Source organism: Micromonospora sp. BS32 (assembly GCF_059089345.1).
On sequence record NZ_JBSSHR010000012.1, the window covers coordinates 1 to 57,083 of the forward strand.

50 protein-coding genes, 1 pseudogene and 1 riboswitch (1 of these 52 running past the window's edge) are annotated in these 57,083 nt (G+C 68.7%); of the genes and pseudogenes, 32 read left to right on the plus strand and 19 right to left on the minus strand.

Annotated features, from left to right (window positions below):
* Positions 1–901 (plus strand): PPOX class F420-dependent oxidoreductase (locus AC5RWQ_RS18570; protein WP_494283967.1); only part of this gene is annotated, 901 nt, incomplete at its 5' end.
* 6 nt (positions 902–907) lie between these two features.
* Positions 908–1,798 (plus strand): hypothetical protein, encoded by an 891-nt coding sequence (locus tag AC5RWQ_RS18575; RefSeq protein WP_494283968.1) that lies wholly within the window; start codon positions 908–910, stop codon positions 1,796–1,798.
* Positions 1,799–1,878: 80 nt separating this feature from the next.
* Here AC5RWQ_RS18575 and AC5RWQ_RS18580 read toward each other — a convergent pair whose 3' ends face one another.
* Positions 1,879–2,232, minus strand: coding sequence for a nitroreductase/quinone reductase family protein (locus tag AC5RWQ_RS18580; protein ID WP_334488127.1), 354 nt, complete (start codon positions 2,230–2,232; stop codon positions 1,879–1,881).
* A 101-nt stretch (positions 2,233–2,333) separates the two neighbouring features.
* Positions 2,334–3,281: a MerR family transcriptional regulator gene (locus tag AC5RWQ_RS18585; protein WP_494283969.1), complete on the minus strand. Its 948-nt coding sequence runs from the start codon at positions 3,279–3,281 to the stop codon at positions 2,334–2,336.
* Between the two features lie 299 nt (positions 3,282–3,580).
* On the opposite strand from AC5RWQ_RS18585, the gene AC5RWQ_RS18590 reads away from it, so the two are divergent.
* Positions 3,581–4,846, plus strand: a complete 1,266-nt coding sequence (locus AC5RWQ_RS18590; protein ID WP_494283970.1) for a hypothetical protein — start codon at positions 3,581–3,583, stop codon at positions 4,844–4,846.
* 151 nt (positions 4,847–4,997) lie between these two features.
* A complete protein-coding gene (locus AC5RWQ_RS18595) occupies positions 4,998–7,151 on the plus strand; it encodes an MMPL family transporter (protein WP_494283971.1) in 2,154 nt (717 codons plus the stop codon).
* A gap of 226 nt (positions 7,152–7,377) precedes the next feature.
* On the opposite strand, the gene AC5RWQ_RS18600 is transcribed toward AC5RWQ_RS18595, so the two are convergent.
* Entirely contained in the window at positions 7,378–7,581 is a 204-nt protein-coding gene (locus AC5RWQ_RS18600; protein WP_494283972.1) for a hypothetical protein, read from the minus strand.
* A gap of 146 nt (positions 7,582–7,727) precedes the next feature.
* Here AC5RWQ_RS18600 and AC5RWQ_RS18605 point away from each other — a divergent pair, with 146 nt between their 5' ends.
* A complete protein-coding gene (locus AC5RWQ_RS18605; protein ID WP_494283973.1) occupies positions 7,728–8,537 on the plus strand; it encodes an alpha/beta fold hydrolase in 810 nt (269 codons plus the stop codon).
* A gap of 181 nt (positions 8,538–8,718) precedes the next feature.
* Here the strand turns inward: AC5RWQ_RS18605 and AC5RWQ_RS18610 are convergent.
* Positions 8,719–9,637: pseudogene (locus AC5RWQ_RS18610) on the minus strand (DUF3427 domain-containing protein); the annotation flags it as partial.
* A gap of 124 nt (positions 9,638–9,761) precedes the next feature.
* Here AC5RWQ_RS18610 and AC5RWQ_RS18615 point away from each other — a divergent pair.
* The gene (locus AC5RWQ_RS18615) at positions 9,762–9,953 is read left to right on the plus strand and encodes a hypothetical protein (protein WP_494283974.1); all 192 of its coding nucleotides are present in this window, start codon (positions 9,762–9,764) and stop codon (positions 9,951–9,953) included.
* A gap of 111 nt (positions 9,954–10,064) precedes the next feature.
* Here AC5RWQ_RS18615 and AC5RWQ_RS18620 read toward each other — a convergent pair whose 3' ends face one another.
* Complete coding sequence (locus AC5RWQ_RS18620; protein WP_494283975.1) at positions 10,065–11,282, minus strand: sigma-70 family RNA polymerase sigma factor; 1,218 nt, start codon at positions 11,280–11,282, stop codon at positions 10,065–10,067.
* A 121-nt stretch (positions 11,283–11,403) separates the two neighbouring features.
* On the opposite strand from AC5RWQ_RS18620, the gene AC5RWQ_RS18625 reads away from it, so the two are divergent.
* From AC5RWQ_RS18625 to AC5RWQ_RS18650, 6 genes are all read left to right on the plus strand, one after another.
* On the plus strand, positions 11,404–13,023 hold the full coding sequence (locus AC5RWQ_RS18625; RefSeq protein ID WP_494283976.1) for a nuclease-related domain-containing DEAD/DEAH box helicase: 1,620 nt from the start codon (positions 11,404–11,406) through the stop codon (positions 13,021–13,023).
* Positions 13,020–16,175, plus strand: coding sequence for a helicase-related protein (locus tag AC5RWQ_RS18630; protein ID WP_494283977.1), 3,156 nt, complete (start codon positions 13,020–13,022; stop codon positions 16,173–16,175). Before AC5RWQ_RS18625 ends, AC5RWQ_RS18630 begins: the two co-directional genes overlap by 4 nt.
* Positions 16,172–17,989, plus strand: a complete 1,818-nt coding sequence (gene drmB, locus AC5RWQ_RS18635) for a DrmB family protein (RefSeq protein ID WP_494283978.1) — start codon at positions 16,172–16,174, stop codon at positions 17,987–17,989. The genes AC5RWQ_RS18630 and drmB overlap by 4 nt, the downstream gene beginning before the upstream one ends.
* Positions 17,986–19,104 (plus strand): AAA family ATPase, encoded by a 1,119-nt coding sequence (locus AC5RWQ_RS18640; protein ID WP_494283979.1) that lies wholly within the window; start codon positions 17,986–17,988, stop codon positions 19,102–19,104. The genes drmB and AC5RWQ_RS18640 overlap by 4 nt, the downstream gene beginning before the upstream one ends.
* 371 nt (positions 19,105–19,475) lie before the next feature.
* Positions 19,476–19,886, plus strand: coding sequence for a very short patch repair endonuclease (locus AC5RWQ_RS18645; protein ID WP_494283980.1), 411 nt, complete (start codon positions 19,476–19,478; stop codon positions 19,884–19,886).
* Positions 19,887–19,898: 12 nt separating this feature from the next.
* Positions 19,899–21,239 carry an ATP-binding protein gene (locus AC5RWQ_RS18650; RefSeq protein WP_494283981.1) on the plus strand — a complete coding sequence of 447 codons (1,341 nt, stop codon included), beginning with the start codon at positions 19,899–19,901 and terminating at the stop codon, positions 21,237–21,239.
* Between the two features lie 3 nt (positions 21,240–21,242).
* On the opposite strand, the gene AC5RWQ_RS18655 is transcribed toward AC5RWQ_RS18650, so the two are convergent.
* Complete coding sequence (locus AC5RWQ_RS18655; RefSeq protein WP_494283982.1) at positions 21,243–23,207, minus strand: DNA cytosine methyltransferase; 1,965 nt, start codon at positions 23,205–23,207, stop codon at positions 21,243–21,245.
* Between the two features lie 434 nt (positions 23,208–23,641).
* On the opposite strand from AC5RWQ_RS18655, the gene AC5RWQ_RS18660 reads away from it, so the two are divergent.
* The 5 genes from AC5RWQ_RS18660 to AC5RWQ_RS18680 all read left to right on the plus strand — a co-directional run bounded on the left by AC5RWQ_RS18660 (position 23,642) and on the right by AC5RWQ_RS18680 (position 32,589).
* Positions 23,642–25,651 (plus strand): AIPR family protein, encoded by a 2,010-nt coding sequence (locus AC5RWQ_RS18660; RefSeq protein ID WP_494283983.1) that lies wholly within the window; start codon positions 23,642–23,644, stop codon positions 25,649–25,651.
* Between the two features lie 4 nt (positions 25,652–25,655).
* Positions 25,656–27,170, plus strand: a complete 1,515-nt coding sequence (locus tag AC5RWQ_RS18665) for an ATP-binding protein (protein ID WP_494283984.1) — start codon at positions 25,656–25,658, stop codon at positions 27,168–27,170.
* 62 nt (positions 27,171–27,232) lie between these two features.
* Positions 27,233–28,153, plus strand: a complete 921-nt coding sequence (locus AC5RWQ_RS18670) for a PD-(D/E)XK motif protein (RefSeq protein WP_494283985.1) — start codon at positions 27,233–27,235, stop codon at positions 28,151–28,153.
* Positions 28,150–31,086, plus strand: coding sequence for a Z1 domain-containing protein (locus AC5RWQ_RS18675; protein ID WP_494283986.1), 2,937 nt, complete (start codon positions 28,150–28,152; stop codon positions 31,084–31,086). The genes AC5RWQ_RS18670 and AC5RWQ_RS18675 overlap by 4 nt, the downstream gene beginning before the upstream one ends.
* A 213-nt stretch (positions 31,087–31,299) precedes the next feature.
* Positions 31,300–32,589, plus strand: coding sequence for an MrcB family domain-containing protein (locus tag AC5RWQ_RS18680; protein WP_494283987.1), 1,290 nt, complete (start codon positions 31,300–31,302; stop codon positions 32,587–32,589).
* Between the two features lie 76 nt (positions 32,590–32,665).
* Here AC5RWQ_RS18680 and AC5RWQ_RS18685 read toward each other — a convergent pair whose 3' ends face one another.
* Both AC5RWQ_RS18685 and AC5RWQ_RS18690 read right to left on the minus strand, forming a co-directional pair.
* Entirely contained in the window at positions 32,666–33,436 is a 771-nt protein-coding gene (locus AC5RWQ_RS18685; RefSeq protein ID WP_494283988.1) for a hypothetical protein, read from the minus strand.
* Between the two features lie 382 nt (positions 33,437–33,818).
* The gene (locus AC5RWQ_RS18690) at positions 33,819–34,073 is read right to left on the minus strand and encodes a GntR family transcriptional regulator (protein WP_494283989.1); all 255 of its coding nucleotides are present in this window, start codon (positions 34,071–34,073) and stop codon (positions 33,819–33,821) included.
* A 345-nt stretch (positions 34,074–34,418) separates the two neighbouring features.
* On the opposite strand from AC5RWQ_RS18690, the gene AC5RWQ_RS18695 reads away from it, so the two are divergent.
* The 4 genes from AC5RWQ_RS18695 to AC5RWQ_RS18710 are packed head-to-tail and all read left to right on the plus strand — an operon-like array spanning position 34,419 to position 35,596.
* Entirely contained in the window at positions 34,419–34,673 is a 255-nt protein-coding gene (locus tag AC5RWQ_RS18695) for a hypothetical protein (protein ID WP_494283990.1), read from the plus strand.
* Positions 34,670–34,933 (plus strand): DivIVA domain-containing protein, encoded by a 264-nt coding sequence (locus AC5RWQ_RS18700; RefSeq protein ID WP_494283991.1) that lies wholly within the window; start codon positions 34,670–34,672, stop codon positions 34,931–34,933. Before AC5RWQ_RS18695 ends, AC5RWQ_RS18700 begins: the two co-directional genes overlap by 4 nt.
* Entirely contained in the window at positions 34,930–35,193 is a 264-nt protein-coding gene (locus tag AC5RWQ_RS18705) for a hypothetical protein (protein WP_494283992.1), read from the plus strand. Before AC5RWQ_RS18700 ends, AC5RWQ_RS18705 begins: the two co-directional genes overlap by 4 nt.
* Before the next feature lie 10 nt (positions 35,194–35,203).
* The gene (locus AC5RWQ_RS18710) at positions 35,204–35,596 is read left to right on the plus strand and encodes a GIY-YIG nuclease family protein (protein WP_494283993.1); all 393 of its coding nucleotides are present in this window, start codon (positions 35,204–35,206) and stop codon (positions 35,594–35,596) included.
* Between the two features lie 29 nt (positions 35,597–35,625).
* On the opposite strand, the gene AC5RWQ_RS18715 is transcribed toward AC5RWQ_RS18710, so the two are convergent.
* The gene (locus AC5RWQ_RS18715; protein ID WP_494283994.1) at positions 35,626–36,063 is read right to left on the minus strand and encodes a MerR family transcriptional regulator; all 438 of its coding nucleotides are present in this window, start codon (positions 36,061–36,063) and stop codon (positions 35,626–35,628) included.
* Between the two features lie 60 nt (positions 36,064–36,123).
* Between AC5RWQ_RS18715 and AC5RWQ_RS18720 the strand changes: the two genes are divergently transcribed.
* From AC5RWQ_RS18720 to AC5RWQ_RS18735, 4 genes are all read left to right on the plus strand, one after another.
* Positions 36,124–36,885 (plus strand): methyltransferase domain-containing protein, encoded by a 762-nt coding sequence (locus tag AC5RWQ_RS18720; RefSeq protein WP_494283995.1) that lies wholly within the window; start codon positions 36,124–36,126, stop codon positions 36,883–36,885.
* A gap of 123 nt (positions 36,886–37,008) precedes the next feature.
* Positions 37,009–37,773, plus strand: a complete 765-nt coding sequence (locus AC5RWQ_RS18725; protein ID WP_494283996.1) for a DUF427 domain-containing protein — start codon at positions 37,009–37,011, stop codon at positions 37,771–37,773.
* A gap of 196 nt (positions 37,774–37,969) precedes the next feature.
* The gene (locus tag AC5RWQ_RS18730) at positions 37,970–39,325 is read left to right on the plus strand and encodes a hypothetical protein (RefSeq protein WP_494283997.1); all 1,356 of its coding nucleotides are present in this window, start codon (positions 37,970–37,972) and stop codon (positions 39,323–39,325) included.
* Positions 39,322–40,140: a hypothetical protein gene (locus AC5RWQ_RS18735; protein ID WP_494283998.1), complete on the plus strand. Its 819-nt coding sequence runs from the start codon at positions 39,322–39,324 to the stop codon at positions 40,138–40,140. The genes AC5RWQ_RS18730 and AC5RWQ_RS18735 overlap by 4 nt, the downstream gene beginning before the upstream one ends.
* A gap of 386 nt (positions 40,141–40,526) precedes the next feature.
* Here AC5RWQ_RS18735 and AC5RWQ_RS18740 read toward each other — a convergent pair whose 3' ends face one another.
* Together AC5RWQ_RS18740 and AC5RWQ_RS18745 are read right to left on the minus strand one after the other, a co-directional pair.
* The gene (locus AC5RWQ_RS18740; RefSeq protein WP_494283999.1) at positions 40,527–40,985 is read right to left on the minus strand and encodes a hypothetical protein; all 459 of its coding nucleotides are present in this window, start codon (positions 40,983–40,985) and stop codon (positions 40,527–40,529) included.
* Between the two features lie 84 nt (positions 40,986–41,069).
* Entirely contained in the window at positions 41,070–42,110 is a 1,041-nt protein-coding gene (locus AC5RWQ_RS18745; RefSeq protein WP_494284000.1) for a glycerophosphodiester phosphodiesterase family protein, read from the minus strand.
* 377 nt (positions 42,111–42,487) lie between these two features.
* On the opposite strand from AC5RWQ_RS18745, the gene AC5RWQ_RS18750 reads away from it, so the two are divergent.
* The 3 genes from AC5RWQ_RS18750 to AC5RWQ_RS18760 all read left to right on the plus strand — a co-directional run bounded on the left by AC5RWQ_RS18750 (position 42,488) and on the right by AC5RWQ_RS18760 (position 45,039).
* A complete protein-coding gene (locus AC5RWQ_RS18750) occupies positions 42,488–43,192 on the plus strand; it encodes a VanZ family protein (RefSeq protein ID WP_494284001.1) in 705 nt (234 codons plus the stop codon).
* 58 nt (positions 43,193–43,250) lie between these two features.
* Positions 43,251–43,967 carry a response regulator transcription factor gene (locus tag AC5RWQ_RS18755; RefSeq protein ID WP_494284002.1) on the plus strand — a complete coding sequence of 239 codons (717 nt, stop codon included), beginning with the start codon at positions 43,251–43,253 and terminating at the stop codon, positions 43,965–43,967.
* Between the two features lie 91 nt (positions 43,968–44,058).
* Positions 44,059–45,039: a sensor histidine kinase gene (locus tag AC5RWQ_RS18760; protein WP_494284134.1), complete on the plus strand. Its 981-nt coding sequence runs from the start codon at positions 44,059–44,061 to the stop codon at positions 45,037–45,039.
* Positions 45,040–45,098: 59 nt separating this feature from the next.
* On the opposite strand, the gene AC5RWQ_RS18765 is transcribed toward AC5RWQ_RS18760, so the two are convergent.
* The 3 genes from AC5RWQ_RS18765 to AC5RWQ_RS18775 form a co-directional block, all read right to left on the minus strand.
* Positions 45,099–46,187 (minus strand): C40 family peptidase, encoded by a 1,089-nt coding sequence (locus AC5RWQ_RS18765; protein ID WP_494284135.1) that lies wholly within the window; start codon positions 46,185–46,187, stop codon positions 45,099–45,101.
* A gap of 50 nt (positions 46,188–46,237) precedes the next feature.
* Positions 46,238–46,388, minus strand: a riboswitch (cyclic di-AMP (ydaO/yuaA leader).
* Between the two features lie 304 nt (positions 46,389–46,692).
* Positions 46,693–47,457 (minus strand): SDR family oxidoreductase, encoded by a 765-nt coding sequence (locus tag AC5RWQ_RS18770; protein WP_494284003.1) that lies wholly within the window; start codon positions 47,455–47,457, stop codon positions 46,693–46,695.
* A gap of 103 nt (positions 47,458–47,560) precedes the next feature.
* The gene (locus AC5RWQ_RS18775) at positions 47,561–47,881 is read right to left on the minus strand and encodes a GYD domain-containing protein (protein ID WP_494284004.1); all 321 of its coding nucleotides are present in this window, start codon (positions 47,879–47,881) and stop codon (positions 47,561–47,563) included.
* A gap of 208 nt (positions 47,882–48,089) precedes the next feature.
* Here AC5RWQ_RS18775 and AC5RWQ_RS18780 point away from each other — a divergent pair, with 208 nt between their 5' ends.
* Positions 48,090–49,400: an AAA domain-containing protein gene (locus AC5RWQ_RS18780; protein ID WP_494284005.1), complete on the plus strand. Its 1,311-nt coding sequence runs from the start codon at positions 48,090–48,092 to the stop codon at positions 49,398–49,400.
* A 64-nt stretch (positions 49,401–49,464) separates the two neighbouring features.
* Positions 49,465–49,854, plus strand: coding sequence for a GIY-YIG nuclease family protein (locus AC5RWQ_RS18785; protein ID WP_494284006.1), 390 nt, complete (start codon positions 49,465–49,467; stop codon positions 49,852–49,854).
* A gap of 130 nt (positions 49,855–49,984) precedes the next feature.
* Here AC5RWQ_RS18785 and AC5RWQ_RS18790 read toward each other — a convergent pair whose 3' ends face one another.
* Positions 49,985–51,019: a DUF6461 domain-containing protein gene (locus AC5RWQ_RS18790; RefSeq protein ID WP_494284007.1), complete on the minus strand. Its 1,035-nt coding sequence runs from the start codon at positions 51,017–51,019 to the stop codon at positions 49,985–49,987.
* 92 nt (positions 51,020–51,111) lie between these two features.
* On the opposite strand from AC5RWQ_RS18790, the gene AC5RWQ_RS18795 reads away from it, so the two are divergent.
* On the plus strand, positions 51,112–51,612 hold the full coding sequence (locus AC5RWQ_RS18795; RefSeq protein WP_494284008.1) for a GNAT family N-acetyltransferase: 501 nt from the start codon (positions 51,112–51,114) through the stop codon (positions 51,610–51,612).
* Here AC5RWQ_RS18795 and AC5RWQ_RS18800 read toward each other — a convergent pair.
* Positions 51,527–53,125 (minus strand): NAD(P)/FAD-dependent oxidoreductase, encoded by a 1,599-nt coding sequence (locus AC5RWQ_RS18800; protein ID WP_494284009.1) that lies wholly within the window; start codon positions 53,123–53,125, stop codon positions 51,527–51,529. The genes AC5RWQ_RS18795 and AC5RWQ_RS18800 overlap by 86 nt on opposite strands.
* Before the next feature lie 208 nt (positions 53,126–53,333).
* On the opposite strand from AC5RWQ_RS18800, the gene AC5RWQ_RS18805 reads away from it, so the two are divergent.
* Positions 53,334–54,596 carry a hypothetical protein gene (locus AC5RWQ_RS18805; RefSeq protein ID WP_494284010.1) on the plus strand — a complete coding sequence of 421 codons (1,263 nt, stop codon included), beginning with the start codon at positions 53,334–53,336 and terminating at the stop codon, positions 54,594–54,596.
* Positions 54,597–54,650: 54 nt separating this feature from the next.
* Here the strand turns inward: AC5RWQ_RS18805 and AC5RWQ_RS18810 are convergent, their stop codons facing one another.
* From AC5RWQ_RS18810 to AC5RWQ_RS18820, 3 genes are all read right to left on the minus strand, one after another.
* Entirely contained in the window at positions 54,651–55,502 is an 852-nt protein-coding gene (locus AC5RWQ_RS18810; RefSeq protein ID WP_494284011.1) for an aldo/keto reductase, read from the minus strand.
* A 256-nt stretch (positions 55,503–55,758) separates the two neighbouring features.
* Entirely contained in the window at positions 55,759–56,940 is a 1,182-nt protein-coding gene (locus AC5RWQ_RS18815) for an endonuclease (RefSeq protein WP_494284012.1), read from the minus strand.
* A gap of 40 nt (positions 56,941–56,980) precedes the next feature.
* On the minus strand, positions 56,981–57,083 hold the end of the coding sequence (locus AC5RWQ_RS18820; protein ID WP_494284013.1) for a LysR family transcriptional regulator. 884 nt of this gene lie beyond the right edge of the window; the window shows 103 of its 987 coding nt (coding positions 885–987); the start codon falls outside the window, past its right edge; the stop codon is at positions 56,981–56,983.

The window sequence follows — 57,083 nt, forward strand, 5'->3', positions numbered from 1 at the left end:
GGGGGTGGGCCGGCCGTCGGTCGGCTCCCCGTCGTCACATCTGCGTGGTCTGGTCCGTCAGGCGGGCATGAGAACCATGATGCGGGTCCTGGTCGCGCTGCTCGGCCTGGCGGCGATGGTCATCGGGGTGTGGGCGCTGGTGGCGCCTTCCTCTTTCAGCTCGGCGGTCGACTTTCCGCCCAGCGAGCACTTTGTGCACGACGTGGGGGCGTTCCAGCTCGGCATCGGGGCGACCCTGCTGCTGGCCCTCATCTGGTCCGACGCGCTCACGGTGGCCCTGGCCGGGTACCTGGTCGGTGGGTTGGCGCACACGGTGTCGCACGGGGTCGACGCGCACGTCGGCGGTAGTGCGGTGCAGACCTGGCTGGTGCTGCTGTTGGCCGTCCTGGCCTTGATCGCGCTGGTGATCCGCCTGCGCGAGCTGGGGTGGGTGGTCGGGTACGTCTCGCCCTCCGCCTCCCCGGCCTGGGCGCCCTTCCTGCGGCAGAAGACGGTGGTGTTGACGACGTTCAAGCGGGACGGGACGGCGGTGCCGACACCGGTGAGCATCGCGGTGGTGGGGGAGCGGGCGTACGTGCGCAGCTTCGACAAGGCGTGGAAGACGGTGCGGATGCGCAACGATCCGCGGATCACCGTGGCGCCGTCCACCACGCGCGGCACGCCGACCGGCCCAGCCATCGAAGCCACGGCCCGCCGACTGACCGGAGCGGAGTACGACCGGGCCGCCCGATCACTGGCCCGCAAACACCCGATGCTGCACCGGGTGCTCGTGCCGTTGATGCACCGGCTCGGGCGAGGCAGGACCGGCCGGACCGTCCACTTCGAGCTGACGCCGGTGACACCGACTGGACTTCCTGGAACCCTGGCGGGGCAGGCGGACGTCGAAGGGGTGCGGAGGTGAGCGGGGATGGGCGGACGGCGCTGGCTGCTATGGGTCACGGCGGTGGCCGTGCTGGGTGGCTGCGGCGCGACCGGCAGCGGCCCCGGCGGGGATGACCTGGACAGGTTGCGCCAGCAGGCCCACGATGCCCTGACCCGGTATGACCAGGCGGTCCTCGATGCCGGTGGGGCGCAGAACTTCGTGCCGGTCGGGGAGCTGACCGGCCAGCTCGGCGACTGGGAACCGGCGAACGGGGACAACAACAAGCAGGCGTTCCTGGCCGGCCGGGTCGTCCCCGCCACGGCGCTGCCCACCGCCGCGCAGTCGACCGGGAAGGTGGTCTGGGAGAACGGCAGGACGCAGCCGGTTCCCCTGATGTCGGCCGAGGAGGCACTCGCCCAGCTGAGAGCGGCGGGCGGGGACTGCGAGTGCGTACCCCTGGAGGTCACCGCCGCGCGCCCGACCACGGTCCGGATCCCCACCACCCGTGGCCCCGCCACGGCCCCGGCCTGGGAGTACACCCTCAACGGCACGGCGGTGCGGCTGACCCGGATCGCGGTCGCCCCCTCGGCCGCCATCGTGGTGACGCCACCGCCGTGGGGCCCCGAGTACCCGCACGGCGGGCTGGCGATCGAGTCGGCGACCGGGAGCACGACCAGCCGGCGGCTGACCGTCGCCTTCACCGGCTCCCCGGGCCCGGGCAGCCAGCCGTGCGGCGCCGACTACAGCGCGGAGGCCGTCGAGTCGGCCAACGCCCTCGTGGTGATCGTCATCGAGCGCCGCCACGCCGACGGCGAGGGGTGCGCGGATATCGGAGCGCGCCGCACCGCCACCGTCGACCTGGCGCAACCGCTCGGGGAACGGGCGGTCCTCGAGGTGCAGCAGGGCCTGCCGGTCGCGCTGACGATCACCAACTGACCGTCTCCGTGCAGTTGCCTCGCCGGGGCGGACGGCCTCCGGCCCGGCGACGTTGCGACGCCCGAAGGCGCGGCCCCGGGTTACCCGAGCGCGACCTGAACGGCGACGTCCCGCTTCGGGTAGCTCGCCTCCACCTGGTCCGCGCCGTACTTGTCGCGGAACATCTCCACGACGTGGTCGACCCGGTCGGGTTCGGTGATCGGGGTGGCGCTCGTGCTCAACGCCGTTCCGTTCGAGGACACCTGGATCATCGGTGTCTGCCGTACGTTCTTGTACCACTGGCTGTCCGAGCCGGTTATCGGGACCAGGAACAGGCTCTCTTCCTCCTGCACGAACCACACAGGGTGCGAAATCTGCCGCCCGGTCTTCCGGCCGGTCACGGTGAGGTCGATCTCGCTGACGCCCTCAAGGGCGTCCCTGATGGCTTTGGTCACGGTGTCCTCCGTCGATCAGTGCCGGAAGTGCTCCCGCTTCCCAGGCTAGGAGGCGTGGTGGGCGCGCGCCGCGGGTTCCGAGACACCAGCAGTAGCACCTGTCACGGGCACCTCACGGGTGTCCGGACACGCAAGGCTTCGATGAACCAGTCGAGCGCCGGCGCCAGGCTTTCCGTGGCAGGCCAGCCGTTGATCACCGAGAGCAGCTGGAGGTACCGCTCCCTGCGCGGGTCGTTCGCGGTCTGCAGCTGGATCAACAGCCGGTGCCGAAGGTCGCCGTCGTCGGGCCGACCGCAGACGTGCGCGTACTGAGCCGTGACTGCCGCGACGACCGGATCAGCCTGGGGCGAGGCCGGGTCGACGCCGGCTGCCAGGGCCGGGCCGACCTGGTCACGGACCACCGCGGCCGCGTCGCGGCGCACGCCCCGGCTGTCGCTCCCGGCGCGCTCCGCCGCATACTGCTCGGCCATGCGCCGCATGCTGGCGCGGAAATCCGGGTCCTGGGACAGTTCGGCCAACTCCACCCACGCCTCGACCTGCTCGGCCTCGGGATTGTCCGGCAGCTCGGGGGTCATCGAACGCATGATCCCCACGAATGCGGGATCGGCGTCCACACCGCCGAAGACGGTGTCGAGGAACTCGCCGATCAGGCGCCGCCGTTCAGTCTCGGAGAGCTTGGCCAGCCTGTGCATCAGATCCATCTCCTCAGGGGTTGACCCGCGCCTGGCCACCGCCGTCAGCACCGCGCGCCGCAGGCGCAGCATCCGGATCTGCACCGCCAGCGCGTCGGCGTGCGCGGCGGCGACCTCGGGTAGCGAGATCCCCCGGTCCACGACCTTCCGGATCGTGGCAAGGTCCAGTCCCAGCTCGCGCAGCGTCCGCACCAGGTCCAGCCGGGCGACAGCCTCGATCCCGTAGCGGCGGTAGCCGGTCGGGCTGCGGTCGGTCGGCGGCACGATCCCGCGGTCGGAGTAGAAGCGGATCACCTTGACAGTCAGGCCGGTCCGTCGAGCCAGATCACCGATCGAGTAGAGCGTCTCGCCGTCCATGCCCTCACCCTCGCGCCTCCCCCTACGGGAGACTCAAGCCCCCCGCCTTCGCGTAGTTGGTGGCGCCGCCTGTCAACCGAGCCCGAGCCGTATGCCCTGGTGGCCTGATCCGGGCTCCCGTCACCCCGCCCACCCGCCCCGTCCCGCCCGCCGGTCGCTCGCCGGAGTGGCAGGCCGCTTCCGTGGGTACGCGAACGGTGACCGATTCGGTCCGATGAGGAGGTGAGGGCGTGTCCTGGCCGGGCCTGAGGGGTTATACCCCACGCCATGCCGAATCATCTTCGCGGGAGGCGGCCCCGGTGACGGAGGCGGACAGGACCGGTTCGGGTTGGCGTGCCCGCTGGGCCACCCGGGAGAACAAGCGGCGGCGGCACGCCCACGAGGACGCCGTCGAGGCCTGGTGCCTGCGGGGAATCAAACTGCTCCGTCTGCGAGCGGCGGCCGAGGAGGTGCCGGCCGAATCGGCGGCTGTTCTGCCGGTGGAGCTGCCCGACCACGAGGTGGTCCTCGCCGTGCAGCCGGACGCCGAACTCGTCGACGTCGAGGACGGCCACGCCGACCTCCCCACACCCGAGCTCGCCGTCATCCCCGTCCAGCGAACGAAGCGGACCCGACGGTTGCCCAAAGGCGTGCGGGTGACCGACGCCGGAACGGCCGTGGTCACCGACCGCCGCGTGATCCTCTTCGGCCGCGAGGGCGATCTGGAGTGGACGTATGCGGAGCTGAGCGGCCTCGCGCACCACCCGGCGGCGCCGATCAGCCTGCTGCACAGCGTGAGCGGTCGGCCCGTCGCCGGCCTCCGGGTGCCCCTGGCCGCCGCGGCCCGCTTCCGGCTGCGGCTGACCATGGCGTACGCCGATTTCAACGGGCAGCGGCGCGTCGTCCTCGCCCGGCTCGACGACGCGGTGGCCGCCAACCGGCGGTCGCGGCCGCCGGCTCCGGCGGTCGTCACGGCGGAACACGCGCCGGCACGAGCCCGCCTCGCCCACCCCGCGATCCTCGCGGCCGCCGTCGCGCTCATCGCCCTGCCCGCGTACGCCATGACAGCCGACTCCGCTGGGCCGTCCGGTCCGCGCGGTGCGTTCCAGGGCGGCGTACCTGTTACTCCGGGTGCCCTGCCCCGCAGCGAGGCAGCGCCCAGCGCCGCTCCTACGGCGCCCGGCACGGCTGCTTCCCGCACAGCGGATCCCGTAGTCACGACCGGCACGCCGACTTCCGGTCCGGCCGACCCGGGCGCGCCCCGGCCCGTCCCGACCCAGGGGCTCGTCGACCCGGCGCCGGCTCCCACTGCGTCTCTGGGTACGCCTTCGTCGATACCTGCGGACCGGTGCGGGGCACCGGAGAATCCGTACGGCTACACCTACTGCGGCGGTGTCCTTGTCCGCGAGCCGGCTCCCGACGTGTGCAGCTGGTTCCAGTGTGTGCAGGGATTCTGGGAGGGCCGGGGGCACCTGACGGTGTGTGCGGACGGCCGGGTCGGCATGGTGGGCGGCAAGGCCGGCAGGTGTCCGGAGCGCGCCGGCAGGAAAGAGCCGGTGTACGTGTACCAACCAGTTACCGGCTAACACCCCCCGCGCCCCGCGCGTCCGAAAAGGATTGCCCGCGGTAGGTAGGATGCACACGGGGTAGCGAAGGCTGCCCGGCGGAGTGACGGGCGGGCGCCCAGAGGCGCCCCACGCCTCAGATGTCGGTTGTGCCGAACAAACGGGGGAAACCATGTTCGAGCGGCTGGGCAGATTCGTAGTACGCAGGGCCTGGTGGGTGATCGCCGGCTGGGTGCTGGCGGCAGTCGCCATCATCGTCGCCACGCCGTCGTTGAGCGACATCACCTCCGCCGATCAGGCCAACTTCCTGCCCCGCTCATACGAGTCCGTGCAGGCCATCGAACTCGCCAAGAAGGCGTTTCCGCAGCAGGCGACGGCGACAGCGACCATCGTGGTCAAGCGCGCCGACGGGCAGTCGCTCACGCCGACCGACGAGGCACGGGTGAGCCAGCTCGCCCAGTCGCTCAAGGCGAAGAACATCTCGCGCACGTCCGGCTACCTGACCGGCCCGCAGGCCGTGGCGCCGGACAAGTCGGTGCAGGTGGTGAACGTCGGGCTCGATGCGGTCACCCCGGACGACCCGGCGCTGCTCGACGCCGTACGCGATCTGCGGGCGGCCATCGGCCCAGGGCTGGCGGGCAGCGGGCTCACCGCCGGCGTGGCCGGCGACGTGGCGAGCTTCGTCGACAACGAGGACACCTTCAACAAGGCCTTCGCCGTGGTCGGCGTCGCGACGATCATCCTGATCATCGGACTGATCCTGATCATCTTCCGCAGCCCCATCGCGGCGCTGCTGCCCGTGCCGGTCATCGCCGTTGTCATGGCCGTCACGAGCGGACTCGTCGCCGCGGCGGGTAAGGCGTTCGATCTCAATGTGAGTCAGGATCTGCAGACGGTGCTGCTGATCGTGCTGTTCGGCATCGGCACCGACTACATCCTGTTCCTGCTCTTCCGCTATCGCGAGCGGCTGCGTGCCGGGGACGACAAGCGCACCGCGATGATGGTCTCCGTCGAGCGGGTCGGCGAGGTCATCACGTCGGCCGCGGGAGCGGTCATCGTCGCGTTCCTCGTGCTGCTCCTCGCTTCCCTGGGCTTCTTCGGCTCGCTCGGCCCGGCGCTCGCGATCGCCGTCGGCGTCATGCTGGTCACCTCGCTCACGCTCATCCCAGCGGTCGTCTCGTTGCTCGGCCGGTACGTCTTCTGGCCGTCCAAGGCGTGGCAGCGTGCCCCCAAGGCCACCATGGCGCGTCGCCTCGGCACCGTCATCGGTCGCCGTCCGGCGCTCGTCGCGGCGGCATCCGGCGCCCTGCTGGTCGCACTCGCCGCAGGTGTGTTGGGCTACAAGGCCGACTACGACTTCAGCGCCGGCTTCCCGCAGGACACCGAGTCGGCGAAGGCCGCCGCGGACCTGCAGCGCGGATTCGCAGCCGGTGCGCTCGCTCCCACCGAGGTCTACCTGACCACCGGCAACGGTCCGCCGCTGACCGAGCAACAGATCAGCGACTTCGCGGCGACCGCGGCGAAAGCCCCGGGAGTGGGCCGGGCGCAGCCGCCGGAGCGCAGCAGCGACCCGAGTGTGGCCCGGGTCAACCTGCTGCTCGACAAGAACCCGGTCTCCAACGAGGCGATCACGCTCGTCCGCGACGACCTGCGCGACGCCCTGCACGCGGCGGCCCCGCCCGGCACCCGGGCGGTGGTCGGCGGACCCACCGCGATCTTCGCGGACATCAACTCGGCGAACAACCGCGACCTGTCGGTGATCCTGCCGGTGGCGGCCGGCCTGATCGCGCTCATCCTCGCGCTGCTGCTGCGCAGCCTGGTCGCGCCGATCTACCTCGTGATAGCGGTGCTGCTCAACTTCGCCGCCACGCTGGGCGCCACGGTCTACCTCTTCCAAGGGCTGCAGGACAAGCCCGGGATCACCTTCCAGCTGCCGATCATCCTCTACCTCTTCGTCGTGGCGATCGGGACCGACTACAACATCCTGATGATCGCCCGACTGCGAGAGGAGGCGCGGGAGGGCAACGAGCCGCATGAGGCCGCCGCCATCGGCGTGGAACACGCCGGGCCGACGGTCGCGGCGGCGGGGCTGATCCTTGCCGGGACGTTCGGGGTGCTGATGCTCGCGCCGATCTCGTTCCTGCAGCAGATGGGCTTCGCGGTGGCGATCGGCATCGTGCTGTCGGCGTTCGTCATGTCGATGTTCTTCGTTCCGGCGCTGACCGCGCTGATTGGGCATCGGGCGTGGTGGCCGGGGCACGGCGACGAGCGACCGGTCAGCGGGCGGCACGTCGCGCCGGAGCCAGCGAGCGTGGCGAAGGCGTAGCGGGCGGCTTGACCGCTCGCCCTGCAGCGCCGGCCGTACCGCTGCCGTACGGCCGGCGCCCGTGCGCACTCCCGAAGCGGGCGTCGCCCGCCGGGTCCTTACGGCGCCGCAGCAAGCTGGGGGTGCCACTGTCGGATGACGACAACCGCCGCGTGCTCGCGGTGCTCGCGTACCTGAACGGCTGAGGCCGCTACCGGCATCCTGCGTGGCCAGACCTGGGCGGCGCTCAGCCCTCCCGATAGCCGATGATCGCGCGGCCGGCGGCGATCAGCGCGGTGGCGATGCGCTCGCGGTCGTTGAGGTAGGTGCCGCTCAGCGCGCCGTCGTGGAGCATCACCATCTGCAGGGCGGCCAGCTCCGAGTCGGGGTGGCCCAGCTCGGTCATCAGCTCGACCATCTGGCCGGCGAACCGGGTCCGGTGCTCGGCCATCGCGGTGTCGCCGCAGGTCCGGCCGTCTGACCGCTGTTGGTCGTCTCGCGGCCGCTCCAGAATGCAGACATCACCCAGATAGGGACTTTGGTCAGCGACAACAGCAGGCCGAGCGTGGCATTGCCGGACAGGAAAGCGAGGTAGTCGTGGGCCTGTTCCCGCACCGCGACGCGGAGATCTTCTACGAGATCCATGGTGGCGGCCCACCGCTGCTGCTGATTCCCGGCGGACCGGGTGTGTCAGCCGTCTACCAGGCGCTGGGTCACCAGCTCGCCGATCGCTGGACTGTCATCACCTACGATCTCCCCGGCCATGGCCGTAGCTCCGGCCCGCGCGACCGTGACAACACCGTGCGGGACCAGGCCGACCTCGCAGCCCAGCTCTTGGCCCACCTGGGTCACAGAAGGTCGACCGTCTTCGGGACGAGCTACGGCGCGGTCATCGCGGTCGACATGCTGGCACGCCATCCCTCCCTCGTGCAGGCGCTGGTCGTGCACGAACCCATCATGATCGAACTCTTGACCGACGCGCCCACCTGGCGTGCGTTCTTCGACCAGATCATCCACGCCGACGACACTGAGGCCGCCTTCGCACGGTTCATGGCCGCGGTGCATGCGGGAAGCGGCCCGGGTGAGGGCTTCATCCCACCGGCCATACCGCCGTTCTTGGGTGGAACCGAAGAACGGGCCTTCTCCCTGCGGCACGAGCTACCCCATGCGGTCAGCTACCTGCCAGACATCGCACAGCTTGCCCGCACCGGAGCGCCGATCGCCGTGCTGGCCGGCACCGAAAGCGAGTCCACGTTCTACGGCCAGAGCGCGCGTGAGCTCGCCTGCCGGCTGAACATCCCCTGCACCCCGATCAGAGGCGGCCACCTCGGCCACTTCATGCATCCCGTCAGCTTCGCCGCAACCCTAAGTCAGGTAATGGCCGATCTCACCAGCTCGCCCGCCTAGCGACACCACTCCTCGACGGAGAACGCGGCGACGTCGTCGGCCGCCTCCCACCCGCGCGCAACCACGTCAACGCCGCCCTGCTATCCCCTGAACCTCAGCCACCAGGTAGCGCGTTGTTCTTTCCCGAGGCCGGTCTCGCACCGCTGCTGAACGTCGATCGCGTTACGGGCGTGCGTCGCGGCTATGCGGCGATCGCCCGGGCGGCGGCGTACATCTCGGCGGGGAGCGGGTGCTGCAGGCGCCAGAGGATCCGCATCGGCCGGTCGCCGGTGTGCTCCTGGTACGTCATCGGCCCGACGTACAGGTATGGCGGCGCACCCAGGTCGCGGTCAGCGGCCTTGGTCTCCCGGACGAACAGGTGCACCGTTGACCCGCGCTCTGCATGGTGGATGTAGCGCTGCCCGGTCGCCGACGCCGACGACGTAGTGCTCTGCGACTCCCACTGGAACAGGCTGTCGGTGATGGCCCGGTCGGCGTACATGGTCGTGGGGGAGTAGTGCTCCTCGGACTTGACCAGCGTGACGAAGAAGAGGTCCGCCTGCTCCGACTCAAGCCATTTCACCCCCTCGCGCAGCGACCCCGGGTTCGCCATCCCGAAGGCCGCGCAGGCCTCGTTGCGGCTGTAGCGGGCGTGCACCCGCAGCGGCGCCCGGCCCGACTCCGGCGCCACCGTCACCCGGTGGATCCGGTCCCGCAGCACCTCAGTGACCTGGCGCAGCTCCGTGCAGCGCGCTGGCTCCGCCCAGAGCCGCTTCAGCATCGCGCTCGGTCAGCGACACCGACGGCCCCCAGAGGCTGAAGTGCAGCATGTCCAGCAGCCGGCCGCCGCCGGGGTGTTCGCCGCCTGCGACCCGGGCCAGCAGGTCCAGCCGGTCGACGTCGTCGATGTGCAGCATCCGCCCGATGGCCCGGCCGAGCTCCCGGTCGTCCGGCCCGCCGGCTGAGGTGTCGATTCCCGCCAGGCGCCGCAGGCCCGCCCACCCGCCGATGCTCGCCGACCGGTACACGTCCTCGATCTCCAGCCCGGACTCCCGCAGGCACTCGGCCAGGCTCACGTCGCCGAGCTGCCGCAGCTCCGCCACCAGGCCGTTCTTCTCGGCAGCCAGCTCACCGCCGCCATCACCGACATCGCCGACGACGACGGCGGCACCACGGTGACGTCCGCAACGTGTAGTGCCTGGGAGGATGGTCCGGACGACGGTGTGGTCGCGGTCGACGGAGCGGGTGCGCTTCACCGGCCTCACCGAGGCCGACGCCGAGGCCGTCCTCACCGCCGCCGCGGCGCACGACGCCTGTCTCAGCGGCGCGCCCGCCGACTGGGAGATCCCCGCCGGGCTCGTCGACCGCATCAGCTCCGTCACGTTCAAGCGCCTCCCGCGCGCTGGCACCGACCGGTCGCTCGTCAACGGGAACTGACGAGCTGGTGATCGTTTGCAGACGCGGCGCCGACGTGCGGGTACAAGTATCTTGCGGTGGTCGTTGGCCGCAAGGGTCTGTGGATCGGGCAGATCACCGTGCATTTGCGGATCAGGTCTCGGATGGCTCTTGACGTCGTAGCCACAAAGGGACGCCGTGAATGCCCATCCGCGTGAGGGCCGGTGCAATGCGCTTCTTGGCTCTGTTTTCGATCTGACGAACCCTTTCGCGGGTGACGCCGAGTTCAGCAGCTATGGCGTCGAGAGTCATGGGGTCGTCGCAGTCGATTCCAGCCCGCCTGGAAAGGACGAATGCGTCTCGTGGATCGAGCGTTGCAAGAGCTCCGCGAATGAGGCCCTCTAGGCCTCTGCGATCCATAATCTCCTCTGCGTTAGATTGCGTGTATACGACATCACTTAGAGTGAACTCGGGCGTCTCCGGTAGTGGTGAGTCAAGGGAGATGATCCCTCGAGCCAGCCGTAGGCAGGAGATCACCTCGTCAGGCAAGTAGCCAGTCAAGGAGCAGATGTCGAGGAGCCGTGCTGCACCCTGCTCCGCCAGCAGCTGATTGCGTACGGACACGACCTTGTTCATCTGCTCGACCTTGTAAACGGGTAGCCGGATGAGTCGTGCTTGGTCCGCTACGGCGCGTTGCAGTGCCTGACGGATCCACCAGGTCGCGTAGGTTGAGAACTTGAGACCCCTCGAGGCGTCAAACTTCTCGACGGCACGCATGAGCCCTAAGCGGCCGCTCTGCACAAGGTCGTCTTCCTCCAGCCCGCGCCCCGTGTGGCTCCTGACGATGGAGTGCACGAGGCGTAGATTATGTAGGACCATGGCGTCGTAGGCTTGGGCCCGCACGTCGGCGGCCGGCAGTCCCGCACGGTAGCGGTCCGGAAGATCATCGGCGAGCGGAATGGTGCCGCCGCGCATCAGGATTGCCAGCCCTGTCTCCTCCTCCGCGGTCAGGACCCTGTTCCAGGGGCAGCGGCGTCTGCGGTCCTGAACGAGCAGGCGCTGTGCCGCCCTGACCGCTGCGGCCAGTTCCGTCTCGTCGGTGGCCGATCTTCTGGTGGGGTGGGCGCCGTCCTGTCCGAGCCGCTGCCGTACGAGGTCCGCTCCATCGGGCACAGGCAAGCCCTCGGCCGGCAGCGGCACCGGGATAACGCCGGATGCTTTGAGCCGCCTTAGGACCTCGCGCCGTTCATCGTCGTCGGCGCCGACGAGTCGGAAAATTGACTCCAGCCGGTCCGATCCGATGCGGCCCGCCTGGACTCGCGCCACCGTCAGCCTGGTGATTCTTTCGAGTCGTTCCGCCCCCGCACCCATGGCCACAATGATGCTCCGGTGTGGCCTGACAGTGCACCCCTGGCCACAATGATGCTCCAGTGTGGCCTTACACCGCAGCCGGGGCTGCCCCGATGGGCCTCCGCAGGGCAGGATAGCTGCCATGCGGTTGATCCCCGACCAGGTGAGCCCCACGACGAAGAGTCCGGCGGAGAAGCGTCTGTTCGCGTTACTACGCGACGTCGATGACACGGACTGGTACTACGCGTTGCACAGCCTCAACCTCGCCGAGCACGTCTGGAAGCGGATGGGAGAGATCGACTTCCTCCTCGTAGGGCCCCGTGGGATCTATGTCATCGAGGTCAAGGGCGGTCGGGTCTCCTGCCGGAACGGGGTGTGGGAGTTCACCGATCGCGCAGGCAACATCCGCCGCAAGCGGGAGAGCCCTTTCGACCAGGCCCGCTCCGCAATGTTCTCGCTGGAGAAGTCACTCAGCCGTGCACTGCCGCCTGGTGCCCTGTCCCGGGTCACCTTCGGTTTCGGTGTCGCCCTGCCGGACTGCGACCTCGACGTCCAGACCGTTGAATGGGCACCCGAGATGGTGATCGACCGGCAGCATCTGGATCGTCAGGACGGAGCTCGCAGATCGTTGGGACGGTTCGCCACCTACTGGCGTGCCAAGCCCGGCGGACGGGACGTACGGCTCACCGAGGAGGACGCCGATGCGATTCTGAACGCACTGCGCCCGGACTTCGACACGGTGCCCACGCTGCGACACGTCGCCTCGGCTGCCGAGGTGGAGCTGGTGTCCCTGACGACGGCCCAGTACCGGGCGCTCGATGCCCATGCACGCAATCCCCGCATCGTCTTTGAGGGTGGGGCGGGCACAGGCAAGACGATGCTCGCCGCTGAGATCTGCCGTCGTAGGTCCGCCGAGGGCAAGTCGGTGCTGTTCACCTGCCACAGTGAGGTTCTGGCAGGTTTCGTGGCCGCCCAGCCGGGTCTCGACGGGGTGGATGTCATTCCCTTCGAACGGCTTCGACGCCAGGTGGGACAGCGGTACGACGTGGTGGTCGCCGACGAGGCGCAGGACCTCATCAACTTCGACGACCTAGGCATTCTTGACAGCGTCACCGAGAAGGGTCTTGAGAACGGTGGGTGGTTGCTATTCATGGATAGCAACAACCAGCGTGGCCTGGTCGGTTCCTACGACGAGAGTGCCACCGAGTTCCTCCTCTCGACGCGTCCTGCCTGGATCGCGCTCAACGACAACTGCCGGAACACACGGCAGATTGTGGCAAGGACGCAGGAACTCACCGGCGCCGATGTGGGTGTTTCCTCGGCCGGAACCGGTCCGGATGTCACCCTCACCTACGTGACCGATCCGGAGGAGGGCGCGAAGGCGGCTGCCCTGCATCTGAACGACCTCGAGGAGCAGGGCGTCAACCCTTCGGAGATCGTCCTGCTGTCTGCTGAACCGCTGCCGACATCCGTATTCGGGGCGTTGCCGATGAGGTGGCGCCGCCGCGTCCAGGTGCTTGACCTGCGGAGTATGCGTCGCGCGGCCCGAGGGCAGGTGGGCTTCGCCCGAACGGGGGAGTTCAAGGGCCTGGAGAGTCCCTTTATCCTGCTTGACCGTGTCCTGGGTTGCGGGCAGGACACGGATCGGCCCCATCTGTATGTAGGCATGACGCGTGCTCGCGTGGGTTTGTGGATCGTCGCCGACAGGAAGTTCCGCGAGACTGCCGCACAAGCGAACGACAGTGACGGGAACGGATCATGACGGGAACCGCCGGATCGAGCGATCGTGAGCTGATGTTCCGGTACGTCGAGCGGCAGCTGGTCGGACCATGGGACAGCGAGGACGAGCTACTTCGCGAACGGCCCCAGAGGCGCTACCTGACGGGGATGCTGTTCCCCAGAGAGGCGGACAGTGAGGCTGACCCGGGTCTTGCCGACGACATCGCAGACGACTCGCCGGCCCTCTGCGGGGACGATGCCGACGATGATCCGCTGGTCCTGGCGGGACAGCAACTGCCGAGCTCGGTGGGCCTGAGCTTCTTCCTGCCACAGGTCACAGCGGTCCGGGTCGAGGTCGAAGCTGCCCGCTATCTGAAGCAGGATGACGCCTGGCAGCGCACCCCTGTCACCCTCGCCGGTGCTGACGTGCCGGTTCTGAAGCCACCGGACACGGGCCTCGCCCGCGGCCGAGAGTGGATTCTCGATGGTGCCGCGTCGATCGATTCGGTGTGGCGGCCGACGTCCGACGGTGGAGCGCTCGTGACCGTCGCACTGGTGAACCGTCGGAAGACCAGCCCGGGAGGAAAGGTCGACCCGGCCGACTGTCTGTTCCAGGTCCGCGTGCGGTGCAAGCCTGTCGACGGTCTCCTCGGTCCCTACCCGAGTGCCCTGCGGCTCAACGGTGACGAGGAGGATGAGGAACTCAGCCTGCTCTATCGCAACGTGCCCACCTTCGCGATCGGTCATGGCGCGGCCGCCATCTGGCCGACCGGCACGGTGGGCTCCGTCGATCACGTCGAGACCACCTACCTGCCCCGGCACGTGGTGCCCGGCGTCGACTTCGAGCTGCCCGAGGCCGCGGCTCGGTCAGGTGTCGGGGATATCCTGAAGCTCTCCCGTCTGGCCCGCATCGACGAGGAACCCAAGACCGTTCTCGCTCAACTACATGCTTTCGTCGACAGCTACGACGAGTGGGCCGTGGGACTGGAACCGGTCGCCGCGCAGGTGCAGCCCTCGCTGGCGCGGGCCGCCCGCCGGCTGCTTGACCGCGTCACCACTGCGCGGCAGCGGATGCGACGCGGAGTCGAGCTGCTGGAGGAGGACGTCGACACCCGCGACGCCTTCGCCTTGGCGAACAGGGCCATGCTGCGGCAGATGATCCGTACCCGCACGCCCTTCGCCGAGCGGCGTGGATGGAACGATCCCGTGCCACCGGCGCCACCCGGATACGACGACCCGGACAAACGGTGGCGCCCGTTCCAGCTGGCCTTCCTGCTGCTGACCCTCGAATCGATCGCGGTCCCAGACTGCCCGGAGCGTGACACCGTCGACCTGATCTGGTTCCCGACGGGAGGCGGCAAGACCGAGGCCTACCTCGGCGCGATGGCCCTCGCAGTGTTCCACCGACGTCTGAAGCTCGGCGACGACGGCGCCGGTGTCACCGTGATGACCCGCTACACCCTGCGACTGCTCACCGCCCAGCAGTTCCAGCGGGCTGCGGCTCTGGCCTGCGCATGCGAGACGGTCCGCCTGGAGAACCCGGGGCGCCTGGGCAGCACACCGGTCTCGATCGGCATCTGGGTGGGTGGGGACAACAGCCCCAACAACTACGCGGCGGCCGTCCAGCTATTGGAGAGGCTCCGCAACCGGGAGCAGACCAAGGGCGGGTTCCAGCTCGAGCTCTGCCCCTGGTGCGGCACGGAACTGATGCCGTCGGGCGACGTGCCGGACGCCGCCTGGGGCGTGCACGCCGCCAACGACGCGTTCCGCTTCCTGTGCCCGAACGCCGGATGCGACTTCCACCCCGGACTGCCGGTATCTTCCGTCGACGAGGATCTGTACCTTAATCCTCCGACGATCCTGATCGGCACCGTCGACAAGTTCGCCCGGCTCGCCTGGGACCACCGCGCTGGCGTTTTCCTCGGCGCCGGCTCCACCCCCGGACCCTCCCTCATCATCCAGGACGAATTCCACCTCATCTCCGGTCCCCTGGGAACGATGGTCGGCCTGTACGAGGCCGCCTTCGACACTGCGATGCAGGAACACGGCTCCCGTCCCAAGGTCCTCGCCTCGACCGCGACCATCCGTCGCGCCGCTGAACAGTCCCGAGGCGTCTTCGGTCGGGATGTCGCGCTGTTCCCTCCCTCCGGTCTCGACGCGGACAATTCCTACTTCGTCCGTTTCAACCGTCAGCGGCCTGACCGGCTCTACTTAGGGGTCATGCCGCAGGGGCACACGCCGCTGACCGCCATGGTCCACGTCTCGGCCGCACTGCTCCAGGCGCCGGTCGAGCTGCCACTGGAGTCACCCTTCGACGATGGCTACTGGACCCTGCTCGCCTATCACAACAGCCTGCGCGAGCTGGGCAAGACGGTGACCCTCGCCCATGACGACATCCCGGCACGCCTCAGGGTCATCGCCTCGACCGAGGACGATGTCCGCACGCTGCCCGACGATCAGATCCTCGAACTGACCAGCAACATCTCCTCCATTGACATCCCTCGCAACCTTGAGCGCCTATCGGTACCCCGCGGCGGCAAGGGAGCCGTGTCGTTCGCCGCGAGCACGAACATGATCTCCGTGGGCGTCGACGTATCGCGCCTCGGCGTCATGCTCGTCGTGGGACAGCCGAAGACGACCGCCGAGTACGTGCAGGCGACCAGTCGCGTCGGTCGCGGCATCCCAGGCCTGGTCGTCACCCTCTACTCGCCGTCCAAGCCCCGTGACCGGTCGCACTACGAATCGTTCGTGCCCTATCACTCCTCCCTCTACCGATACGTCGAGCCGACCTCGGTCACACCGTTCTCCATCCCTGCGCGACAACGTGCCCTCCATGCGGCCCTCGTGGTCCTTGCCCGGCATGCCAGGGGATGGGCGGACAACCGCGAAGCGGCATCGTTCGACCCGGAGGACGTCGGGTGGACCGGGATCGTGGATGCGTTCCTGCGTCGGGTCGACAGCGCCGACACCGATGAACGGGGAGCCGTCGAGGCCCACATCCGCCGGCTCGAGGAGGAGTGGGTCGCTCTGCTGCGCAACGCCGAGCCCCAAGGGGGCTTGCGGTACGGGCCGACGGGCCGCGAGCACATCGGTCTGCTGCAGAGGTTCGGTCGGACCGGGCCGGGCTGGCCGACGCTGGACTCGATGCGGAGTATCGACGTGGAGGTTGGTATGAGGGTGCGGGGGGTCTCGTGACCGTCGAGCGCAAGGTCCGGCGGGCGCAGGTGATTACGCCTTCCGGGGTCGGTGCGATCGTCGACGCGGTGGGTGAATCCTTCGTCGCCGAGGACATCAGCCGCTGGCGGGGACGCCGTGAGGTTCTGAGGGCACCCCGCATCGCCGCCCGCTTCGGTGTCGAGGAGCTACGTACGCCTCCGGCGATGGATGCATCGGCCGGTGGGATCCCCTTCTACCGGTTCCCGGAGTGGTTGTTCTGCGGTCGCTGCCGCGTGATGGTCAAGTGGCATCCCACGAAGGAGAAGCCCCGGCAGCCGCCGCAATGTGACAGGTGCACCGGCCGCTCTCCGCAGCTCGTGCCCATGCGGTTCATCGCCGTCTGCGGTAACGGACACATGGAAGATGTGGACTGGCGACGTTGGGCGCACTGGGCTTCCCGTGCCCGTGAGCAGCGTCAGTGCGGCAGCACCGATCTTCGGTTCCGCCATGTACCCGGAGTCGGCGGCGGCCTGGAGTCGTTGGAGGTCCGGTGCGCGACCTGCGAAGCGGCGAGGGACCTCAGGGAGCTTCCGGGTCTGGACTCACTGGTGCGCATCGGCCAGCGTTGCTCGGGTCGCCAGCCCTGGCAGACCAGGACGGAGGCGCAGAAGTGCGACGAGAAACTGATGGTCCTCCAGCGCGGTGCCTCGAGCGTCTACTTCCCTGAGGTGGCCTCCGCGATCGACCTGCCGCCCGACTCGGATTGGTCGGTCTGGGGCGGACCCGAGGGACGCATCGAACACAACGAGAACTTCAAGCTCGTGCTGAGCAACCCGGAACATCCATGGCGTGAGGGCCTGATCGAGATGGCCGCCAACGAGGAGGATGTCTCCGTCGAAGATGTCCGACGGGCACTTGATCGCAGGCTCGGACAGTTTCACCCAGTGGTCGCATCGGCAGGCGGTATCGACGACCTCCCAAGGGAGGAGTGGGAGGCGCTCACCACGCCACCTGAGATCCACGATCACCGCGATCACTTTATCGCCCGGGTCGCTGAGTTCCCGGCGGCGGCGGGACACGGCGCGTTGGGACCTGTGGTCGACAGCCTGCTGCCCCTTATCCGCGACGTCGTGCTCGTCGACCGTCTCCGGGAGATCCGTGTACTGCAGGCGTTCCGTCGCCACACGATGAACAGGAGGGTCCCGGTCGACCTCGGCCGCAGCGCCGGCTTCCTGCCCGCCATCGAGATCTTCGGCGAAGGCGTGTTCATCCGCTTCGAGGAGCAGGCCGTAGCGGAATGGAGCGCTGACGACAGAGTCCGTCAGCGGTGCCAGCTGCTGGCCGCCCGCATCGCCCGCAGCTTCCGCGTCAGATGGCTGGATCAGGACCTGACGCCACGGCGGCTACTGCTGCACACCTTCGCGCACCTGCTCATGCGGCAGATGTCCTTCGAAGCAGGCTACTCATCATCGTCACTGCGTGAGCGCCTATACGTCGCGGAACCCACCGATGGGGCCCCTATGGCCGGTGTCCTCGTCTACACCGCCGCAGGTGATTCCGAAGGCACCCTCGGAGGGCTCGCACGTCTGGGCGAGGCCGACAGGCTCGCTCCGACCCTCGCATCAGCCCTGGCCACCGCGCAGTGGTGCTCCCTCGATCCGGTCTGCCGTGAGGCGAGTGCCCAAGGGCCGGACGGCCTGTCCCTCGCGGCGTGCCACGCCTGCACCCTGGCCTCGGAGACCAGCTGCGTGATGGGCAATGTACTACTGGACCGGATGCTGCTCATCGATGAGGAGTACGGCTTCTTCCGCGAGCCGCTCGCCGCACTGCTCAAGGTCAGGACAACAGCGTGACGTTCACCCTCCCCGACTTCGACAGGCTCTCCGCCGACCAGGACGACGTGCTCGCCCTGCCTCCCGGCGAGTCGGCGATCGTCGTCGGGGCGCCAGGCTCGGGCAAGACGATCATGGCGCTCTATCGGGCGAAGCTGCAGCACGACTGCGGCGAGCCCACGTTGCTGCTGATGTACAATCGTCTGCTTTCCTCATATACGAAAGCTGCGGTCACCGCTCTGGGCGTCGACAGCGTCGTGGAGACTTACCACAGGTGGTTCAGCCGCTTCTGGCGCCGCAACTACCGCTCGAGTCCGCCGACCATCGACAGGTGGACGTTCGACTGGGCGGAGTGCAAGAGGCGGATCATGGCTTCTCCGCTGCCCGTCGAGGAGAAGCCGCACATCATCATTGACGAGGGACAGGACCTTCCTCCGGATTTCTATCTCCTACTCAGAGTCGTCAGCCGCTCACTGCTGATTTTCGCGGACGAGAATCAGCGCATCACGGAGCACCAGTCGACAATTTCGGATATTCAGGTGAGAACTGGCATCCGGAAGTCGCTGACGCTCCGGCGCAACCAGCGGAACACGCATGCCATCGCCCGCTTCGCCGCCGAATTCAACGTCGGTGGTCCCAGCGGCCCCTTGGAGCTGCCGCCACCCGCCCCCGACGACAGACCTCCGATTCTCATGTCGTTTCCGCAGATGCACCAGCAGGTCGCCTACATCGCGGATTACGAAAGGGCGAATCCGGCCGAGACCATTGGAGTGCTGCTGCCCTTGGCGGACAGCGTCCGTCGGTTCTGCAACCGGCTCACGGGCAAGACCCGCAAGCCCGTGCAGCTGCATCTCAATGCCGGACTGATGAGACGGAGTGACAACACCGTTGATCTTGCCACTCCGGGTATCAAGCTGATCACATGGGCGGGCTGCAAAGGGCTCGAGTTCGACTCGGTGTTCCTGCCGGATCTCCAGACTGTCACCGGAGACCCGACGGGAGATGACCTGCGGATGCGGCTCTTCGTCGCCTCCACCCGTGCCCGCCGGATGCTCGCACTCACCTACGCCGGCGAGGGTGAGCCCACGTTGGTCAAGCATCTTCCGCTCGAGCTGCTCAGCGACCTGCGGCCCTGACCGGCGCTGGTGATGTGCCGCACAGGAGGCCTGTGCGCGAAGGTTGAGGCGCGGGGTGAGGCGTGCCGTCGCGGGGGCGGCCCCGACGGGTGGATGTGTCGATTTGCCTGCCGCACCTCGATCCGCTTTGCTTCGGGCGTGCACGCCTACACCGGCCGGTCCCTGCCGCCTTCCGATGCGACCGCGCCAAGGCCAGTCATACGCCGTGGCGGCTCGGGCGGCCGATCGCTGGACTGGTCTCGGGGCGCCACAGAGGCCGAGCTCTCCGTGGGCGTTTTACGAGACGTGACGTTGCTGTGGGGACAAACGCGCCGGGGCGGTCACCGGTGAGGCAGCGACCCTCGCCCCTCAACCCCGTGGTCTCGGCCCAGATGAGCCGGATGCCGCGGGAGCGCTCCAAGCCGGAGATGCTCGTACGCCGTGAGTTGCACCGGCGGGGTATGAGGTTCCGTGTCAACCACCGGGAACTCCCCGGCCGACCGGATATCGCCTTCACGAAGGTCAGGCTGGCCGTTTTCGTTGACGGCTGTTTCTGGCACATGTGCCCACAGCATTCCAGCCTGCCGAAGAACAACGCCGGATGGTGGCGGGAGAAACTTCTCCGCAACGTCGAACGGGACAGGGAGAAGGACGCCCAGTTGCATGCTCTGGGCTGGCGGGTCATCCATGCGTGGGAGCACGAGGATCCAATGGCCGTCGCCGACAGGGTGGAGCAGAGCTGGCGAGCCAGGCGGGGGGAGGGCGCCGCCGCGGAGGGCAGGGTTGGTGACGGTGACCGCTGATGTGGCACCCTGGTGGTCACCGAAGACGTGATGGAGGCGCATGTGGGTGGTAGGACGTGGTACGACGTGGCGCCGTCGGCGGCCCGGCTGACCGGGTCACTGCGCGACATCGGTTACGATTTCTCCACCGCCGTGGCCGACGTCGTCGATAACAGCGTTGCCGCCGGCGCCACCCGCGTCGAGATCGCGGTCGAGTACGACGGCGTGAATTCCCGGGTCGTCATCGCCGATGACGGCCGCGGAATGTCCCCGTCGGCTCTCCTGGAGGCGCTACGTTTCGGAACCCGACGCTCCTACGTACGCGGCGAGCTCGGACGCTACGGACTAGGGCTGAAGACCGCATCGCTGTCGCAGTGTCGCGTCCTGACCGTCGTTAGCCGCAGTTCCAAGCCTGCCGTACGCACCTGCGCCCGGTCCCTGGACCTCGACCTGATCGAGGAATGGGACCAGTGGGCGATCGTGGAGCCGTCCCCGAAGGATGCGATGGTGGCACGTGCCCGGCGATGGCTTGCCGAAGGCACGGGCACCGTGGTGCTCTGGCAGGCACTCGACCGGGTTCTGCCCGAGAAGCGACCTGAGGGCGGGTGGGCCCGCCGACGTCTGGAGACACTTGCGGCGCGGACGGCTGAACACCTCGCCATAGTCTTCCATCGATTCCTCGAGGGCTCAGCCGGCCTGCCCCAACTTGTCATCACCGTCAACGGTGAGAAGGTGCGCCCCTGGAACCCGTTCGCCCCTGACGAGGAGGCGACAGTCGAACTGGCCCCCCAGAGGTTCGAGGTCGAGGCGGCCGGTGTCACCGGCGACGTACGTCTGCGACGTTTCGTGCTGCCGTCCCGGGACCGCTTCAGCAACCCGACGGAATTTGAGCGGATGTCCGGACCGATGAACTGGAACCGCCAGCAGGGTATATACGTGTACCGTGCGCACCGGCTGGTGCAGTGGGGCGGGTGGAGCGGGATCCGTGGGATTGACGAACATACGAAACTCGCCCGCGCTGCGCTCGATTTCGACACCGATCTCGACGGGTCGTTCAACATCAATGTGGCGAAGATGCGGGTGACCCTGCCGCCGCAGCTCCGTCAGATGGTCGAAGCGCCGGTGAATGAACTGTGCATCCTCGCCGACGACGCCTACCGAAAGACCGCTCGATCCGTCAGCCGCTCGGTTCCGCCGGACGTCGGGGCCCACCCGGAGGTACGCGCGGCCGCCCAGGCCGCCTCCACCGCGGGACTTGCGCTGCGGATGGCCGCTATGCAGGCCGGCCAGTGGTCGGCGTGGGAGGCCATCGAGGCGCTGTTGCGCGAACAGTCACCCGAGGTGGTGCAGCTGCTCGGACTTGACGCCGGGTAAGCCTCAGAAAAGCTGCTCGGACTCGGTGCGGGCGCCCGCGCACTTCTTCATCAGCGGGCAGACGTGACAGGCGGGCTCCGCGGGACGACACAGGGTGTTCGCCAGTTCGATGAGGCCAAGGTGGGCGCGCCGTGCGTCGGAGTCGATACCGATCATGCGGGCCACCTCCAGTCGTCCGTCGGTGAGTCGGTTGCGGCGGTCCACCGGGTGGCCGCTGAAGCGGGCGGCGACACGCAGGACACCCTTGGTCACCAGGACCGGTTCCTCTGAGTCCTCGTCATTTGCGGGGACGGCCAGGATGGCGAGATCGGCCACCGATTCGTTGAGTCCGGGCACCTTGCGCAATGTGTCGTCGTCGCGCAGCACCTGCGGTGCGTCGGCCAGCGTTCGTGCCAGTTCGACGATGGTGCCCGCCCGGCTCGCCCGCGAGATGAAGCCACCGGTCCGACGCAGGTTGTCCTCCTCGGCCAGGGTGTCCTGTGGTTGCCGCCACGTCTGCAACAGCCGCCAGACCTGCTTCAACACGTCTGGGTGGGCGCGGTCCAGCAGGATCTCGGCCTGGATCACCTGCCAGCGCGTAGAGGCTCGCAGCCAGGGAATGCCGCTGACCTGACCCTCGTCGAACCAGCGAGCCAGCAGGTCCGCGACTTCACGGGTGTTCGTATGGGCGGGCCGGGCCGCCGTCAGGGAGCAGCGGACGGCCTTGGCCAAGTGCTCCCCGAGCAGCGGAGGCACGGCGTTGCCGATCTGTTTGAACGCCGCGGACGGGGGGCCGGCGAAGCGGAACGCGTCCGGGAACGTCTGAAGGCGTGCCGCCTCCCTTACCGTGATGGTCCGGTTCTGCCGCGGGTGGATGTACCAGTAACCGTCCTTGGCGATGTGGGCGGTGATCGTCCGGGACAGGTCGTTCTCATCCAGGCGCTTGTACTTGTCGTCGAAGATGTCGTCGCGGTACCGCTTCATCTCGTCCGGTAGGTCGGAGTAGCGGGTGGTCGCGTCCATCAGTTCGAATGCGCGCATGTCGTCCTCGCGCACGGGTCGTGTGATGTGGTCGAAGACCTTACCGGTGTCCTCGGCGGGTACGTCCCGGCGCATCCGCTTCTGGAACTCGCTGACCGGTCCCTCGTAGTCGGCCCAGCCGTGCGCCCCGCCTTCGGGCCGCCAGCCGCCATCGACCTCGGGGAGGTCCCCGATAGCGTTCCAGACACTGACGCGGTCAGACTGCTCCGCCGGCCATTCGAAGGAGACCCCGTCGCGAAGGGCCACCAGGATCAGCCGCTGCCGGAACTGGGGTACGCCGTAGCGGAAGGTGTCGACGACCTTCTCCTCGACCGCGTACCCGAGCGCCTCCAGCTCATGGACCATCGTGCGGAGAATGAACATCTCCTTGTCAAGGGCCATGTCCGGCACGTTCTCCATGATCACCGCAGCGGGAAGAGCCAGCTTGATGACCTCGAGGAACGACCTCCACAGGTCCCGGCGCTCGTCGTAGGGATCACGGAGACCGTGACGCACCTTGTGACGGATCATGGAGCGCCCGGCCTTGGAGAACGGTTGGCAGGGCGGACCTCCGGCGAGCAGTTCGATTCCTGTCGCCTTGATCAGTTCGGCCACATGTCGGATGCGCTCGGGATCGCCGAGGTCCCAGTCGACACTCAGCCCGGGGTGGTGGTGCCGGTGCGTCTCGACCGCCTCCGGGTAGTGGTCCACCGCCAGGACGACCTGGTAGCCGGCCTCCTCCAGTCCAAGACTGAGGCCTCCGGCCCCACTGAACAGGTCAGCGGCCAGGCGTTCGCCGCGGCCGCTGGCCAGGTTGGTGTAGCGCAGCAGACCCTCATCGTCGTTGCAGGCCTGGGGGTGTGGCGGCAGCTGCACGAACGGGCCCCGAACCAGTCTGACGCCGTAGGCGCCGCGCCGGGCCGACGGGTCGCGAGGGGGGCGGTTCGTGTCGTCAGCGGCGTCGGTCACGTGGGCACGTTACCGCCTGCGCGCCGGTTGATGGTCCGGAGGTCGGCTGTGGTCCTTTCGGACAATTTCCGGTCACCGCACACAGGGGCGCGGTGTCGGAGAATAGCGGGAACCCGTCCGATCGACGTGTTGACAGATGCCTTGCCGGTCATTCCGCATGGGGGGAGAGGTGTGTGGTGGGGCGCCCGCGTGTTCTGCCCGGCCCTGTCCCCTCTGAGGTCAGCCTGATGGGGCCGGCGGATGTCGATCTTCGGTCGGTTGTTGAAGGCAGTTCACGTATGTTGAAATGAGCTTCGGTGCGCCCGGCTGTCCTACCTGGTCGGAGCCTTGATCCGCGTGCCGTCGTCCGGAGAGGTCCATGCTCACCGTCACACCGTGTAAGACCGCCCCGCCCCGGGTGTCCGGCGCTCTGCGACAGGATGCGGGTGCGGCTGATGCGTGAGTCGGACGTCGATTTCTACGCCTATTCGCTGATGGAAGAGGTGCGGACATACGCTGAGATAGATGACTGCGATCAGCAGGAGGCGTTCGCGGGGCTGGTGCTCGAGCAGCTCTGCGGCGACGGTCTGACCGAGGACGCGACCGTGGTCCGTTACAAGGACCACGGTGTCGAGGTGAGCGGATTCGGCCTGTCCTCCGACGACCGGTGTCTCGATCTCTTCCTTGCCGCCTACAGTCCGCGGGCAGACGAGGCATACAAGATCAACAAGGCCGACGTTGACGCGGCGTTCCGCCGGATCGAGAACTTCCTCTCCCGCTGCCTCGCCGGAACCCTGCCGGCCGGATCGCCGTCCGATCTCGCGGGGATGGTCGCGACCGTCCGGGAGAAGTTCGCCGTTGTGGACAAGGTCCGCTTCATCCTCCTGACCAACGCCCGCAGTGTCGTCCGTGATTCGCCCTCCCCGGTCACCTGCCAGGGACGCCAGGTCGTCAGGGACGTGTGGGACCTGCGCCGGCTCGCCAACTGGAACACCTCCGGCAACCGCGCCGAGCCCATCGTCGCGGAATTCCCCGACGGGCTTCCGTGCCTGGGCACCCCGCACACCAGCGAGGACTACTCGGTGTTCCTGGCCATCGTGTCCGGCGACGATCTCGCCGATCTGTACTCACGACACGGTGCCAGGCTGCTCGAACTCAATGTGCGCTCCTTCCTGCAGGTCAAGGGCGCGGTCAACACCGGCATCCAGAGGACTCTGCGTGAGCATCCGCAGAGGTTCCTCGCCTACAACAACGGCATCGCCGCGACCGCCTCCGCCGTCGACTTCGACACCGATGTCAGTGGCCAGCGTGTCATCCGTCGGATCCACGACCTCCAGATCGTCAACGGCGGTCAGACCACCGCCTCAATCCACCACGCCCGCCGCACCACGGACGTCAGCTCAGTCCTCGTCCAGATGAAGCTCACCGTCGTCTCCCCGGAGCGCCTGGACGAGATCGTCCCGAAGATCTCCGCCTACTCGAACACGCAGAACAGGGTCACCGCCTCCGACCTGAAGGCCAACGCGGGCTTCCACGTTGACGTCGAACGGATCATGAGAACGCTGTGGGCCCCTCCGGGGCCCGCGCACGACAGCGATACCCACTGGTTCTACGAACGCGCGCGCGGCCAGTACGCCAACGCGGTGGCGGCCGAGTCGACACGGTCCCGTCAGAAGGTCTTCAAGACCATGAACCCGTCCGACCAGAAGTTCATCAAATCCGAGCTCGCCAAGTTCGAGGTCTCCTGGTCGATGCGGCCCCACCAGGTCAGCCTAGGGGCCGAGAAGAACTTCACGCTCTTCTCCGAGTGGCTCGAGCAGCGCCCCGTCACCGTCGACAAGAACTACTGCCGCCACCTGGTGGCCAAGGCAATCCTGTTCCGTCGTACCGACAAGCTCGTCGCCCGGCAGAACTTCGGCGGCTACAAGGCGAACATCGTGACGTACACCGTGGCGAAACTGGTGCACGCCACCGGTGGCCGTCTGGACCTCGATCGGATCTGGCGGACCCAGGACCTCTCAGCGGCCACCAAGGACGCCATCACCGAGCTGTCGAACCTCGTCCAGAAGGTCATCACCTCGCCGCCGAGCGGGCGCACGCACGTGGGCGAGTGGGCGAAGAAGGAGGAATGCTGGGAAGCGGTCCGCGAGATCGACTGGGTGGTCCCCTCACCGCTGGAAGCCGAGCTGGTCGAGATCGACGCCTATGCCGTCGACATGAAGGCACTGCACGGGTCCACGCCCAGCGACTGGCACGACCTCGCCGCGTGGGGCGCCGCCACCGGCGCCTTCGACGCCTCCCAGCGGGCCACGGTCCGCGAGATCGCCCAAGCACTCACGGAGGGCTACACCCCGGCAGGTAAACAGCTGCGGGCCGGCTCGGTGCTGATGGAACTCGCCCGGGAGCGGGGGTTCCTGCCCACGGCCATGAACCAGCAGCGCACCGGCCACCAGTCGAAGGGGTGAACAGATGACCGACTGGCGGCAGAACGTGCCCACCGACGGATCGGTACAGCTGCGGCCGGATCCCCACGCCCTCGACGCCCTCGGCCGTAACCACTCCCTCGAGACCGCCCTGGCCGACCTCGTCGACAACTCCGTGGACGCCGGCGCACACAACGTCCTCATCCGGTTCATCCAGCGTGCCGGTCAGCTCCTCGGGCTCTACGTCGTCGACGATGGCAGGGGGATCCCACCTGGATCCATCGACACCGCGATGACTCTCGGAGGCCGACGTGAGTATGGGGCGACCGACCTCGGGCGGTTCGGAATCGGACTCAAGGCGGCTTCGTTCAGCCAGGCCGCGAGCCTCACCGTGCTGACACGGGCCGCCGGGTACTCCGCCATCGGCCGTCGGTGGCTGCAGGAGGAGAATCGCGAGGACTTCCGCTGCGACGTCGTGCAAGAGAGTTTCGCGGATGCCGAGCTCGACCGCCCCTGGCCCTTCAGCACGGCCGTGTCGGGCACCGTCGTCAGATGGGACCGGGTCGGCGGCTTCCCCGCGTCCGCCGACACGGAGCAGGTCGGCATCTTTCTCACGCGCACCATCAATCACCTGCGCGGGCACCTCGGCCTCATGTTCCATCGCATCCTCGCGGGTGGAGGGCTGCGGATCAGTATCGACGTCGAGGAGGTCGGCGTCGGCGTCGGCGTCCCCACCCATGTGGCCGCCATCGATCCCTTCGGTTACCCGAACGCCCCCCAGGGTTGGCCCAGGCTCCTCACCACTGACATCGACGGCATTCGGCTCGCCATCCACTGCCACATCTGGCCGCGGAAGTCCAACTCTGTGGAGTACCGCCTGCCCGGCGGAGCCGAACAGAGGCAGGGCCTGTACTTCTACCGGCGTGACCGTCTCCTGCACGCCGGCGGCTGGGAGGGCATCCACGCCCCGGACAAGAAGCTCCAGCTGGCGCGGGCGTGGATCGACATCGACGGTGACGTGGCGGGCCTTTTCACGATGAACCCAGAGAAGTCACGGGTCAGCGCCGGGCCCGCCTTCGCCCGCGCGGTCAACGCCGCACGGGCCTCCGACGGCACGACGATCGCCGACTACCTCAGGGCGGCCGAGACCACCTGGGGGTTCAGCAACCAACGCAACACCGCCAGACGTCACCCGGTCGTCCCGCCCGGTCGGGGCATCAACCCCCGAGTCTGCCGCGAGATCGCCGACGAACTCCCACAACTGAACACCGAACCGCTCAACCTCATCTGGACCAAGTTCGACAACGACGACTTCTTCGAGGTGGACCGCGCCACCATGACAGTCCGTCTGAACAGCAGGTACAGGGCCGCGATCCTCGGGGGCCGCCGAGGTGGCCTCAACGACGCCCCGATGATCAAAACCCTCCTGTTCCTGCTGATGGAAAACGTCTTCCAGGGCGCGCACCTAGGCGCGAGGGACAAGGACAACATCGACCTCTGGCAGGAGATTCTCACCACGGCGGCCCGCGCCGAACTGACGTCGTACCGCGTGCCCTTATGAGTCCCACCGGGCGGCACCTCACGGGCGACAGCTTCGCCGGCTACCTTGCGACCGGAATCCCCATGGAACACCCGATCGAGGGCACGCCGCGGATCATCCTGTTCACCGACCCGGCGAACGGCCGCATCGGCCTACGCGGCCAGGCCCGACGCAACGAGACACCCGCACCCACCGGTCTCGAGCACCTGACCACGCGGATCGTCCATCGGGACGCCAGCCGGCTCATCGAGATCACCGTCCAGAACCCGCGCCTGTTCGCCGACGGCTACCCCGTGCTGTGCGGCGTGGCCGACCGCGCCCAGCTCGACGGCATGCCGCTCAGCGCCGCACTCGCTGAGACCCTGCGCAGACTCGGCCATCTCATCAGAGCAGAGGACTCCCTGACCCGTGAGGTCGAGACTGGGCTGCTCGGCGAACTGGGCCTGGTAGCCGGACTGTCCGACGTCATGTCACCCGAGTCGGCGCTACAGACGTGGCGCACCGGCATGGAGGAGCACGACTTCGGGCTCACGGATCTCGATGTGGAGGTGAAGACCACCACGTCGGAGAACAGGGCCCACCGGATCTCCTCCGTTAAGCAGCTACAGCCCACCGGTAGGCGACCGCTCTGGCTGGTTTCCCTGCAGGTCACCGCCGCTGGATCGGGGGGACGTACAGTGGCCGACCTGATCGCAGCGGTACGGGCCAGAATCCCGGACGGGTCGCTGCGCGACGACTTCGACAGCCGTGCGCACCAGGCAGGTTGGCGTCACCGCTACGCCGACAGCCCTCTGCAGCGGTGGCGCCTGCGCACCGACCCCGCGGCCTTCGCCGTCACGCCGGCCTTCCCGCGGCTGACCACTGACCTGCTGGCAACCGCCGGGATCGACCTGCGGCACATCACCGACATCAGCTACAGGCTCAACCTCACAGGCCTGCACGTCGGCCCCGCGCCCGATCCCCTCCACGGAGCCCTCAACGCCGTACGACAGGAGCTGCAATGAGCGACACCGTCACCATCGCCTACGGCGCTGCTCTGGACGCGCTGCAGAAGACCGGTCCGAGAAGCCTCCACCCGCTTGCAGCGATGCTCGCCGGTGACACGGAACTCGCCGATGGTGCCGCCCTGCTCGCCCATCTGCGCTCCGCAGGGCCCGAGGATGCGCTTCGTAAACAGTTCGCACACGCCCTCGCCGGGTGGGACCACAGCGACTCCGAGGCGCCTTGGGCGGCAGGCACGCTGCGCAATACCGCTGACAGGCGCTCCGCCATCGTGAAGGCACTACAGCTGGATCCCAGCACGCAGCGTCTCGTTGCCGACATGTTTCCCTACGCCTCGGCGCCCATTGTCATCGCCGACGAGTGGATGGAATGGCGCACTCCTCAACGCCGCAGCGAGCGGGACTTCTACTGGTCCCACTACCGCAACCACCTTATTGACAAGGGCTGGGACGCCGGGGCGGTCGCAGGACTGGACAACGCTACCGAGGAGGTGGTCCGACGGCTGTCCGATCCGACACGACCCATGGCCTACCAGGCCAAGGGTCTCGTCGTCGGGTATGTCCAGAGCGGCAAGACCGCCAACTTCACCGGCGTCATCGCCAAGGCCGTCGATGCGGGCTATCGCCTGGTCATCGTCCTCACCGGCACGACCAACATGCTGCGCGCGCAGACCCAGCGACGGCTCGACATGGAACTGGTCGGACACGAGAACCTTGAACTCGAGATCTCCCCCCACGACGACAACGGTCATGACTACGACAATGACCCGGAGTGGGACCGTGACGGCTTCATCCGCCACGGCGGGCGCCCGTCCGACGCCGGTTACCCTGACATCCGTCGACTGAGCACGCACCGCTGGGACTACCGCCGGCTGCGTCAGGGATTCTCCGCGCTCGAGTTCCTCCGCCGCGAACGCAACCGGCCGCTGTTCGAACCCGTCAACCTCTATACCACCGACGCCCGCCTCGTGGTCGCCAAGAAGAACAAGGATGTCCTTGCAGACCTTGTCGCCGACCTCGGTCGTATCAGCGAACGTCTGGGCGAGGTACCTGTTCTGATCATCGACGACGAGTCCGACCAGGCATCGGTCAACACGACCAGCCCGAAGAAGTGGAAGGACGACAGTCGGGAACGCACGGAGATCAATCGGCTCATCGGTCAGCTGCTCACCATGATGCCGCGTGCACAGTACGTAGGATATACGGCGACGCCATACGCAAACGTCTTCATTGATCCGTCCGATGTTGAGGACATCTTCCCGCGCGACTTCCTCGTCTCACTGCCCCGTCCGGCCGGCTACATGGGTGCCGAGGACTTCCATGACTTCGACACGCACATCCCCTTGGAGGAGCGGTCGTTCCAGGAGTCGCAGGAGCGGCGTCACGTCCGTTTTCTTCATGAGGAGGCACAGGACAGTGACCTACGGACCGCGCTGGACATGTACGTCCTGACCGGTGCGGTGAAGAAGCACCGGCAGCGCCTGGGACAGGCCTCGTACCACCACCACACCATGCTCGTGCACGAGGCCATGGACAGGGCCTCCCACAGGGACGCGGCACAGGTCATCAAATCGCTCTGGAATGGTGGCCAGTACCACACTCCCGTGGGTGCCGCCCGGCTCCGCGAGCTGTACGAGAGCGACGTACTGCCGGTCAGCAGGGCGATGGAGCCCCACCTGTCGATACCCGCCGACTTCCGTGATCTGCTACCTGATCTCGGCGCGGCCCTAGCCGAGATCAGCCCGCCGGACCGTGACGCCCTGCCCGTCATCGTGGTCAACAGTGACAAGGACCTGGAGAAGCAACAGGAGAGCCTCGACTTCGACCAGCGTTCCATCTGGCGCATCCTCGTCGGGGGTAACAAACTCGCTCGGGGCTTCACCGTCGAAGGTCTGACGGTTACCTACTACCGTCGCGCGACGAGACAGGTCGACACCCTCATGCAGATGGGCCGGTGGTTCGGATTCCGGCCCCGGTACCGCGACCTCGTCCGCATCTACACCACGCGAGAACTGCACGACATGTTCGCCGCCGCATGCAAGGACGAGGAGTTCCTGCGTGCGGAACTGCGGCGATACTCGCAGCCCGTCGAGGGCGGACGCCAGATGACACCGCGGCAGGTGCCGCCTCTCATCGCGCAGCACCGCCCCGACCTACGGCCGACCGGGCGTAACAAGATGTGGAACGCGAAGCTGGTCGAGAAGAGTTCACCCGGCGAGCCCATGGAACCCGTCGCCTACCCCAACCCTGCGACCAGGAAGGGAGCGGAGCAGACACGTCACAACGCCAAGGCATGGCTGCCGATCCTCGCCGCGGCCCGGTCGGCCGTCGACTTCAAGAGTGTCCGTGTCACGAAGATCGACGACAAGCCGGTCACCCTCGAAACCGGCACCTTCTACTCGGCTCGCATCGCCGTGGTGACCCAGCGGGACGTCGTCCAGGTCCTCCGAGCCCTTGAATGGGGTACCCGGGATACGTTCCAACCCGAGCTGGCATGGCTACGCAGCCTGACACCGCAGCAGCTCTCCCGCTGGGTTGTCATCTTCCCCTACCAGACCTCGGTCGCCAGCCGACGGACGGTGATGGGTGAGGGGCCGTTCAGTATCTTCCAGCGTGGCCGCACGGGGACCGGAGGCTCGCTCAGGGCGGTCAGTGAGTCCCGCCACCGCAATGCGGCGAACCGGATCGCCGGCCTGCCGACACCTGTTGTCGACAGTGAAGCCGACCGACTGCACGCACCCGGTACCGGGGCTCTGATCGTCTATCCATCCGTCGAGAGCACCGTCCCGGATGGCGCCGCCGCCGACGAAAGCCAGATCACCTTCGCTTTTCATCTGGTCACACCGATGAGCACCATGCCTCTGAACGGAAGGCTGATCAAATGGCAGACGCGTGACACCCTGAACCGGACCGCCGTCGTCGTTGACGCCGAGTAGATCGGCCTGTCATTAGCCGACACGAGGAGCACTGCTGGTTGCCAGATATGGCAGCGGCCGCGGAGCCTCCGGCCACGATCACATGAAGTACCGAATTCGGGCGGGGTGGTCGCCCCGAATACTGAATCGCCGGCCGTACCCGAACAGGGACTTGGACCTTCAGTCAGGTGACGCTGACGTGGTCGGAGCCTAGTCATTGGCGGGGCAGGAAAGATGACGGAGGATGACGTGGTACGCCAGCTTCCGCCCTTGGGCTTCGCACCCGAGCAGCGTCGACCCGTCACAGTTCGGGGACAGTCGGGGGAGCAGGGCGAGATCCAGCTAGCATTGCAGACCGTCCTCGATCTCGCACCCTTCTATTCCAGGGACTCAACGCCTGCGATGCAGGATCGGGACCATGCGACAAAGGCTCTCGCCGACGGCTTGCGGGCGGCGACTCTGACCATGGCCACTGCACAGGGCCTCGAGGAGTTGGACCTGCGGGTACAGACCGGCGGTCGCCAGTCGAGCTACAGCCCTGTGCCATGGGTCCGCCTGTACTCGAAACTCCATGCCCCGAGTGCCATGGAGGGCTTCTACCTGGCGTACCTCTTCGCCGCCGACGGTTCCAGGGTCTATCTATCACTGATGCAAGGCACCAGCGAGTTCCGCTCCGGCGCCATGCGACCGGTCAACGACCGCACAGTGATCCTGTCACGAGCGGCGGAGGCACGCCGCCGACTGGAGGACTACGGCGATGTCTTGCCGAAACAAGGTGGCGTGTTGTTCCTCAACCTCGCGTGGGCGTCACTGAAGTCCGTAGGGAAGGAGAGCAGGGCGCGGATTCGCAACTACGAAGACGGAAACATCGCCGCGCGCCTGTACGAGTCCGAGCGGATACCACCGGATGGACAGCTACTCGACGACCTCGCCGAGATGATGCCGCTGCTCGCCCGCCTGTACGGAACTGCTGCGGAGCGGGTCGACGCCGAGGCGGAGCCCCGGCAAGGGGACAGGCCCGCTATCGATGCAGCCGACATAGCCCGGCAGGCGATCGGGCGGGCCCAGGGACGTCAGTTGGATCCGGCAGCCCGCAGAGCCATAGAGCTGCATGCCGAGGACCTAGCCGAGAACTACCTCAAAGATCGTGGATGGAGCGTCAAGCGGGTCGGATCCTTCAACCGCGGCTACGACCTGGACTGCCGACACCCCGACGGTCGAACCCTGCACGTCGAGGTCAAAGGCACCCAGTCCCTCGGAGAAGAGGTTGTGCTCACCCCCAACGAGGTCCGCCACAACCAGCTCGCCGACGGCTGTGACGCCGAACATGCCCTCTACATCGCAGCAGGTATCCAGTTCTTGCATAGCAACGGTGTTCACGCCTACGGCGGGACGGGGCGGTGCATCTGGCCGTGGACCATCGAGGCCGACGCGTTGACAGTTGCTGGGTACGCCTACCGCCCGCCGTCTGCCGTGGCAGTGGGAGACATGGGCGCGGAGGAGACAGGTACGGGGGGCACCTGATCCGAGGTATCGGACCTCGACTATGCCGGTCTGGCGGACAGGCCATTCGGAAGACATCCAGCTCGAGCGGGTCACGTCAATTCTCGCCTGTCAATGCGTGGTCCAGCATTTGCTGACGTAATTTCGGGAGCCGGGTCCGCTGCCCGAAGGGCAGGCGCTCGCCATGCGGGTCGAGCAGATCGAGCAGGTCAACGAGCTTGTCCTGGAGCTGGACCAACCGTTGGTTGCCGTCGTAGCCCTCTGACTCGACCGTGTCCACCTCGGCGCGGAGCCGGTCGAACCAAGCAGCGAACGAAGGATCCTGGTCGAGACGATGACAGAAAGCCGCGTATCCCAGCACCTCGTGCACGGTGCCTCCGGACGAATCCGTTCCGGTCAGCACGAGTTCCCCGATGGCGCGCTGCTGTCCACGGAAGAGTCGGAAGGGACCGGACGCACTCTCGGTGGCAAGGATGTGGGACGTCTGCCCGACGATGCGGAACAGCCCCTTGGTGAGTTCGATCGCACCGACGTCCAGGAAGCGTTGATCTCGTCGGATGATCTCGAGCCAACCGAGGTACTCCGCCTGCACGTACACCGTGTTGTCGCGGACATAGCGTTCGTCCGGCGCATCGCCGCACCGCAGGTACCTCTGCAGGAAGCCTCGGCTGATGCCGTTGAAGAGCCGTGATTGGAGCGATTGGGCAGACCAGAGCAGCGGTTCCCGGTAGCGCCGGAACAACTCCTCCGCGAGCTCAGCCTTCGTCCGCTCGTGGGCCTGTTCCTGCAGGCGATGTGTAGCGAGGGTCGTCCGGTAGGCACTGAGGGCAGTGACCAGCACGCTGGTGAGCGAGACAACAGCCGACATGACTGCGATAACTATCTCTGGCCGCATCCCCACAGCTTGCCGGATCAAGACGGCGTTGTGGTACAAGCTCGGCGTCGGGCAACCGACATCGCCGGCTGCAACCGGCGCGAGGTCCGCTGGCGAGAGTGCGAGAGCCGGAGGTATGACCAAGTTCTGGTCCTGGCCCGCAAACTGCGCCCCACATCCTGGATCTGGCCCGGCGCCTGGTTCCCGAGCGACCCGGTGAACTCGACTTTCCCGCCTGGCTGGTCGGGCGGCGGTGGTGCGGTGCCGGAATTCCTCACTGCGCGTACTGCGTGAGGCCTGCCCTCGCGATGTGGATTGGGCGGCAGCCGTTCGAGGTAGCTGACAGCAGCAGCCATAAGCTTGGAGGCCCGCTCGCTCAGCCTTCTGACTGTCTGGCGGCTCGGTCGGCGACGAAAACGCCTAACCCCTGGTGGCCGTACAACTCTCCGGTCTCAATGAGGATGGTCACGGCCTGGCGAACAGTCGATTGGCTGCCCACCTCATACATCTCGGCTAGCGCCTTAGTGGACGGCAGTTTGTGGCCGGGAGGCCACTCGCCGGAGGCAATGCGCTCCCTGATGTCGGCGATGATCCGCCGGTAGTGCGGCTCGAACTTCCGTGGTGCGGGCATGCGAAGTACTCCCAGCTAGGCCCACACATCTGATCACGGCAGCCAGGAGAACTTCAAGGGCAACGTTGACTTTACCAGCAATGCCGGTAGGGTGCGAAGGCGAGGAAAGGCCCCAGCTAGGCACTGAGGTCCCTGCCTTCGTCGGAGCAGCAGCAATCGCCGGTGCAGATACCCGACCCCGGTCCGTCGCGCTGCTCCGACGCCAAACACGTCACTCGGCCGCCTGCGGGCGACCGAGCAGCAAGCGGGCCCGGGGTGGGTGCTGGGCTCCGGTCGGTACGAACGCGCGGTTGTACCGGCCGACCCCGCCCGCCTCGGCGCCGCAACAACCGTTCAAGGAGGGCCATGGACTCGATTGACGAGATCCTCGGCGAACTACCCCTACCGCCCTACATCACGGCCGAAGACATCGGCTTCGCGGTCAAGGCGGTCACCGTGCACGCCGCCGAGCAGTGGCCCGACGGCCCGCGCTGCCGCAACGACCGCGCACCACATCCCTGCCGGCTACACCGCTGGGGCTGCCGGGTCCTCGACCAACGCGGCCTCACCGACCGGCAGATCCGCGCGCTGATCGCCGAGCAGGAGGCGCCACAGCGATGATCTACGTGACCGGGGAACGTCTGCACCCGCACCACGCCCGCATCGCCTCCTTCGACACCCGCTGGCGCGGCCTCGACCCCGCCCAAGTGCACGACTACCTAAACCGCATGGCCGACGAACTCGAGCGTCTCCACCGCGAGCTGACCACGGCAAACACCGAGGCCGAACGCATCCGCCAGGCGCTGCGGCAGTGGCAGTCCCGGCACACCGGCTGCCGCCACACAGATCCAGGTTCACCGAACAGCCGGTGGCAGCGATGACCTCACCCCGCTGGATCATCCACCTCCCCACCACCCTGACCAGCCTCGACGGGGCTGTCACCCTGGCCGTGGCCCTACGCGACTCGCTCGGCCACGTCACCGCCATTGACTTCGGCGAGACCACCCTCAGCGAGGAGGATCGTCAGTTCCTGCGTACCCGAATCTGGTGTGACGCCAAGCTCGACGGGGCCGGCCGCTGCCGACGCCGCAACGACCACGACGGCCCGTGCGGGGCCACGGATGAGGGCCCACGCCGGTAGCGTCCCGGGGATGCCCGACACCGCGCACGACGACCTGCTGGCCGGCTTCACGGCTCCCCAGCCGTACACCATGGAAGCCGCCGCCGGTGCTCCCCGCGGCGCCGGCGTGCACGTGGTCCTCGACGGCGGCGTGGTCATCTACGTCGGCCGGACCAGGCGGGGTCTGCGGGATCGCCTCCGGCAGCACCTGACCGGCAACCGCGGCTCGTCGGTGCTGCACGACCAGGTCGGACAGCTCCTCGACAAGCAGGGCCCGGTGTCGACAGCGCAGAACATCGCGGGCTGGCTGGGTCGCTGCGAGGTCCGCTGGCAGGAGACCGACAACCCGGAGGGTACGAAGGACGCCCTGGTCCTGGCCCTGAAGCCGCGCTTCAACCGGCAGGTGCCGAGGCCACGCTGCTGAAGCATGCGGCGGTGCCCCGAACCGCAGCGTCAGCCATGGTCCAGGGACTCTGCCAGATCCACCCCGTCCAGCCGGTCCAGCACCGTGGCCTGGAAGTGGGGGCAGGACTGATAGTCCGGCTGCCGGCACCGCAACGCGTGTTCCAGCATCGTCTGCGACAGCGTCAGCCGGGCGATGCGCTGCCGGACCTGCGACAGCTGGGCACGCAGCACCTCCCGCCGCCGGCCCCGGTCCGGGGCGGTGAACAGCTCCCGCAACTGCTCCAGACTGAATCCGGCGTCCTTGCCCAGCAGGATCTCCGCCACCCGGGTCACATGCGCTGGCCCGTACACCCGCCTCCCCGCCACCCGCCGCGCCGGGGACAGCAACCCCATGTCCTCCCAGTGCCGCAACACGTGCGTGGCCAGCCCGAAACGGGCCGCCAGCTCCCCGATCGAGTACTCCACCACCATCTCCCCGGAGTTCATGTTCGCCTTGATAGCAGCTGGGTTGACTTCAGGTCGACCTGAAGTCGCACTCTCAGGCGCATGAACGAGACGCACACCGCCCACACCGACACCGAAACGCTGGTCCGGCTACTCGACGCCGCGGAGACCATGCCCGCCGCCGCGCGGCTACGTGCACGCAGCTACCAGCTCCTGCGGCTACCCCCGGGCGCGACGGTGGTCGACGTCGGCTGTGGCACCGCACGCGCCGTCGCCGAACTGACCGAGCTTGGAGCCCACGCCATCGGCGTGGACCTCGACTCAGCCATGCTGGCAACCGCCCGCAGCCGGTTTCCCGACATCGACGTGCGCGTCGCCGACGCCACCGACCTGCCGCTGGGCGACGGACAGGCGCACGGGTACCGGGCGGACAAGCTTTACCACGTCCTGCCCGACCCGCCCGCCGCCCTGGCCGAAGCCCGCCGGATCCTCGCGCCCGGTGGCCGAATCGTGCTGCTCGGCCAGGACTGGGACACCCTGGTCATCGACTCCGACCATCCCGAACTGACCCGCCGCATCGTCCACGCCCGCGCCGACACCATTCCCCACCCACGCGCCGCTCGCGCCTACCGCAACCTGCTCCTCGACGCCGGCTTCCACGACGTCGACGTCGAGGTCCACACCGCGGTGTTCACCGACGCCACCATGCTGTCCATGCTCGTCGGGCACGCCACCGCCGCACACAAAACCGGCGCCATCAGCGGCGGCGAAGCCGAGAACTGGGTCAGCGAGCAGACCCGGCGCGCCCAGGACGAGCGGTTGCTGGTCGCCATCCCGATGTTCCTCGCCGCGGCCACCCGCTGAGCACACCGACGCGAGACCGGCGCCTGCACGGTGACAGGGCTACCCGGAAGAGCGGGCGTCCGATTCCGCTGGGCAGCCCTGATCGTTAGACCGGTACGCGATCTGCCAGCGCAGGAGGACACGGTGCCGGAGTATCCGAAGGCCATCGCCATGGTCGACCGTATGGAGCCGGTGCCCCGCCGGATCCGCGCCATCCTCGCCGGGGAGCAGGTGCTGGACACCACGCGGGCGCGGTACGTGTGGGAGTGGCCGTTCTACCCCCAGTACTACATCCCGATCGCCGACGTGGATCGCAGCCTGCTGGTTGATGAGCAGCGCACGGAGGAGTCGCGGCGCGGCACTGCGCGGCTGCACGGGCTGCGGTTGGGCGAGACGATCCGTCGGTCGTGCGGGCGGTGGTACGGCGACGACGCGCTGCCGGGGCTGGCGGACATGATCCGGTTCGACTGGGACGCCATGGACAGCTGGTTCGAGGAGGATGAGGAGGTTTTCGTGCACCCCCGCAACCCGTATGCCCGGGTGGACGCGCTGCGGTCCACCCGCAGCGTACGGGTGGAACGGGACGGGGTCGTCCTGGCCGAGTCGACGTCGCCCGTGCTCGTCTTCGAGACCGGTCTTCCGACGCGCTACTACCTCAACCGCACCGACGTGAACTTCCACCATCTCGTGCCGTCCGCGACGACGACCGCCTGCCCGTACAAGGGTCGGACCAGCGACTACTGGTCCGTCCGTGTCGACGGCGTCGTCCACCCGGACCTGGCCTGGTCGTACGCCTTTCCCACCGCGACGCTCCTGCCGATCGCCGGCCTGATCGCCTTCTACAACGAGAAGGTCGACCTGATCGTCGGCGGCGAGCGGCTCAGCCGACCAAAGACGCACTTCTCCTGACAGACGCCGCGCCGGTGCTACCGCCGCGCGGACGAACGAGACGCGACGCGGCCGAAGGTCGGGCCGCTGTCGGGCCAACACGGCGATCGGCTTGTCAGTGGTGTGGGCCGGGCGGTGAGGTACAGCGCCAGCAGCGAGTCCGGGACTAGGATCTCGCCTGGCCGCCGGTACGGCTGGCCGACACGGGGGAGGTGTCATGCGGCGTCGTCAACTGCTGGCGTCCGGGATGTTCGCGGCGATCGGGCTCAGTTCCGGGGAGCTACTGAGAGCATCGCCAGCTGCGGCGGAGACGGCGCCGCTGGAGAGCGTCGGTGTCCAGCTGCCGGTGGACGACCTGCGGGCGATCGAGCTCGACGAGGCGCGCGGCCGCCTGTACATCGCCCAGGGCGTCGGTGGCGGGCTGCCGCTGGTGGTGACCGACCTCGACGGCCGGCTGCTGTCCCGGGTCACCGCCGTCGCCGACATCTCCGACCTCGTCCTCAGCGACGACGGGCGCATCCTGTACGCGGCGCAGGGCTTCAACCGGATCGTCGCGTTGGACGCCGCCACGCTCACCATCATCGCCAGCTACCCCGCACCCGTCGGTGCCCACCTGTACACGGTCGAACCGACCGGCGGGAAGGTCGTCGGCGGGTTCATCGACGCCGGCCTCGGCTCCGGCGGCCTGCTGATCTGGTCCGCGCCCGGATCCCCGCCGGTGGTCTACACCGCGGGTCCCAACTACCACCCGATCATCGACGCCAGCCCCGGCGCGCCCGGTCTCCTCGTCGCCGGCGACACCGGGTATTCGCCGGTCACCACGTACGTCATCGACGTCTCCGGCGACAGCCCGACGATCGTCGGGCGGCGGGACTACACCGGCAGCAACCTCATCGACTACGCCGTGAGCCCGGACGGCACAGAGGTGGTGGAGACGGTCGGCCACCCGTACGAGCACCACTCGTACCGGCTGCCGGATCTCGCCGACGCCACGGTCTATCCCAGCGGCGTCTATCCGCAGGACGCCGCCTGGTCCGGGGACGGCTCCACCGTCGCCATCGGCCGCGCCTCGACCTCCTCCGGTGACGCCGATGTCTATCTCTACGGCAAGGGCAGCACGGTCCCGACGTACGCCGTCGACTTCCGCAGCGGCGACAGCCTCTGGGAGGGCACGCTGCTGGTCAACCGGGACGGCACCCGGGCCTGGGCGGTCACCTCGACCGACCCCTACCAGGAAACTCAGCTGCTGCACTCCTTCGGGCCGGCGCACCCGCCGAGGCCGCCGGTCACCGACCTGGCCGTCGCCGCCCAGGTCGGGAGCGGCAAGGACAAGCAGACCGCGCAGCTCACGGTGACCTGGAGTTCGCCGATCGGTGACGACAATTACTGGTGGATCACCGCGTCGACCAACGGCGGGGCCGAGCGGGAGTTGTGGCGCGGCAAGATGGACGCCAGCGGCAGATACACCCTCACCTACTCGCTGCCTCGCGGCACCACCACCTTCACGGTCCGGTACCGCGACTACTACCAGTTCTACCCAGACGGCTACGCGACCGCGACGCTGCAGCGATGAGCGCACCGGTCCGGCGGCGCGGTCCGCTCCTCCGCTACGGGGTACTGGCGCTGCTGCTCGCCACCGGTCCTGTCGGCTGCGCCGGATCCGGTGCTGCCGGAGCCGACACCGTCTGGGCCACCCCGGTGCCCACCGTCGCGGCGACCGCCACCACCGGGGCGGCGGCGACGAGTGCCGCCGCGGGGGTGACCCCCACGCCGAGCAACCTGCCCGAGAGCGCCTTTCCGACGCCCAAGCCGCGCCCGTCGGCGACAGCGCGGGCCGGCTCGGCCGCCGCCCCGCCGCCGGCCCCGGCCGTCAGGGCCACCCCGGCCCCGGATTTCCCCCGCGGCTACACCCTGCTGTCGCAGACCTGCGCCCTCCAGGTCGGCCAGCAGGTGTACGTCTCGCGCAGCGGCAAGACGAAGGGAAACTTCCGCTTCTGCACCCAGCGGCTGCGCAAGAACGACACGGGCGGCTACTACATCAACCCGTACGTCTTCGTCGAGCCCTTCTTCTACGACGGCGGCCGATGGATTCCGGACTCGCGTGAGCCGCTGAGCCTGACCATCACCTGCCGGGTCAGCCACGCCGGCGAGCAGGACTACTCCCTCACCGCCACCTCACCGAGCGGGAACGGGCCCGGGCACACCGCCTCCTGCGGCCGGCTGGTGCCGCACGCGGTCACCCCGACGACGGGCAGCGATGCCTACACGATCCGATTCAGCGGATACACCTCGGGCGGATACTACGGAGTGCTCGCCTTCGACACCGAAGTGCATTTCCCGGGCGCCGGCAAGCCGACCCCGGAGCAGCAGGTGACCGTGCCCGGCTGACGTCAGCTACAGGCTCCTTCCCGATGCGCGCGGAGCTTCTCCTTGTCCGGCCAGTCCGCGCGGCGAACTGGCCGCCGGAGCTCCTTACCATCGAGCTCCTTGTAATGGCGCGACACCAGCTCGTGCCCCTTCTACTGGTTAGCCACGTGTGGAAGCACGGTGCTGCGCCCGGCCATCGCCCAGTACAGCGGGAACGGAACCGTCTTCGGCTGGGAGACGTTCTACTGGAAACGGAAGCACGATGGGCACCTGGCCCAGGCGGCGGCGATGGGTCTAATCTTCCTGGGCGTCTCCACGCTCGCACTGACGATCATCCTGCCCGCTGTGCGGACCCTGGCCGATCGGCTCGCGTGGGCCGTTGGGGCGGGGATGGACCGATCAACCCATCAGCCCTGTTTGCCGCTCGCCGCACGGCCTGCCAAGGCCGCCTCGAGGTTGCCGGACATGACCGACAGGATCCGGACGGTCTCGGCGTACTGCTCGCGAGTGAGTCCGCGCAGCAGCAGCCGCCGCGTCTCGCCGACCCGGTCAGCCGCCGTCCCGTGTGCCACGCGGCCCTGCTCGGTCAGGGTGAGCGCGTCGCCGTCGTACCTCACCCATCCGCGCGGGACCAGGCCTTCATCGCCATCCAGGACCACGTCGAGTCGGGGTACGCCATCCGGCCAGAACGGTGCGAGCGCCTGCTCGATTTGCGTGCGGCTCTGCGCCGCACCGGAAAGCAGGTTCAAGATCTGCCACTGCCGGCGGTCGAGACCGAGGTCACCCAGGGTCGCGTCGAACTGCTCCTCGATCAGGTTGTGCAGGTGCTTGAGCCAGTAGCCGATCGGCTTGTCCATGCCGCTCACAACCGTCTCCTCCCGGGCAAGCCCTTCCACCACCCCTCACCCGCCGTCACGCTCGAGCAGCGAGCTTCCTGGCTGGCGGGGAGGTTAACGGTTGGCGCAGGGGTCGATGCCGGGGGAGCCGGGGCGGGCGATGCCACGCTCGTTGAGGATCCGCTCCAACAGCGTTGGCCACGATGACATCAGCCCGTCCGCGCATGCGTCGATGAGCTTGTTGTAGGTGGGCTCGTCCTCCGGGGCGGTGCCGCTGAACCAGACGTGGACTGCATACCCGTCGGCGTGGGCGCGGGCGATGAAGGCCGGGGTGGCGACCGGAATGCCCTGGAACTGTACCGGCACCTGAAGGGCGACCGTGCCGTCGATCGGCGGCACGCCGGCGAGGAAATAGTTGGTCAGCCCCGCCATGCCGGGTGCCAGCGCAACCTCCGGCGCCAGCCGGTGGAACTCCGCTACCGCGAGATCGTTGAATGAGGTCACGATCATGTTCTGGGTCCGGTGGGTCTGCTTCAGCAGCGTGGCGAGCAACCGCGCGTTGTGCAGGAAGGACTCGGTGTCGGCGTCGTTGGTGCCCTTGATCTCGATGCTGATCGGCACGTCCCGGAACGTGGTGAGCACCTGGTGCAGCGACGGGATCGAGAAGTCGTTGGCCTGGTAGCCCCGTGGTGGCTTCCGGTCGTGGGTCCGGATGCCCCGCAACGGGTACGACTCCGGCGGCAGCCCGGGCACGGCGTTCTGGCCCGGCACGAAGTTGTACGCCGCGTCCAGCCTGCGTACCTCGCGGTATGGCATGTCCCGGATCAACCCGGTCCCGTTGGTGGTGCGGTCGACCGTCGCGTCGTGGATCGCCACCAGTACGTCGTCGGCGGTCGAGTGCACGTCCATCTCCAGCATGTCGGCGCCGGTGGCGACCGCACGCCGGTACGCGTACATGGTGTTCGACGGTGCCTCGCTCTCGCCGCCCTGATGCGCGATGTGCAGGAACCGGCTGTCGAGCCAGGGGTTGCGTGAGTCACCGGGTTGGGAGGTAGCGCCGGCCTGGGCGGGGCTGCCCGGGGCGACAATGAGGGCCAGCATGGTCAACGCGGTCATCGTGGCGGCGGCGATGCGCCTGAATAGTCCTGAGGTCATACCCTCGCACCCTCGTGAGGTCGGGCAAACCCTGAGGTCCGGGAACTGCGCCCGATAGACGAAATGTGGATTAACGTCCTCGCTGCAGCGAGCCGTTACATCGTGATCGTGGGCGGTTGAGCTGGCAAGTGGGACGGGCGCGTCGATGCTCCGGATAGGACACGAACGCGGCTACGCTGCTCTATCAAGATCATGGCGCTTTCCGCGGCGGGTTGTTGAGCGGCGTGGACGGGACGGAAGTCCGTCGATGTCGACGGCCGGCTGCGGGCTCTGGTCGCGGCAGAGGTGCCGGGCGACGACGCCGGGGATTCCGTGTATCGCGGACGTATCCAAAATCGCATACGCCACCGCAACGGCCCTCCGTTTCTAATGGGGGCGTGAACCACAGCGCATCCCTGTCAGCACCGCCTCGCCGCACGCGCAGGATCGTGCTTGTCAGCCTGGCGATCCTGGGCGTGGCGAGCGTCGCGTTCGCCGTGCGGCGGCCGCTCATGATGTCCGCTCCGAGGTGCATGGCCGGGCGGTGGCACGGCTGCTTCGACACGTTCAACGGTGTGCTGCTCATGATGCTGGTCGCGCTGCCGTTGGCCGCTCTGGTGGTGTGGGCTCTGGCGCGCCGTCGGCGTGCCGCCGGCGTCACATCGGCGTGGCGGATGTCGCTGGCCGAGGTGGGCATGGTCCACGGGACGGTGCCGTTCGTATGGATGACCATGATGCCGGGCCTTGGGGCCGGCATCGTCCCCGGCCGGGTGAGTCTGGTCCCGCTGCGGGACCTGGTCACGATGGGGCCGGTCGGGATCGTCGGCAACCTGCTGGTCTTCGCGGCGCTGGGGTTCTTCGCTCCGATGCGGTTCGCGGCGCTGGCGTCCGTGCCGCGGATCCTGGCGCTCGGGGCAGGCTGCTCGGTTCTGGTCGAAACCGCACAGTACGTCCTGCGGCTGGACCGGGTGTCCTCCGTGGATGACGTACTGGTCAACGCCGCCGGCGCCGTGCTGGCCGGGCTGGCGTCGCGCCACTGGTGGCGCACGACGGCGGAGGTGCCGTCGGACCAGCCTCGCCGCGCGCCGGCATCGGCAGACTGAGGCGCGTATCCGGTATGCACACGTCGGCGATAGTTTGTGCTGACAATAGGCTTCAGGAATGCGCGTACTGATCGTGGAGGACGAGCCCTACCTGGCCGAAGCGGTCCGTGACGGTCTGCGGCTGGAGGCGATTGCCGCCGACATCGCCGGCGACGGCGACTCCGCCCTGGAACTGCTCAGCGTCAACTCCTACGACCTCGCGGTCCTCGACCGCGACATCCCCGGCCCCTCCGGCGACGAGGTCGCCCGGCGCATCGTCGCCTCCGGCAGCGGCATCCCGATCCTCATGCTCACCGCTGCCGACCGGATCGACGACAAGGCTTCCGGGTTCGAGCTCGGCGCCGACGACTACCTCACCAAACCGTTCGAGCTGCGGGAACTCGTCCTGCGGCTGAGGGCGCTCGACCGCAGACGCGCGTACGCCCGGCCGCCGGTCCGCGAGATCGCGGGCCTGCGGCTCGACCCCTTCCGCCGGGAGGTCTTCCGCGACGAACGCTACGTCGCGCTCACCCGCAAGCAGTTCGCCGTGCTGGAAGTCCTCGTCGCCGCCGAGGGCGGGGTCGTCAGCGCCGAAAAGCTGCTGGAACGGGCCTGGGACGAGAACGCCAACCCCCTCACCAACGCCGTGCGCATCACCGTCTCCGCACTGCGCAAACGGCTCGGCGAGCCATGGATCATCGCCACCGTGCCCGGCGTCGGCTACCGGATCGACACCGGTATGAACACCATCGCCCCTGGCAGGGACACCACCGCCCCCGGCAGTACGCATGCATAGACGCCCAGGGCTCAGCGCCCGACTGAAACTCACCCTCAGCTACGCCGGGTTCCTCGCCGTCGCCGGCGCTCTCCTGCTGGCCGTGGTGTGGATGTTCCTGCTGCGCTACGTACCCGACACCTCCCAGGGCCTTCTCGGGATCTCGCCGAACCGCTACCTCCTCATCCACACCTTCGCCCCCGCCGCGGCCGTGGCGATGGTCTTCCTGCTCGTGTTCGGGCTCGTCGGGGGATGGATCCTCGCCGGCCGGATGCTCGCACCACTCACACAGATCACGGATGCGGCACGGATGGCCGGGAGGGGGTCGCTGTCCCACCGGATTCGCATGAAGGGCCGCCAGGACGAATTCCGTGAACTCTCCGACGCGTTCGACTCGATGCTCGAACAACTCGAGTCCCACGTCGCCGAGCAGCAGAGGTTCGCCGCGAACGCCTCCCACGAACTGCGCACCCCGCTGGCGATCTCGCGGACACTGCTCGACGTCGCCCGCCAGGACCCCACGCGGGCCCGGGGCGAACTCATCGAACGCCTGCACACCGTCAATCAGCGGGCGATCGATCTCACCGAGGCCCTTCTGCTGCTCAGCCGCGGCGACCGCGGAAACTTCACCCGCGAGAGCGTCGACCTCTCCCTCATCGCCGAAGAAGCCGCCGAAACGCTGCTTCCCCTCGCCGAACAGCGCCGGATCACGCTGGACGTCACCGGCGGGGCGGCCCAGACCAGCGGCTCCGCCGAACTCCTGTCGCGGATGGTGACGAACCTCGTCCAGAACGCCATCGTCCACAACCTCCCCGCCGGCGGCACCGTGACGGTCCACACCGAGGCGCACGGCGACACGAGCGTGCTGCGGGTCGAGAACACGGGTCGTCGGCTCCCACCGGAACTGGTACCGACCCTCACCGAACCCTTCCAGCGCGGAACGGAACGCGTACGCACCGACGAACACGCCGGCGTCGGCCTCGGCCTGGCCATCGTGCACAGCATCGTCCGCGCCCACGACGGGACCCTCGACCTCGTCCCCAGCCCCGTCGGCGGTCTCCTCGTCACGGTCCGGCTTCCCGGCACGCCGTAGGCATCGTCCCCGACCGGGCCCCGTTCAGGTGGAGAACCTGCGGCTCCGGACCGGACGGGTCAGCCGGGGCGGCGAGCACCGCTGTACTCCATATTCGCCAGCTGAGCCATTCGGACCACGTCCCCGGTGTGCGGGGCGTGGACGATCAGCCCGTTGCCGACGTAGATGCCCATGTGATGGTGATCGGCGTAGAAGAAGACGAGGTCACCTGTGCGAAGGTTCGCTCTGCTCACCGCCACACCTGCGGTCCATTGAGAACCTGTGTAATGGTCCAGCTGCACCCCGGCGGAAGCCCACGCGTACTGGGTCAGCCCGGAGCAGTCGAACGAGTCGGGTCCGTTGGCCGCCCACACGTACGGCTCGCCGATCTGATTGCACGCGGTTTTCGCCGCGACGCCGCCGCTGCCCGTGCTGGGGACGGCGGGACACTTCCCACCGATGAACAGCGAACTGGTCGACGTGATGGGTGAGGTGCTGCTCGTGGTAGCGGCTGTCTGCGCGGCGGCTGCGGCTCTGGCCGCTGCGGCGTCCGCGGCCGCCTTGGCCGCTGCCGCCGTCTCCGTGGCGGCGATCTGTCTGTGTAGTGCATCCAACCGCTTGATCTCGGCGTCGATGGCCTTCTTGCGGGCCGCCAACTGGGCCTGCTGGCGCTTCTGTATCGCGATCAGGGCGTCGACCTTCTCCTTGTCGGCGTTGTAGGTCGCCTGCTGGGCCGACAGCCGGGTGACCTGTCGCTGCTCCGAATCTGCCACCTGATTCACGAGCGCGAGCTGATCCCCCAACGCCGTCGGCGACGAGCCGCGGGACAGCAGGGCGTTGAATGTGGAAAGCGACCTTTCCTGCTTGTAGTACCCCGCCACAATCTCCTGGACCTGGGTCCTGCTGACCTCCACCGACTTGGCGAGCGGCTCGATCCTCCGGCTCAGTTCGGCCGATCTGCGCTGGTTCGCGGCCAGTTCCGTCCGGACCTTGTTGTACTGCTCGATGACGGGTTCGAGCTTTTGCCACGCCGCATCGATCTGCTGCTGCACATCGGCGGCCGACGGTGCGGCGTGGGCGTGGGCCGCTGGCCCGACGGCCACCAGGGCCGCCGCCGCGACGGCGAGGATTCTGGTGAACAGCCGCGGTCTGGCGGGCCGGGTGCGCACGGGTGGCAACGGGTTCGGCTCCTTCCACTCGAGGCCGACGCACCCCACGGTGCACCGACCTCGACCGCCTGCCGGGTTAGCTGACGGGTTCGGGCGTGGAAGGCGCCCTACCGCTGATGCGGATTCACCCCGAAACCTGCGGTGGTTCCCCGGCTCGCCTGGCGACGCCAGTGACGTCCAGCGACTCGGCGGTGGCCGTCCCGGGGTACTCCAGGTGGAGACCGACATCCGGAACGGACGCTGACCCACATTAGTGAGGACGGCCCAAAGAAATCAACGAGCCGGCGACGCCAATTCACTACGCTGTCAGGCGGGCACATTGGGTGCCGGAAATTATGCGTACGTAAGGCTCCGCTAATCGAATTCTTAATCTTCCCTAATGTTGACCCTCAACCTGCGCACTGATTTCCTGCAGTAACCCTCACGTGACGCTTAACCGTTTTCCCGACGTCGTGGCGGCTCCATCGTCCCGTGAGCGGCCACCCGTCGCCGGGGCTGGCCGAAACTACTCCCCGTGGGGGTCGGACGCGTTGAGCATCGCGACGACCTGGTCGTAGTTACCGCGCGCTTCGCCGTAGCGGAGGAACTTCACCCGCTCGACCTGGATCTCCTTCGCGTCGGGCTGTGACTCGAGCAGCCCGACGACCTCCGCCACGAACTCGTCCAGCGGCATCCCGTACTCGCTCGTCTCCTGTCCGGGCAGCAGCGCGGTGCGGACGGCCGGCGGTTCGAGCTCCACGACCTTCACGGTCGTGTCCGCGAGCTGCAGCCGGATCGACTCGCTGAGCATGTGGATCGCGGCCTTCGACGCGTTGTAGCTCGGGGTGATCTTGAGCGGCGCGAACGCGAGGCCCGAGGAGACGGTGATGATGGTGGCGTCCGGCTGCGCCTGCAGGTGTTCGATGAACGCGGCGATGAGGCGGATCGGGCCGAGCACGTTGGTCGTCAGCACCGCCTCGGCCGAGGCGAGGAACGATTCCGGCTTGTGCCAGTCCTCGATGCGCATAATGCCGGCCATCGTGACCAGGACATTGAGGTCCGGGTGCTTCGCCAGCACCTCCTTCGCGGCGGCGTCGATGCTCGCGGCGCTCGCGGTGTCGATCGCCACGGTGTCGATGTCGGGGTGCTCCGCGGCGATCTGCTCGAGCAGGTCGGTGCGCCGGCCGCCGACGATGACCGTGTTGCCCTTGGCCCGCAGCTCGAGCGCGAGGGCGAGCCCGATCCCGCTCGTGGAGCCGGGGATGAAGATGGTGTTTCCGGAAATGTTCATGCGCCGAGCTTCGCCGATCGTCCGGCATCGGGGGCAGAGACCGGTTATCCGGGGATCCGCAAACCCTGGTTCGCGCCCGCGTGCTTCGACCGCCGCCAGCGGATCATTGGCCGGGAGGCTCGTACCCGACCTTGGTCCGGGTCGCCTCGTCGACCTCCTCCGCGGTCAGGAGGGGGGTTATCCGCGTCTCCAGACCGCCCGCCGCCCGGATGGCGATCGCCATGCCGGCCGCCGTCTGGTGGTTCGGCAGCTCGCACACCACGTAGGTGTCGTGCTCGTCGAACCCGAAGTACATCGACTCCATCCGGCCGCCGAGGCTCTCGATCATCGCCCGGACGGCCTCGGCGCGCTTCGTCCCGCCGTCCTTGCTCAGTCCCTTGAGCCCCTCGACGGTGTAGGACGACTTGAGCAGGAATTTGGCCATTTGGGGATCACCTCTCCGATGTTCGGCACCCGCCGCCGCGCCGGTTCCCGACCGCGCGGCACCGCACGAGCTCGCTCGGACCAGCCGGCTGACGGCCGCGGGTACCCGTTGCCGCGCCGGCTAGTCGTCGCCGGCGCCACGATCGGATGACGCTCAGGTGGGCGGAACAGCTGCCGGTAATGTGCGGGGCGCCTGGGAGGAGGGGCCGATGCTGGGGCTGGAGCTGCCACCCGCCGTCGAGGCGGAGCGCGTGATCACCGCCGTACTCGCCGACCTGCGCTCCGGCGCCCACCGCGGCGTGGTGGTCGACTCCCCGCCCGGCGCCGGCAAGTCCACCCTCGTCGTGCGAGCCGCCGTCGAGCTGGCCACCGCCGGCGAACCGGTGATCATCATCGCGCAGACCAACGAGCAGGTCGACGACCTCATCGACCGGCTCGCCCGCAAGGCCCCCGAGCTGCGCATCGGCCGGCTCTCCGCCGCCGACTACCGGCCCTCGGAGCGGGTGAAGGGCCACGAGACGGTCCGGGTCGTCGCGAAGGTCGCCGACCTCGGTGGTCCGGCCGTCGTCCTCGGTACGGCCGCGAAGTGGGCCACCGTCACCGAGGGCTCGTGGCCGTGGGCGATCGTCGACGAGGCGTACCAGATGCGCTCGGACGCCCTGCTGCGCGTGGCCGGCAGGTTCGAACGGGCGCTGTTCGTGGGTGATCCCGGGCAGCTCGACCCGTTCTCGACGGTCGAGACCGTGCGCTGGACGGGCCTGACCTGGGATCCGATGCAGTCGGCGGTGGCGGTGCTGCTGCGGCACAACCCCGACCTGCCGGTGCACCGGCTGCCGGTGTCGTGGCGGCTGCCCGCCTCGGCGGCGCCGGTGGTCGCGGCGGCGTTCTACCCGTTCACCGGCTTCCGCGCCGGCACCGGACCTGACGACCGGGCGCTGGCGTTCACCGGGCCCGGCCCGGGTGACGCCGTGGACGCGGCGGTGGAGTTGGCCGCCACCTCCGGCTGGGCGCTCTACGAGCTGCCGGCCCGGCACACCCTGCGTACCGACGCCGAGGCCGCCGCGGCTTGCGCGGCGCTGGCCCTGCGGGTGCTGCGCCGGGGCGCGGTCGCGGTCTCCGAGCACGCGCCGGCCGGCGCGCCGGTCACCGCCGACCGGATCGCCGTCGGGGCCGCCCACCGCGACCAGGTCGCGGCCATCCGCGCCCACCTCGGCGAGGCCGGCGCAGGCATCACCGTGGACACCGCCAACCGGCTCCAGGGCCGCGAGTACGACGTGACGATCGTGCTGCACCCGCTCTCCGGCCGGCGCGACGCCACCGCGTTCCACCTGGAGTCGGGGCGGCTCTGCGTGCTGGCGTCCCGGCACCGGCACGCCTGCGTGGTGGTGGCCCGGGCGGGGATCGGCGAACTGCTGGACGCACACCCGTCGACCGAGACGGTGCACCTCGACGTGCCGGTGAAGTTCCCGGACGGCTGGGCCGCCAACCAGACCATCCTCGCCCACCTCGGTGGCACCTGACCGTTGAGAACGCGGGACCCGGCAGGGGCTGCCGGACAGGGCCGGTGATCGGTAACGTCCGGGGATGACCGAGCTCACCCATGAGGATCTGCTGGCGGGCTTCACCGTCTCCCGCCCGTACACGATGGATGTCGTCGCGGACGCGCCCCGCGCGGCCGGTGTGCACATGGTGGTCGCCGGCGACACGGTCATCTACGTGGGGCGGACCGACAACCTGCGCGACCGGCTGCGCCAGCACCTGACCGGCAGCCGTGCCTCCTCGGTGCTGCACGACCAGGTCGGTCAGCTGCTCGACCGGTCCGGTCCGGTCGCCTCGGCCGCCGACATCGCCAGTTGGCTCGGCCGGTGCATCGTCCGCTGGCGGGAGAGCGACAATCCGGAGGCGGACGAGGATGCGCTGGTCAAGGCGTTGCAGCCGCGCTTCAACCCAAAGGTCCCCAAGCCCCGCAACTGACAGGGGCCTCCCGGCCGGCGTGATTCGTTTACGCCATCAAGTCTGTAGCGAGCGCAAGAGGCCCCCGCCCCCTGGTCAGGAGGTTTGGTCGCCGAACTCGCCGACCCCGTCCCAGGTCAGCGTGAGCAGCTCATCCGGCCGGGACGCGGAGCGCGCGGGCGTGGCACCGGTCCAGGACGAGGCGCACTACCCCCGCGTCCCCGCTCAGGATGTAGCCCCCGGTGGAGATGAGTTCCCGGGCGGCCCGCGCGGGGTCGTCGTCCAGCGCGTTCCGTACGCCCTGGGTGGCGTGCAGCCGCATGAGGTCCTGCGCGTTCCGCGGGCGCTCCCCCTGCGCCGCCTCGACCAGGGCGTCCATCCGACGCCGCACCTCGGTGGCGTCGGCCCGGCCACCGTCCGCGCGCTCGGCCAGCAGCGCCAGCGCGTCCCGGACCGCCGGCTCGCCCCCGATCCCGCCCTGCTCGGCGAGCAGCCTGGCGAGCAGGGCGGTGACACCGGGCAGCTTGTCCCGGGTCGGTTCGGCGACCACTGCCCGCACGAACGGGTCGTCGAGCGCCGGATGGCCCACCATGTCCTCGGGCACCAGGTCCTCCGGGACCGAGGTCAGCAACACCCGGCGGAACACCCGACCGAAGATCTCCTCGTCCAGCCGGATGCCGGTGAACCGTTCGGCGAGCGCCAGCCCCGCCCAGCCACCCTGGCCGAACTCGAAGGGCAGGCCGGACATCAGGTCGCCCAGCGCCTCCGGCTCCGGCCCCCACCGCCGTTCGGCGTCCCACAGGTCGAAGCTCACCACCGGCCGGCCCCGCTCCCGGTAGGTGAACTGGGCGGCCGCGTGCACGCACCAGTAGACGCTGACCGCGGGGCCACCCGCCGACGCGGCCCGCATCACCTCCGGGCGGCTGCCCTGGAAGCCGTTGTCCTCGATCCCGACCAGCCATTCCCCGACCCGGGTGACCAGCAGGACCATCGGCAGGTCGCCGGGCCGCAGCAGGTGGGGGTCACGGGGCGGCCGGTCCGCGGTGCGGGCCGGGTCCCCGCCGAACGCGCGGATGAACGCGTCCTCGTCGATACCCCGGGCGTACGTCACGCACATCGCGTCCTGGCGGCCGCCGGCGTAGCGGGCCAGCAGGCCTCGGTAGTGGCTGCTCTCCTCGTGGCTCACCAGAGGGATTCTGGCCCGAAGTGGACCGGCGCGTGACCCCGGACCGTCGGCGCCGGTTGCTTGACTGGGCGACCACGACGGGGCGGGGACAGATGACCGAGGTGCGCATCGCGCGGTGGGACGATGATGACCTGGAGCTGCTGCGCCGGCTCAACGCGCCGGAGATCCGCCAGCACACCGGCGGCGCGGAGACCGATGTGCTGGTGCTCGCCCGACACGAGCGCTACCTGAATGGGCCCGGCCCCGGCAGCGGCCACATGTTCGCCGTCGTGCTGCCCGACGGGGCGAAGGTCGGCACCGTCGGCTACTGGGAACGGGTCTGGCGCGACGAGCCGGTCTACGAGATGGGCTGGGCGATCCTCACCGACTACCAGGGGCGGGGCCTGGCCACCGCCGCCGTGCGGGCGGTGGTGGCCGAGGCCCGCGCGGAGGGCCGGCGCCGGGGGGCACACGCGTACCCGTCGGTGGACAACCCCGCCTCCAACGCGGTCTGCCGCAAGGCCGGCTTCACCCTGCTCGGCCCGACCGACTTCGAGTACCCGCCGGGCCGGCTGATGCGCTCCAACGACTGGCGGATCGCCCTGACCGACTGACCACGGGGTCGGCGGGAGCGGTCCCGGCGGCGGCTGTCACGGTGCGGGCCGGCACGATCGGCGCGTCGCGGCCGGTGCCTCGCCGACCGGCCCGGTCGCCGGTCTCCTCGTGGTAGTCCTGTTCGACGTTGACCGACCAGACGTCGTGGCCCGCGCCGTGGACGATGTTCTCGGCGGTGAGCATGGCCGTCATCATCGAGTGGTCCTGGTTGTTGTAGCGGTGCATCCCGTTGCGCCCGACGGGGTGCACGTTGGGCAGCTCCCGGGCCAGCCAGGCCCGGATCGTGTCGACGTTGTGCTGGTACCGGTCGTCGTAGACCGGGTAGGCCTTCGGCATCCGCACCACGTACCCGCTCTGCACGGCGCCCGGCCGGATCAGGCCGAGCTGTTGCAGCTCGGCGGTCGCCAGGGCCACCAGCTGCTCGTCCGGGGTCCGCCACGTCTCGTCGTCCTCGAAGACGAAGTACTCCAGCCCGAGGCAGGTCCGGCCGTCCTTCACCAGGTACGGCGACCAGGAGCCGAAGTTCTGGATCCGGCCCACCCGTACGGCCGGATCGTGCACGTAGATCCAGTTGTCCGGGAACGAGAACTCCTCCGGCACCACCAGCGCCACGGTGAGGAAGTCGCGGTACCGCAGGTCGGCGGCGCAGGCCAGCACCTCGGGCGGTGCCGCCGGCCGGATCGCGGCCACCAGCTCGGAGATCGGCATCGAGGAGATCACGTGGTCGGCGGGGAGCCGGCGCTCGCCGCCCACCCCGTCGACGGTGACCGCCACGGCCCGCCCGTCCTCCCGGTGCACCGCGGTCACCCAGGTGCCGAGGGTGACCTCGCCGCCGCGCCGACGGATCTCCTCGGTGCAGCGCTCCCACATCATGCCCGGGCCCAACCGGGGGTACTGGAACTCCTCGATGAGGCTGGTGACGTCCTTGCGGTTGCGCTTCGGCAGCAGGGCGTTGAGCACCGCCTTCGACAGCGACAGGTTCTTGATCCGTTGCGCGGCCCAGTCGGCCTGCAACTGATCGGCCGGCATTCCCCAGACCTTCTCGGTGTAGGTCTTGAAGAAGATCGAGTACAGCCGCCAGCCGAAGCGCGCCGACACCCAGCCCTCGAAGTGGGACTGGTCGCGGGGCGGGCGCAGCCGGGCCCGCGCGTACGAGCCCATGCACCGGGTCGCCTCCCGCAGCCCCAGGTTGCGCAGCGCGTTACCGGCATTGAGCGGGTAGTCGTAGAGCGCCCCCCGGTAGTAGATCCGGCTCATCCGGGGACGCAGCAGGAACTCCTCGTCGGGCAGCACCTCGTGCCAGAACTCCTCGACCCGGGGCACCTTGGTGAAGAACCGGTGCCCGCCGATGTCGAACCGCCAGCCGTCCCGCTCGACGGTGCGGCTGATGCCCCCCACCACGTCGTCGGCTTCGAGGACCCGCACGCTCGCGCCGTGCCGCAGCAGCTCGTACGCGGCGGTCAGCCCCGCCGGGCCGGCGCCGATGACCACCGTGCCGTGACGCTCGTCCATGCGTGTGCCGCCCCCTGCCCTCGGGTCTCTCCGGAGAGGCGCGGTTACCCCTTCTCCGCGCCGTCTCACGTCCGGTGTCCGGGAATCTGCCGTACCGCTGGTCCGTCCGCGTGCCGAGGTGTCATCCGGCGCAGGCGGGGGATGCCGGGCGCCTGGCTCGCGGCCCGCCCGGCCGGCCACGGGCCCGGACCCGAACCGAGGAAGCTTCATGACCAGCAGGCCGCGGGATTCCGCGCCCGAGCCGCAGGCGCCCGCCCCCGACCCGGCGGCCGTCCCGGACCGCGCGCCGACGCCGTGGCAGCGGGCCCGGATACTGCTCGACCGGGTGCCCGACCGCTGGCGGTACGCGCTCGCGCTGTTCGCCGGCGCGAAGATCGTCCTCACCGTCGTCGGTCTGATCGCCCTCACCGCCTGGGACGGGGTGCCCGGCGCGCCGCCCGCCGACGAGGCGGGCATGCGCGCCGACCAGCAGGCGATCTCGTCGTACCGCTGGCTCTCCCTCTGGTTCGCCTGGGACGGCCTGCTCTACAACCACCTGGCCCGGTTGCCCCTGCACGGTCCCTGGAACGACTTCGGCTTCCCACTGCTGTATCCGTTCCTCGCCCGGCCGGTGGCGGTCCTGCTCGGCGGCGACACCGCGATGGCGCTGCTGCTGATCAGCAACGTCGCGTTCCTGCTCACGCTGTACTACGCGCTGGCGCTGGGCCGGACGCTGCTCGGCGACGACGCCGCGGCGCGCCGGTTCACCCGCTACCTGGTCCTGCTGCCGACGGCGTTCCTGTTCCAGGCGGCGCTGACCGAGTCGCTGTTCCTCTGCCTGACGCTGGCCTGTTTCCACTACGCCGAGCAGCGGCGCTGGCTGCTCGTCGGGGTGCTGGGCTATTTCCTCGGGCTCAGCCGCTCGGTGGGGTTCCTCGTCGCCGTGCCGCTCGCCCTGGTCCTGCTCCGCCAGCACCGCTACCGGCTCGACCCGCGCAGTCTCGTGGGCTACCTCCGGGCGGGCTGGCCGTTGGCGCTGATCCCGGCCGGCTGGCTCACCTTCATGGCCTTCTGCCGGTGGAAGGGTGGGGACTGGTTCGCCTACAAGCACGTCCAGGAGAAGAACTGGGGCATCGGCATCCAGAACCCGTTCTGGGTGATCTGGCACGGCCTCACCGGCGGCGACGGCCGGGACGCCGTACGGGTGTGGTTCGCCGTCGTCGTAATGGCGATCGTGGTCGCCGGATTCCGGTGGATCGGGCTGCCCTATGTCGTCTACGGCGTGCTGCTGGTGCTGGCGCCGCTGTCGATGGGGCCGCCGGTGTACAAGAGCCTGCTGCGCTACCTGCTGGCCGCCTTCCCGGTCTGCCTGGTCCTGGCCCGCTGGGCGCGCAACGCCGGTAGGGACGCCTGGCTGAGCGCCGGTCTGGGCCTGGTGCAGGGTGCGATGTTCGTGATCTGGCTGGCCTACTGGACGCACTTCATCATCTGACCGGCACGCGACGAGGGGCCCGCCGTCGGGCGGGCCCCATCGTCGCGGTGCGGGTCAGCTCGGGACGTAGTCGAAGGTGTCGGGGTTCGGGCCCTGCCGCCCGGCCTCGCCCTTGTCCAGCCCGTTGATCCGGTCCATCGTCGCGTCGTCCAGCTCGAAGTCGAAGATGTGGAAGTTCTCCTCGATCCGCTTCGGGGTGGTCGACTTCGGGAAGACGATGTCGCCGCGCTGCACGTGCCAGCGCAGCACCACCTGAGCGGGGGTGCGGCCCACCTCGTTGGCGATGTCGACGATCGTCGGGTCGTCGAGCACCTTGCCCTGCGCAATCGGCGACCACGCCTCGGTCGGGATGTTGTGCGCCCTGCCGTACGCGCGCACCTCCTCGTTGCCGAAGTACGGGTGCACCTCGATCTGGTTCACCGCCGGTACCACGTCCGCCTCGGCGGCCAGCCGCTCCAGGTGCGCGACCTGGAAGTTCGACACCCCGATCGACTTCACCCGCCCGTCGCGCTGGAACTCCTCCAGCGCCTTCCAGGTGGAGACGAAGTCCCCGTCGTAGAGGGTCGGCAGCGGCCAGTGGATCAGGAACAGGTCGAGGTAGTCGAACTTCAGCGCGGACAGGGTGGAGTCGAACGCCTTGCGGGCGTCCTCCGGCCGGTGGAAGCCGTTGTTCAGCTTGCTGGTCACGAAGACCTGGTCGCGGTCGATGCCGGAGGTGCGGATCGCCTCGCCGACCTCGGCCTCGTTGCCGTACATCTCGGCGGTGTCGATGTGCCGGTAGCCGATCTCCAGCGCGGTGCGGACCGCCTCGACGGTGTCCTTCGGCTCGATCTGGAACACCCCGAAGCCGAGCTGGGGGATGGTGTTGCCGTCGTTGAGGCTGATGTCGGGAATCGTGTTCGCCATATTGGCTGTCTCTCCCATCGTCAGGGGCGCCCGGTCCACCGCCGGAAGCGTTCCCACGGCTCGTGCCGAGCGCCTGTCACCCTCCTGTCCTACCCGTTCGGGTGCCGCCGTCACGGTGCGTCGGGGGTGATCTGGGACAACCGGGGGTCCCCCGCGCGGGGGGCCCCCGCCCGCCCCCCCCGGGGGTCACCCCCCCAATGCCGGCGACCGGCCGGTTAGCCCGGGGGGGGTCGCCCGCGCCGGCGACCCCGGGTGGTCAGCCCCAGATGGCGGTGGCCCACTCCGGGTGGTCGACGAACGGGTTGCGGTTGCCCTGCCAGCGCTCGTAGATGCGCTGGTTGCGGCGCTGCTCGAAAGCGTCCGGCGGGTCCAGCTTGTTCCAGGACAGCAGCACCGACTGGCGGCCCAGGTAGGGCGCGGTGCCGTTGCTGACGGAGTTGTTCATCTCCAGGTCGGGCCAGCCGTCGTCGCCCTCGTACCGGACCGCCATGTACATGATCATGCGGGCCACGTCGCCCTTGACCGCGTTGCGCGGCTCGAACGAGTCGGCGTCGGTGTAACAGCCGGGCGCCTCGCCGACCGCGCTGCCGCCGGCGTCGAAGTCCTTGTTGCCGCGCAGCGAGTTGACCGAGACGTCCTCCGGGCGCAGGTGGTGCACGTCGGTGCCCGGGCCCGTGGTGGTGCCGAAGTCGCCGTGCGACTTGGCCCAGACGTGCTCCCGGTTCCAGTCGTCGACGCCGCCGCCGTTGCTGGTCTTGCTCTGCGAGCGCCAGGTGTAGAGCAGGAGGACGTTGTTGGCGTTGGCCGGGTCCTGGTCGGTGTCCTTGAGCGCCTCCCAGACCTGGTCGTAGGAGAGCTTCGTCTGGCTCCGGATGATCGTGTGCAGCGAACTGCGCAGCGCGGTGCCCGTCTTGCCGACCGCGGAGGCGTAGTACGTCGAGTCGTACGGGCCGGTGGTCGCGGTGGCGGTCGGGCTCGGCGAGGGCGACGGGGACGTGCCGCCGAGGCTCATCGCGGTGGGGTCCTTCAGGCCGCCGTGGCTGAAGTACGCGGTCAGCGTCCCGGTGGCGGTGACCTGCCTGCCGCGCAGCGAAGGGTTGGTGAGCAGCCCGAAGCTGCTCCGGTAGGCGGTGGTGACCTGGACGTAGAGCATCCGACCGGTGCCGGTCTCGGCCGCGCTGTCGGCGATGGCGATCGCGGTGTCGGCGGTGAAGTTGCTGGTGATCACGGTGGTCGACGCGGTCGGCTGGCCGATGACGTACCCGGTGACGGTGGCCGTCCGGCCGTCCTGGGCGGCGAGGGCCTGCGCCACGGTCAGCGTGGTCGCCGCCGACGCGGAGGTCGCGGCGATGGCAACCGAGGCCATCAGCGTGACGGCGACCGCGAACGCCGCGCTCAGCCGGCCGGGTCGCGGACGGCGGATGCTCTGTTGATTCATGGTTGCCGATGTTAACGGGACGATGGTGGCCAGCGGGAGATCACGAGCGTAAATTTCCGGGGTCCGACGGCGCGGCGCCGGCCTCGAACAGCACCGGCCACGGCCGGGCCGCCGGCAGGACCGCCGCCGGGGGAGCCGGCTCG

What these genes read in the sequence shown, in the direction of transcription:
- AC5RWQ_RS18575 (WP_494283968.1), top strand. Translation starts at nt 908, where the DNA reads ATGGGCGGACGGCGCTGGCTGCTATGGGTCACGGCGGTGGCCGTGCTG.
- AC5RWQ_RS18585 (WP_494283969.1), bottom strand. Translation starts at nt 3,281, where the DNA reads ATGGACGGCGAGACGCTCTACTCGATCGGTGATCTGGCTCGACGGACC.
- AC5RWQ_RS18595 (WP_494283971.1), top strand. Translation starts at nt 4,998, where the DNA reads ATGTTCGAGCGGCTGGGCAGATTCGTAGTACGCAGGGCCTGGTGGGTG.
- AC5RWQ_RS18600 (WP_494283972.1), bottom strand. Translation starts at nt 7,581, where the DNA reads ATGGCCGAGCACCGGACCCGGTTCGCCGGCCAGATGGTCGAGCTGATG.
- AC5RWQ_RS18620 (WP_494283975.1), bottom strand. Translation starts at nt 11,282, where the DNA reads ATGGGTGCGGGGGCGGAACGACTCGAAAGAATCACCAGGCTGACGGTG.
- AC5RWQ_RS18625 (WP_494283976.1), top strand. Translation starts at nt 11,404, where the DNA reads ATGCGGTTGATCCCCGACCAGGTGAGCCCCACGACGAAGAGTCCGGCG.
- AC5RWQ_RS18630 (WP_494283977.1), top strand. Translation starts at nt 13,020, where the DNA reads ATGACGGGAACCGCCGGATCGAGCGATCGTGAGCTGATGTTCCGGTAC.
- AC5RWQ_RS18645 (WP_494283980.1), top strand. Translation starts at nt 19,476, where the DNA reads ATGAGCCGGATGCCGCGGGAGCGCTCCAAGCCGGAGATGCTCGTACGC.
- AC5RWQ_RS18660 (WP_494283983.1), top strand. Translation starts at nt 23,642, where the DNA reads ATGCGTGAGTCGGACGTCGATTTCTACGCCTATTCGCTGATGGAAGAG.
- AC5RWQ_RS18665 (WP_494283984.1), top strand. Translation starts at nt 25,656, where the DNA reads ATGACCGACTGGCGGCAGAACGTGCCCACCGACGGATCGGTACAGCTG.
- AC5RWQ_RS18670 (WP_494283985.1), top strand. Translation starts at nt 27,233, where the DNA reads ATGGAACACCCGATCGAGGGCACGCCGCGGATCATCCTGTTCACCGAC.
- AC5RWQ_RS18675 (WP_494283986.1), top strand. Translation starts at nt 28,150, where the DNA reads ATGAGCGACACCGTCACCATCGCCTACGGCGCTGCTCTGGACGCGCTG.
- AC5RWQ_RS18680 (WP_494283987.1), top strand. Translation starts at nt 31,300, where the DNA reads ATGACGGAGGATGACGTGGTACGCCAGCTTCCGCCCTTGGGCTTCGCA.
- AC5RWQ_RS18685 (WP_494283988.1), bottom strand. Translation starts at nt 33,436, where the DNA reads ATGTCGGCTGTTGTCTCGCTCACCAGCGTGCTGGTCACTGCCCTCAGT.
- AC5RWQ_RS18690 (WP_494283989.1), bottom strand. Translation starts at nt 34,073, where the DNA reads ATGCCCGCACCACGGAAGTTCGAGCCGCACTACCGGCGGATCATCGCC.
- AC5RWQ_RS18695 (WP_494283990.1), top strand. Translation starts at nt 34,419, where the DNA reads ATGGACTCGATTGACGAGATCCTCGGCGAACTACCCCTACCGCCCTAC.
- AC5RWQ_RS18700 (WP_494283991.1), top strand. Translation starts at nt 34,670, where the DNA reads ATGATCTACGTGACCGGGGAACGTCTGCACCCGCACCACGCCCGCATC.
- AC5RWQ_RS18705 (WP_494283992.1), top strand. Translation starts at nt 34,930, where the DNA reads ATGACCTCACCCCGCTGGATCATCCACCTCCCCACCACCCTGACCAGC.
- AC5RWQ_RS18710 (WP_494283993.1), top strand. Translation starts at nt 35,204, where the DNA reads ATGCCCGACACCGCGCACGACGACCTGCTGGCCGGCTTCACGGCTCCC.
- AC5RWQ_RS18715 (WP_494283994.1), bottom strand. Translation starts at nt 36,063, where the DNA reads ATGAACTCCGGGGAGATGGTGGTGGAGTACTCGATCGGGGAGCTGGCG.
- AC5RWQ_RS18720 (WP_494283995.1), top strand. Translation starts at nt 36,124, where the DNA reads ATGAACGAGACGCACACCGCCCACACCGACACCGAAACGCTGGTCCGG.
- AC5RWQ_RS18730 (WP_494283997.1), top strand. Translation starts at nt 37,970, where the DNA reads ATGCGGCGTCGTCAACTGCTGGCGTCCGGGATGTTCGCGGCGATCGGG.
- AC5RWQ_RS18735 (WP_494283998.1), top strand. Translation starts at nt 39,322, where the DNA reads ATGAGCGCACCGGTCCGGCGGCGCGGTCCGCTCCTCCGCTACGGGGTA.
- AC5RWQ_RS18745 (WP_494284000.1), bottom strand. Translation starts at nt 42,110, where the DNA reads ATGACCTCAGGACTATTCAGGCGCATCGCCGCCGCCACGATGACCGCG.
- AC5RWQ_RS18755 (WP_494284002.1), top strand. Translation starts at nt 43,251, where the DNA reads ATGCGCGTACTGATCGTGGAGGACGAGCCCTACCTGGCCGAAGCGGTC.
- AC5RWQ_RS18760 (WP_494284134.1), top strand. Translation starts at nt 44,059, where the DNA reads ATGTTCCTGCTGCGCTACGTACCCGACACCTCCCAGGGCCTTCTCGGG.
- AC5RWQ_RS18770 (WP_494284003.1), bottom strand. Translation starts at nt 47,457, where the DNA reads ATGAACATTTCCGGAAACACCATCTTCATCCCCGGCTCCACGAGCGGG.
- AC5RWQ_RS18775 (WP_494284004.1), bottom strand. Translation starts at nt 47,881, where the DNA reads ATGGCCAAATTCCTGCTCAAGTCGTCCTACACCGTCGAGGGGCTCAAG.
- AC5RWQ_RS18780 (WP_494284005.1), top strand. Translation starts at nt 48,090, where the DNA reads ATGCTGGGGCTGGAGCTGCCACCCGCCGTCGAGGCGGAGCGCGTGATC.
- AC5RWQ_RS18785 (WP_494284006.1), top strand. Translation starts at nt 49,465, where the DNA reads ATGACCGAGCTCACCCATGAGGATCTGCTGGCGGGCTTCACCGTCTCC.
- AC5RWQ_RS18795 (WP_494284008.1), top strand. Translation starts at nt 51,112, where the DNA reads ATGACCGAGGTGCGCATCGCGCGGTGGGACGATGATGACCTGGAGCTG.
- AC5RWQ_RS18800 (WP_494284009.1), bottom strand. Translation starts at nt 53,125, where the DNA reads ATGGACGAGCGTCACGGCACGGTGGTCATCGGCGCCGGCCCGGCGGGG.
- AC5RWQ_RS18805 (WP_494284010.1), top strand. Translation starts at nt 53,334, where the DNA reads ATGACCAGCAGGCCGCGGGATTCCGCGCCCGAGCCGCAGGCGCCCGCC.
- AC5RWQ_RS18810 (WP_494284011.1), bottom strand. Translation starts at nt 55,502, where the DNA reads ATGGCGAACACGATTCCCGACATCAGCCTCAACGACGGCAACACCATC.
- AC5RWQ_RS18815 (WP_494284012.1), bottom strand. Translation starts at nt 56,940, where the DNA reads ATGAATCAACAGAGCATCCGCCGTCCGCGACCCGGCCGGCTGAGCGCG.